This window comes from Streptomyces sp. NPDC091371 (assembly GCF_040684275.1).
Lineage (GTDB): Bacteria > Actinomycetota > Actinomycetes > Streptomycetales > Streptomycetaceae > Streptomyces.
This window is the reverse complement of the sequence record NZ_JBFBFP010000042.1, coordinates 1-55934: the sequence shown is the minus strand read 5'-3', so window position 1 is coordinate 55934 and position 55934 is coordinate 1. Positions and strand designations below refer to the sequence as shown.

The following is a 55934-nucleotide window of genomic DNA, read 5'->3' as shown; positions in this document are numbered from 1 at the left end:
TCAACGACAAGAGCGCGAGCTTCTCCGTCAACGAGTCCTACACCGGCAAGGCCAAGGTCCGGAACTCCGGCGTCACCATGAAGTTCTTCAACGAGGACCAGGCCGCCCTCAAGAAGGTCCTCGAAAGCGGAGACGTCGACTTCGCCTTCCGCGGCCTCGCCGCCAAGGACATCGCCGGCCTCTCCACCAACACCGGGGACAAGAAGGTCGAGGTCGTCCAGGGCACCGGCGCCGAAGTCCAGCACCTCGTCTTCAACATGAACGACCCCGTCGCCGGAAAGATCCACGTCCGCAAGGCCATCGCCTACCTCGTCGACCGCGAAGCGCTGGTCAAGGAGGTCTACCAGGGAACCGCGACCTCCCTCTACTCGATCGTCCCGGCCGGCATCGCCTCCCACACCACGCCCTTCTTCGACCGCTACGGCGGCAGCCCCCAGCTGGAGAAGGCCAAGGCCGTCCTGCGCGCCGCCAACGTCAAGGACAAGGTCAAGCTGACCCTCTACTCGACGCCCTCGCGCTACGGCCCCTCCACGGACCAGGAACTGCAGCTCATCGCCAAGCAGCTCAACGACAGCGGCCTCTTCGAAGCCGACGTCAAGTCCGCCGAGTTCGACCAGTACGAGAAGGACATCCAGGCCGGCAAGTACGGCGTCTACGTGAAGGGCTGGGTCCCCGACTACCCGGACGCCGACAACTTCACCCAGCCGTTCTTCGGCCCCGACAACGTCCTCGGCAACAACTACGACAACAAGGAGATCACCGGGACCATCATCCCGTCGACCTCCGCGAAGTCCGACCGCACCGCCGCCAACACGGACTACAACCGCCTCCAGGACATCGTCGCCGACGAGATCCCGATCCTCCCGCTCTGGCAGGGCAAGCAGTACGCGGTCACCCGCCCCAACGTCACCGGCCTCCAGTGGTCGCTCGACGCGTCGACCGTCTTCCGCTTCTGGGAAATCAGCAAGGGCTGAGCCCGAGCGACCCGAAGCCAACGGGCCGGCAGCCGCACCACGCGGCCGCCGGCCCGTTCGCCGTCCGTCCCCCAACAGCCCTACTGGTTCGCGCCCGGCCGCACCAGACCACTCTCGTACGCGTACACCGCGGCCTGCACCCGGTCCCGCAGCCCCAGCTTCGTCAACACGTGCCCCACATGCGTCTTCACCGTCGTCTCGCTCACGAACAGGTCCGCCGCGATCTCCGCGTTCGACAAGCCCCGGGCCACCAGCTTCAACACCTCGACCTCCCGCTCGGTCAACGTCCCCAAGGTGTCCGGCACGCTCTCCTCACCCGAAGGCAGATGACCCGCGTACTTGTCCAGCAGCCGCCGCGTGATGCTCGGCGCGAGCATCGCCTCGCCGCCCGCGACCACCCGGATCGCCTGCACCAGCTCATTGGCCGGCGCGTCCTTCAGCAAGAACCCGCTCGCCCCCGCCCGCAGCGCCTCCACCACGTACTCGTCCAGATCGAACGTGGTCAGCACCAGCACCTTCGCCGGACCGTCCCGACCCGGACCCGTGATCTGCCGGGTCGCCTCCACGCCGTCCATCCGCGGCATCCGGATGTCCATCAGCACCACATCCGGCTGCAGCGCCCGCACCTGGTCCAACGCCTGCAGACCGTCCCCCGCCTCACCCACCACCGCGAGGTCCTCCTCGGCCTCCAGGATCATCCGGAAGCCGGTACGCAGCAGCGGCTGGTCATCGACCAGAAGGACGCGGATCGCCACGGGGTCTACCTCGTATTCACACGGCATCTTCGACGGACGCCGCCCATTCTGCCCTGACCGGGCAATCAGGAATCGGCCGGGCGCGGGCCGATCGTCAGAGGATAGGCCGGGGGAGTCCCCCCGAACTCCGGACACACCGCCTGATGATCACACCAGCCGCACAACTTCGTCGGCCGCGGCCGCCAGTCACCCGACTCCGTCGCCTCCCGGATCGCGTCCCACAACGCGTGCAGCTTGCGCTCCACCCGCTCCAGATCCTCCACCACCGGGTCGTACGTCAGCACCTCACCACTGCCCAGGTACACCAGCTGCAACCGCCGCGGCACGACCTGCTTCAGCCGCCACACCACCAACGCGTAGAACTTCATCTGGAACAACGCACCCTCGGCATACTCCGGCCGCGGCGCCTTGCCCGTCTTGTAGTCGACGATCCGCACCTCACCCGTCGGCGCCACGTCCACCCGGTCGATGATCCCGCGCAACCGCAACCCCGACGCCAGCTCCGTCTCCACGAAGAACTCCCGCTCCACCGGCTCCAGCCGCGTCGGGTCCTCCAACGTGAACCAGCGGTCCACCAGCGCCTCGGCCTCCGTCAGCCACCGCGCCAGCCCCGCCCCACCGTCACCCTCCGGGAACAGCTCCGCCAGCTCCGGCTTCGACTCCAGCAACCGCTCCCACTGCCCCGGGACCAACGCCTTCGCCGCCGGCGCCGTCCGCTCCGCCGCAGGATGGTCGAAGAGCCGCTCCAGCACCGCGTGCACCAGCGTCCCGCGCGTCGCCGCCGCACTCGGCTTCTCCGGCAGCTTGTCGATCACCCGGAACCGGTACAGCAGCGGACACCGCATGAAATCGCTCGCCCGAGAAGGAGAAAGCGAAGTGGGCGCCACAGCGGCCCGCACCACGCCCGCATCCACACCGGCACCCACAGTGACATCCGCGGCCACACCAGCACCGGCACCCTCATCGGTACCGGCACCCTCATCGGCGGCGCCTGCCACGGCACCCGAGCTCATCGTCATGCACAAAACCCTACGACCCGCCACCGACAGCCCACGCCATACCATCGACGCCGAGCCCCCTCGCACTGCATGATCAGAGCATCGCACCGAACGAAGGACAACCGTGGCAGACACCGACGAAACCGGCGAGCGCCCAGACCGGCGCTCAGGACCGGGCGGCGGCATCCTCATGGGCCGCCCCTTCGGCGTGCCCGTCTACGTCTCGCCCAGCTGGTTCCTCGTAGCCGCACTCATCACCTGGGTCTTCGGCGACCAGCTCGACCGCGTCCTACCCGACCTCGGACCGGTCCGCTACCTCGTCTCCCTCTTCTTCGCCGTCGCCTTCTACGCCTCCGTCCTCGTCCACGAACTCGCCCACACCGTCGCCGCCCTCCGCTTCAAACTCCCCGTCCGCCGCATCCAGCTCCAGTTCTTCGGCGGAGTCTCCGAAATCGAGAAGGAATCCGAGACCCCCGGCCGCGAATTCGTCCTCGCCTTCGTCGGCCCCCTCCTCTCCCTCCTCCTCGCCGGCGCCTTCTACCTCGGCATGAAAGCCGTCGACCCCGCCACCGTCCCCGGCGTCCTCCTCGCCGGCCTCATGATCTCCAACCTCCTCGTCGCCGCCTTCAACCTCCTCCCCGGCCTCCCCCTCGACGGCGGCCGCATGCTCCGCGCCGTCATCTGGGGCATCACCGGCAAACCCATGACCGGCACCATCGCCGCCGCCTGGATCGGCCGCGCCCTCGCCGTAGCCGTCCTCCTCGGCCTCCCCCTCCTCACCCACACCGGACTCCTCGGCAACCGCACCGACGAGATCGGCGGCATGGACACCGTCATGGACGCCCTCCTCGCCGCCATCCTCGCCGCCATCATCTGGACCGGCGCCGGCAACAGCCTCCGCATGGCCCGCCTGCGCGAACACCTCCCCGAACTCCGCGCCCGCACCCTCACCCGCCGCGCCATCCCCGTCGAGAACACCACCCCCCTCTCCGAAGCCCTCCGCCGCGCCGACGAAGCCGGAGCCCGCGCCCTCGTCGTCGTCGACGGCCACGGAGACCCCACCGCCATCGTCCGCGAAAGCGCCATCGCCTCCGTCCCCGAACACCGCCGCCCCTGGGTCGCCGTCAGCACCCTCGCCCAAGACCTCACCGACGGCATGAAGGTTTCCGCGGACCTCACCGGCGAAGAACTCCTCGACCACCTCCGCGCCACCCCCGCCACCGAATACCTCGTCCTCGAACCCACCGGCGAGATCTACGGCGTCCTCTCCACCCTCGACGTCGAAAAAGCCTTCGTGAAAGCCATGGCACGGCCCCAGTCCTGAACCCAATACACTGGTCACATGTCCGAACCGACCGGTGCCGCCCGCCGACGCGGGCCCTTCGAGGTCGGGGACCAGGTTCAGCTCACCGACCCCAAGGGCCGCCACTACACGTTCACGCTCGAAGCCGGGAAGAATTTCCACACCCACAAGGGTTCCTTCCCCCACGACGAGCTGATCGGCTCCCCCGAGGGCAGTGTTGTCCGTACCACGGGAAACGTCGCGTACCTCGCGCTGCGCCCCCTGCTCCCCGACTATGTCCTGTCCATGCCCCGCGGCGCCGCCGTGGTCTACCCCAAGGACGCCGGCCAGATCCTGGCCTTCGCCGACATCTTCCCCGGCGCCCGCGTCGTCGAAGCAGGCGTCGGCTCCGGCTCCCTGAGCAGCTTCCTGCTGCGCGCCATCGGCGACCAGGGCATGCTCCACAGCTACGAGCGCCGCCCGGACTTCGCCGAGATCGCCACCGCCAACGTCGAGCGCTACTTCGGCGGCCCGCACCCGGCATGGAAGCTGACCGTCGGCGACCTCCAGGACAACCTGGACGAAACCGACGTCGACCGCGTCATCCTCGACATGCTCGCCCCCTGGGAGTGCCTCGAGGCCGTCAAGAAGGCGCTCGTCCCCGGCGGCATCCTCTGCTGCTACGTGGCCACCACCACCCAGCTGTCCAAGACCGTCGAATCCATCCGCGAGATCGGCTGCTTCGCCGAACCGCAGCCCTGGGAATCGATGATCCGCAACTGGCACGTCGAAGGCCTCGCGGTCCGCCCCGACCACCGGATGATCGGCCACACCGGCTTCCTCGTCACCGCCCGCCGCCTCGCAGACGGCGTCGAGCCCCCCATGCGCCGCCGCCGCCCCGCCAAGGGCGCCTACGGCGAGGACTACGAAGGACCCGGCAGCGACCGCTCCGCGTAACCGCTCCGCGCACCCAACACAACGGCGCTGTGGCGCAGTTCCCCCCCTCACCCCGGGAACTGCGCCACAGCGCCTTTTCGTTGTCGGAGGCGGAACGCGGCCACCGGTCCGGACCCGGCCGTTCCACCATCGTGTGAGGTATGGCACGATGCTGGCTCCCCGTCATCCCTCGCACAGGAGACACCCCGCGTGCCGCACAGCCCCGCCGAGCCGGAACTGGGACACACCCGCACCAAGCCCGTCCACTGGATCGCCACCGCATCCGCCATGGCCGCCGTCATAGCCGGCGCGGGACTCCTCCAGCCGGCCACCGGAGCCCCCGCCAAGGCCGCCGAAGGCCCGCCGGCCACCGCACCCGACCCGACGGGCATCACCTACCCCCTCGACTGCAAGGGCGCCCCGCAGGCCGTCACCGCCACCGCCCAAGGCGACCTCGACGGCGACGGCCGCCCCGAAACCGTCGCCGCCGTCCGCTGCGACGCCGGATCCGGCACCCCGCCCCACGCCCTCTACGTACTCGTCCAGGACCGCACCGCCGGAGCCCGCCCCCGCGTCGTCGCCACCCTGCTCGAAACCACCCAGCGCAAGACCGCCACCGACCTCACCGTGCGCAACGGAGCGGTCACGGCAAGCCTCCTCGGCTACTCCTCACCCGACGTCCCGCGCTACAGCCCCGACCTCAAACAGCGCGCCAAGTGGCGCTGGAGCGACGGAAAATTCCGCCAGGAGCTGACGGACTCAGCCGCCAGGAGTGTTTGAACCCTCACTCCGCGTCCGGACCGAAGACCTCCACCCGGTCCGAAACGCGCCGGACGTGGATGCAGTCACCCGGACACTCCTTCGCCGAATCGACCACGTCCTGCAGCAGCGTCAGCGGAACCGGAGTCGTCGCCCCCGCCTCCTGCAGCAGCTCGTCGTCCGCGCTCTTCACATACGCCAGACCATCGATGTCCAGCTCGAACACCTCCGGCGCGTACTGCGCGCAGATGCCGTCCCCGGTGCAGAGGTCCTGATCGATCCAGACCTCCAGCGCCTCGCCGGACCCGCCCGCGACGCCCGCCGGAGCCTCCTGCTGCACGGTCATATCTCCTGCCGTTCCCTGCCCTGAGTGATCCATCCCGGTCACAACCCGCGGCAAGTCGCGCGAGCCCTGACGGGTGTTGAACAGTTCGACCTTACAACCGGCCGCTTTCAGATGTTGATGGGTGGGTATTTCCTTGGCGTGAGGGAGTACGCAAGGGTGAAGATCGGACACGCCTCTACCGTCTTTGTGATCTAGGGGTTTCAATCACCACCAGCCCAGGTAGGGTCAGGAAGCGTCCAGCTCCCCTTGGAGGAGGTGAGGACCGTGGCAGCCCACGACGACGACATCAACCGCGGCATCCGGCCCGGACGAGGGTCTGAGGACCCCGCCGGCCAGGTTGCCTATCTCGAGCAGGAAATCGCCGTCCTGCGCCGCAAGCTCGCCGACTCTCCGCGACACACGAGGATTCTCGAAGAGCGGATCGTCGAGCTTCAGACAAATCTGGCCGGCGTCTCCGCACAGAACGAACGACTGGCGAATACCCTCCGTGAGGCCCGCGACCAGATCGTGGCCCTCAAGGAAGAAGTCGACCGGCTCGCACAGCCGCCGGCAGGCTTCGGTGTCTTCCTGCAAGCCAACGAGGACGGCACCGTCGACATCTTCACCGGAGGCCGAAAGCTCCGCGTGAACGTCAGCCCCAGCGTCGACCCGGAAGACCTCCGGCGCGGCCAGGAAGTCATGCTCAACGAAGCGCTCAACGTGGTCGAGGCCATGGAATTCGAGCGGGCCGGGGACATCGTCACCCTCAAGGAAATCCTTGAGGACGGCGAGCGCGCCCTGGTCGTCGGGCACACCGACGAGGAAAGGGTGGTGAGGCTCGCCGAGCCGCTCCTGGACATCACCATCCGCCCCGGCGACGCCCTCCTGCTCGAACCCCGCTCCGGCTACGTCTACGAAGTGGTCCCCAAGAGCGAAGTCGAAGACCTCGTCCTCGAAGAGGTCCCCGACATCGACTACGACAAGATCGGCGGCCTGGGCGACCAGATCGAACTGATCCGCGACGCCGTCGAGCTCCCGTACCTCTACCCCGACCTCTTCAAGGAACACGAACTGCGGCCCCCGAAGGGCATCCTGCTCTACGGCCCGCCCGGCTGCGGCAAGACGCTCATCGCCAAAGCCGTCGCCAACTCCCTTGCCAAGAAGGTCGCAGAAGTCACCGGACAGGCAGCAGGAAAGTCCTACTTCCTGAACATCAAGGGACCCGAACTCCTCAACAAGTACGTCGGCGAGACCGAGCGGCACATCCGCCTCGTCTTCCAGCGTGCCCGCGAAAAGGCCAGCGAGGGCACCCCCGTCATCGTCTTCTTCGACGAGATGGAATCCCTCTTCCGCACCCGCGGATCCGGAGTCAGCTCGGACGTCGAGAACACCATCGTCCCCCAGCTGCTCGCCGAGATCGACGGCGTGGAAGGCCTGGAGAACGTCATCGTCATCGGCGCCTCCAACCGCGAAGACATGATCGACCCGGCCATCCTCCGCCCCGGACGCCTCGACGTGAAGATCAAGATCGAGCGCCCGGACGCAGAAGCCGCCAAGGACATCTTCGCCAAGTACCTCAAGGCGACGCTGCCCCTGCACACGGACGACCTGTCCGAACACCAGGGCTCCACGGCCGGCACCGTCCACAGCATGATCCAGACCGTCGTCGAGCAGATGTACGCCGAAACCGAGGAGAACCGCTTCCTCGAGGTCACGTACGCCAACGGCGACAAGGAAGTCCTCTACTTCAAGGACTTCAACTCCGGCGCGATGATCCAGAACATCGTCGACCGGGCCAAGAAGATGGCGATCAAGGCCTTCCTCGAACACAACCAGAAGGGCCTGCGCGTCTCCCACCTCCTCCAGGCCTGCGTGGACGAGTTCAAGGAGAACGAGGACCTGCCCAACACCACCAACCCGGACGACTGGGCCCGAATCTCCGGAAAGAAGGGCGAGCGGATCGTATTCATCCGCACCCTCGTCACCGGAAAGCAAGGCGCGGACACCGGACGCTCCATCGACACGGTGGCAAACACCGGTCAGTACCTCTGACAAGCGGAGCGGCTGCGGATGCCCTCCCCGGGCATCCGCAGCCGACTGCTTTACCGGCCGCTTTTCAGCCGGTGACGAGGCCAATTCAATGACGGAAATGATCTCCCCACGAGCGCGAAGTGGTTCTAGGCTCATCCGTACCGCCGCCGGGCGCGCAGTGCGGGGACGGGCACCGCACAGGAACAGGCACAGGCACGCGCACCGGAGCACCAGCGGTACTTGAGCGCCGCTCCCGAAGAGGAGCGCCGCCGGGCAAGGAGGGCCGCATGACCGTACGGCGAGTAATGGGGATCGAGACGGAGTACGGGATCTCCGTCCCGGGCCACCCGAACGCCAATGCCATGCTCACCTCGTCCCAGATCGTCAACGCCTACGCGGCGGCGATGCACCGGGCGCGCCGCGCCCGCTGGGACTTCGAGGAGGAGAATCCGCTGCGGGACGCCCGGGGCTTCGACCTCGCCCGCGAGGCCGCGGACAACAGCCAGCTCACCGACGAGGACATCGGCCTCGCCAACGTCATCCTCACCAACGGCGCACGGCTCTACGTCGACCACGCCCACCCCGAGTACAGCTCCCCCGAGGTCACCAACCCGCTCGACGCCGTCCTCTGGGACAAGGCCGGCGAGCGGATCATGGCCGAGGCCGCCGTACGGGCCGCCCAGCTGCCCGGAGCCCAGCCGATCCACCTCTACAAGAACAACACCGACAACAAGGGCGCCTCCTACGGCACGCACGAGAACTACCTGATGAAGCGGGAAACCCCCTTCTCGGAGATCGTGCGCCACCTGACGCCCTTCTTCGTCTCCCGCCAGGTCGTCACCGGCGCCGGCCGGATCGGCATCGGCCAGGACGGCCGCGAACACGGCTTCCAGATCAGCCAGCGAGCGGACTACTTCGAGGTCGAGGTCGGCCTGGAGACCACCCTCAAGCGCCCCATCATCAACACCCGCGACGAACCCCACTCCGACGCCGAGAAGTACCGCCGGCTCCACGTGATCATCGGAGACGCCAACCTCTCCGAGATCTCGACGTACCTGAAGCTGGGCACGACCTCGCTGGTCCTCGGGATGATCGAGGACGGGTTCATCAACGTCGACCTCGCCGTCGACCAGCCGGTACGCACCCTGCACCAGGTCTCGCACGACCCCGACCTGCAGCACCTGATCACGCTGCGCAGCGGGCGGACACTGACCGCGGTGCAACTCCAGATGGAGTACTTCGAGCTCGCCAGGAAGTTCGTGGACGAGCGGTACGGCTCCGACGCGGACGAGCAGACCAAGGACGTCCTGGTCCGCTGGGAGGACGTCCTGGGGCGGCTGGAGACCGACCCGATGAGCCTGTCCGGCGAGCTGGACTGGATCGCCAAGCGGGAGATCCTCGAGGGCTACCGGCGCCGTGACGGCCTGGGCTGGGACGCGGCGCGGCTGCACCTGGTGGACCTCCAGTACTCGGACGTACGGCCGGAGAAGGGCCTGTACAACCGCCTGGTGGCCCGCGGCAAGATGAAGCGGCTGGTGGAGGAGCCGGCGGTGGAGCGGGCCCAGAGCAAGCCCCCGGAGGACACCCGGGCGTACTTCCGCGGCCGCTGCCTGGAGCAGTACGCGGACGACGTGGCGGCGGCCTCCTGGGACTCGGTGATCTTCGACCTCCCGGGCCGCGACTCCCTGCAGCGCGTCCCGACCCTGGAACCCCTCCGGGGGACCCGGAACCACGTCAAGGAGCTCCTGGACCGCTGCCGCACGGCGGAGGACCTGGTGCGGGTGCTTTCGGGACAGTGAGTGGCGCCTTCGGGGCCTGAAAGGGCCCCGGTCCGGGAATCATGAAATCAGCCGGACGTTATGAAAGTGCGGGGACGAATGTCGGACCCTCCTTGTAGGGTCCGACGTAGGGTCTGATCTTGAGAGATCCCGAATCCCGGGGTCTCTCGACATGAGCGTGCGAACCGAGCGGGGTGAGGTAGACATGGCGACCAAGGACACCGGCGGCGGACAGCAGAAGGCGCAGCGCTCGACCGAGGAGGTCGAGGAGGCGGCGGTCGAGGAATCGACCGACCTCAAGGAGCGCCAGGAGAAGCTCTCCGACGACGTCGACTCCGTTCTGGACGAGATCGACGATGTCTTGGAGGAGAACGCCGAGGATTTCGTGAGGTCGTTCGTCCAAAAGGGTGGCGAGTAGAGCCCTCCAAGGCTATTTAGCCTTCGAATCGAAGGTGCGGGGGCGGGGATGGCTGAGGCGGCGCCGGAAGGTATGAAGCGTTGCTCGCGGTGCAAGCGTGTTCAATCGCGCGAGGCCTTCGCGAGTAACCGCGCGATGCGGGATGGCCTGCAGGCGTATTGCCGCGAATGCCAGGCAGAGCATTACAAGCAGAGGCAAGAAGCGAAAGGGCGGACGGTGCGGGCGAAGATCCCCGTGCCGTCAGGCCACAAACAGTGCCCCCAGTGCGGGGAGATCAAACCTCACTCGGAGTGGGAGCGGAACAAGACGAGTTCGGACGGTTGGGCCAGCTACTGCCGAGAGTGCCGGGCGCAACGGAACCGAGCCTCGTACTTCAAGCGCCACTACGGCATCACAGAAGCCGAACGTGATGACATGATCGCGGCCCAAGGCGGGAACTGCCTGCTCTGCAGGGAAGCTCCGGCCGAGCACGTTGATCACGATCATCAGACGGGTAAGGTCCGAGGCGTACTGTGCTTCAGCTGTAACGCAGCCTTGGGGCAGTTCAAGGACCGGCCGGACGTCATAAGGCGTGCAGCCGCTTACGTGGAAGGAAACCTGTGGAACCCAACACTCGTAGCACAGGGCGTCTACCGGCAGCCTTCCTGACGCCGGGGTCGTCGTCCTTCATGGACTTCCTGGGCGCGCACTCGCCCGAGATGCTGCCCGGCAACCGCAAGCTGCCGGAGGGCGTCGTCGAGGCGCCGCACGGGACGACCATCGTCGCCGCCACCTTCCCCGGAGGAGTGGTGCTCGCCGGTGACCGGCGGGCGACCATGGGGAACATGATCGCGCAGCGGGACATCGAGAAGGTGTTCCCGGCCGACGAGTACTCCGCCGTCGGCATCGCCGGTACGGCCGGCCTGGCCGTGGAGATGGTGAAGCTGTTCCAGCTGGAGCTGGAGCACTTCGAGAAGGTGGAGGGGACGACCCTCTCCCTCGAAGGCAAGGCGAACCGGCTCTCCACCATGATCCGGAGCAATCTGGGCATGGCGATGCAGGGGCTGGCCGTCGTGCCTCTCTTCGCCGGCTACGACGAGGCCAAGGAGAAGGGCCGGATCTTCTCCTACGACGTGACCGGCGGCCGCTCCGAGGAGCACGGATACGCCGCCACCGGATCGGGCTCGATCTTCGCCCGCGGTTCGATGAAGAAGCTCTTCCGCCCGGATCTGACGGAGGAGCAGGCCACCACGCTGGTCGTGCAGGCGCTGTACGACGCCGCCGACGACGACTCGGCGACCGGTGGGCCGGACCTGTACCGCCACATCTATCCGATCGTCACCGTCATCACGGACGAGGGATTCCGCAGGCTGACGGACGACGAGTCGCAGGAACTCGCCCGTACGGTCACCAATCGTCGGCTGGAGCAGCCCGACGGCCCGCGCGCCGCCCTGCTCTGACCATCCGTCGCCTCCCAGGAGCCCAGAAGAAAGGGACGGACAGCCGGTGTCGACTCCGTTCTATGTGTCACCCCAGCAGGCCATGGCCGACCGGGCGGAATACGCCCGGAAGGGCATCGCCCGCGGTCGCAGCCTTGTCGTGCTGCAGTACGCCGACGGCATCGTGTTCGTCGGGGAGAACCCGTCCCGTGCGCTGCACAAGTTCAGCGAGATCTACGACCGGATCGGTTTCGCGGCCGCCGGCAAGTACAACGAGTACGAGAACCTGCGGATCGGCGGTGTGCGCTACGCCGATCTGCGTGGATACACCTACGACCGTGACGATGTGACGGCCCGTGGGCTGGCGAACGTGTACGCGCAGACGCTCGGCACGATCTTCTCCTCTGCGGGTGAGAAGCCGTACGAGGTGGAGCTGGTCGTCGCCGAGGTGGGTGCGACGGCTGCCGGTGACCAGATCTACCGGCTTCCGCATGACGGTTCGATCGTGGACGAGCACGGTTCGGTCGCGGTCGGCGGCAATGCCGAGCAGATCAGCACCTTCCTCGATCAGCGTCACCAGGACGGGATGACCCTGCCCGACGCGCTGAAGCTGGCGGTGCAGGCGCTGTCCAGTCAGGCCAATGGTGCGGACAAGACGATTCCGGCGGAGCGGCTGGAGGTCGCGGTGCTGGACCGTACGCGGGCTCAGCAGCGGAAGTTCAAGCGGATCCGTGGCCGGCAGTTGGCGCGGCTGCTGGAGGCGGATGTTCCGGCGGCGGCTCAGGCGGATGCCGTGTCGAATGACGAGGCGCCGGAGGACGACGCCGAGTAGGACCGGTCCAGCGATGGCCCCGGTCGCCCTTTGTGGGCGGCCGGGGCTTCGTCGTGTTCAGGGGGTGGGGGCGGGGCCGGTGGAGGCGCGGGGGATGAGGGTGACGGGGATGTCGGGGGCGGTCCAGGGGGTGCCTTCGAGGACGGCGAGGAGGGCGGTCATGCCCTGTTCGCCGACGTGTTCGGCGGGGAGGTGGACGGTGGTGAGTTCGGGTTCGACGGCGGTGGCGAGGGCGAGGTCGTCGAAGCCGGTGACGGAGAGGTCGTCGGGGACGCGCAGGCCGAGGCGGCGGGCGGCCTTGCAGGCGCCGGCGGCGAGGATGTCGTCGTCGCAGATGATCGCGGTGGGGCGGTCGTGCGGGGTGGCGAGGGCCGTCTCCATGGCGGTGCGGGCGGCGTCGACGCTGAGGGGGGCGCGTACGGTGCGCAGCTCGGTGTGGGGGCCGAGGTGGGTGGCGAGGGCCTGGGCGCGGATGTGGAAGGTCCAGGAGTCGATGGCGGAGGCGAGGTGGAGGAAGCGGCGGTGGCCGTGGGTGAGGAGGTGTTCGGTGGCTTGGCGCATGCCGTCGGCGATGTCGAGGTTGACGTGGGCGGAGGCGTGGCCGGCGGTGGGGTCGCTGTCGAGCATGACGAGGGGGAGGTCGGTGCCGCCGATGGCGTGGAGGGCGTCTGCGGCCATGGAGGAGGCGATGACTCCGTCGAGGGCGGCGCGGGCGGAGGCGAAGGGGTTGCGGGCGGGGCCGGTGCCGTCGGGGGAGGGGTAGAGGACGACGCCGAAGCCGTGTTCGGCGGCGATGCGGGCGGCGCCGGTGTAGACGCGGGCGAAGAATTCGTTGGTGAGGGCGGGGACGACGAGGAGGGCGGTGCGGGTGGTGCCGAGGCGGAGGTTGCGGGCGGCGAGGTTGGGGCGGTAGCCGAGCTGGGTGGCGGTTTCGCGGACGAGGCCGGCGGTGCGTTCGGAGACGCGGCCGCGCCATTTGTCGCCGAGGACGAGGGAGACGGTGGCCTGGGAGACCCCGGCGGCGGTGGCGACGTCCCGGCTGGTGGGTCTCGTCACAGGGGGCTCCCGAAGTGCGTGGTCAGGGCGGGTGGGCGGGTCCGGTGGGTGGACCGGTGGGCTGTGGCCATGGTACGTATGACGGGTCACGTTATACGTATTACTCCGGCGGTGGTCCGGGCGGAAAGGGGCGGACATGGCCGCGGGTTACGCGGAGCTGCTCAGGACCCGGCACGCTGCGAGGCTGCTGGTGGGCACGCTGATAGGCCGGCTGCCCAATGGGACGGCGGCGATCGCGATCGTGCTGTTCACGCGCTCGGAGGGCGGGAGCTACAGCCTGGCGGGGGCGCTGGCCGCCGCGTACGGGGTGGCGAACGCGGTGGGGCAGCCGCTGCTGGGGCGTGCGGTGGATCTGTACGGGCAGCCGCGGGTGCAGTTGCCGGCGGCGGTGGTGTCGGCGCTGGGCATGGTGTGGCTGGCTCTGGCGGGCATCGGGTCGGGTCCGGTGGCGTATGCCGCGGTGGTGGTCGCGGGGCTGTTCACGCCGCCTCTGGAGGGCGGGCTGCGGGCGCTGTGGCCGGGGGTGCTGGGTGGCCGTGAGGAGCGGGTGCACGCGGCGTACGCGATGGACGCGGTGGCGCAGGAGGTCATGTTCACGGTGGGTCCGCTGCTGGTGACGCTGTTCGTGTCGCTGTGGTCGCCGGCGGGGGCGCTGCTGGCCCTGAACGTGATCGGGGTGCTGGGGGCGCTGTCGGTGGTGGTGAGCGAGCCTTCGCGGAGGTGGAAGTCGGAGCCGCGGGAGGCGCACTGGCTGGGTGCGTTGCGTTCGAAGGGGCTGTTGGCGCTGTTGGGGGCGTTCTTCTTCGTGGGGATGGCGTTGGGTTCGATCGCGGTGGCGGGTGTGGCGTACGCGGATGATCACGGGGATCAGGCGGTGTACGGCTGGTTGATGGCGGCGCTGGGGCTGGGTGCGCTGGTCGGTGGCGTGGTGTACGGGGCGCGGCAGTGGGCGGGTGCGGCCGAGAAGCGGCTGCGGTTGCTGGTGGCGTTGCTGGCGCTGGGTTATCTGCCGTTGATGCTGGTTCCGGGGCCGGTGGCCATGTCGGGTCTGGCGGCGCTGTCCGGGGTGTTCCTGGCGCCTTCGCTGGCGTGTGCGTTCATCGTGGTGGACCGGCATGCGCCGGCGGGGACGGTGACGGAGGCGTTCTCGTGGCTGGTGACGTTCTTCGGGGTGGGTGCGGCGATCGGTACGGCTGCGGCTGGTCCGGTGGTGGAGTGGTCGGGTACGGCGGCGAGTTTCGGTGTGGCCGGTGTCGCGGGGGTGGCGGCGTTTCTGGTTCTGATGGTGACTCAGCGGGTGCTGGGGGCCGGGGGCCGGAGCCGTGCGGTGGCGGGGTCTTCGGGGGGCGTGGTGGAGCCGGTGGTGGAGGGCGTTTCGTAGGCGTGTCGGGCGGGGCGCGGGGAAACTGATCGAAACGGCGCTCTCGAACCCGGTTTCAGAAGGGGGCAGAAGGCGTAATGTTCAGTCATGGACCGCCGCATTTTCGGGCTGGAGAACGAGTACGGCGTCACGTGCACGTTCAGGGGACAGCGCCGACTGTCTCCTGACGAAGTGGCGCGCTACCTCTTCCGCCGTGTTGTGTCATGGGGCCGCAGCAGCAATGTCTTCCTGCGGAACGGCGCCCGCCTGTACCTCGACGTGGGTTCGCATCCGGAATACGCAACACCCGAATGCGACAACGTGACCGAACTGGTCACGCACGACAAGGCGGGCGAGCGCATTCTCGAAGGACTGCTCGTCGACGCGGAGCGTCGTCTGCACGAGGAGGGAATCGCGGGCGACGTCTATCTCTTCAAGAACAACACCGACTCGGCGGGGAACTCGTACGGCTGCCACGAGAACTACCTGGTGGCGCGGCACGGTGAATTCTCGCGCTTGGCGGACATCCTCATTCCGTTCCTTGTCACGCGGCAGTTGATCTGTGGTGCGGGCAAGGTGCTGCAGACGCCTCGGGGTGCGGTCTACTGCGTGAGTCAGCGGGCCGAGCACATCTGGGAGGGTGTCAGTTCGGCGACGACGCGGTCGCGTCCGATCATCAACACGCGGGACGAGCCGCACGCGGACGCGGAGCGGTACCGTCGGCTGCACGTCATCGTCGGGGACTCGAACATGTCCGAGACGACGATGCTGCTGAAGGTCGGGGCGACCGATCTGGTGCTGCGGATGATCGAGGCGGGCACGGTGATGCGTGATCTGACCTTGGAGAACCCGATCCGGGCGATCCGTGAGGTGAGTCACGACATCACGGGTCAGCGCAAGGTGCGTCTGGCGAGTGGCCGGGAGGCTTCGGCGCTGGAGATCCAGCGGGAGTACTACGACAAGGCGGTGGACTTCGCCGAGCGCCGGGGGATCCGTACCGGTGTGGTGGACCAGGTGCTGGAGTTGTGGGGCCGGACTCTGGACGCGATCGAGGCGGAGGATCTGGACCGGATCTCGACCGAGATCGACTGGGTGATGAAGTACCAGTTGATCGAGCGGTACCGGGCCAAGCACAACATGACGATGTCGAATCCGCGGGTGGCTCAGATAGACCTCGCGTACCACGACATCCACCGGCGGCGCGGGCTGTACTACCTGCTGGAGCGCAAGGGGCAGGCGGCGCGGATCTGCAACGACCTGAAGATCTTCGAGGGCAAGTCGGTGCCTCCGCAGACGACGCGGGCGCGGCTGCGCGGTGATTTCATCCGTCGGGCGCAGGAGCAGCGGCGGGACTTCACGGTGGACTGGGTGCACCTGAAGCTCAATGACCAGGCGCAGCGGACGGTGCTGTGCAAGGACCCGTTCCGGTCGGTGGACGACCGGGTGGAGAAGCTGATCGCCGGGATGTAGATCTCGCCGGTGTGTGATCAGGGCCTCGTACCTGTCTCGTACGGGGCCCTGCTCACGGCTTAGAGTGGCGGCGACCGCTTGCCGTCTGAGATCTGAGGAACACGTGCGCCGACTTGCCGGCCTGCTTGTCGTACCCCTTCTGCTGCTGTCGACAGCGGCGTGTGGTGACAGCGGCTCCGACTCCGCCCAGATGAAGAACGGGGCGCCCGCGATCACGAAGGGTGCCAAGTTCGGGGAGAAGCCCACCCTGTCGACGGGTAAGGGCACGCCGCCGAAGGAGCTGAAGGTGGTGACCGTCAGCGAGGGCAAGGGCCCTGTGCTGAAGAAGGGCGACATCGCCCAGGTCAATTACCTCGGCCAGGTGTGGGACGGCAAGGCGCCGTTCGACAACAGCTTCGACCGGGGCACTCCGTTCGACGTGACCATTGGTGCGGGTGCCGTCATCAAGGGCTGGGACCAGGGTCTTGAGGGCCAGAAGGTCGGCAGCCGTGTCGAGCTGGTGATCCCGCCGGACCTGGGTTACGGGGCCCAGGGTTCGGGCGAGAAGATCAAGCCGAACGCGACGCTGGTGTTCGTCGTGGACATCGTCAAGGGTGCCTCCGTGCCGGTCTCGGCGACGGGCAAGGAGGTCGCGCAGGACGACAAGGCGCTGCCGAAGGTCGGTACGAACACGGACGGCAAGGAAGTCTCCGTGAGCGTTCCGAAGGACACGGAGCCGCCGGCGAAGCTGGTGTCGAACTACGTGCTGGAGGGCACGGGCCCGGAGGTGAAGGGCACCGACAGCGTCGTGGTGAAGTTCAACGGCAAGACGTGGAAGGACGACAAGACCTTCGAGAGCACGTACGCCACGGACTCGACGGTCACCTGGCCGATGTCGGAGCTTTCGGTCAAGGGGCTGAAGGAGGGCATCACCGGCAAGAAGGTCGGCAGCCGGATCCTTCTGGTGATCCCGCCGGACATGGCGTTCGGGGACGAGGAGAAGGGGTCCATTCCGGCGAAGTCGACCCTGGTCTTCAGCCTCGACATCCTCGCGGTGATGTAAGACTGTCCCGGTTGACCGGTTCGTAAGTTTGAGGAGCAGTTCCGTGAGCGACAAGCTCGAGAAGCCCGAGATCGATTTCCCCGAGGGTCCGGTTCCCACCGACCTGGTGATCGAGGACATCTGGGAGGGCGACGGCGCGGAGGCCAAGGTCGGTGCCTTCGTCAAGGTCCACTACGTGGGTGTGGCCTTCTCCACCGGTGAGGAGTTCGACGCTTCGTGGAACCGCGGCAGCGCGCTGCAGTTCCAGCTGGGTGTCGGCCAGGTCATCAAGGGCTGGGACCAGGGTGTCCAGGGCATGAAGGTCGGCGGCCGTCGCAAGCTGACGATCCCGGCCCACCTCGCCTACGGCGACCAGGGTGCGGGCGGTGCGATCGCCCCGGGCGAGACGCTGATCTTCGTCTGTGACCTGATGGACGCCTGATCGGGCAGCTGTCTGATCGGCCCGGGGGCCCCCGCCTGTCGGCGGGGGCCCCTCGCTTTTGTCCGGGCGCGCCGGGGCGGTACGGTCAACGGTCACGGCTGTGTCCGCGAGCGGACGCGTACGAGGGAAGCGGGGATGGGCGTCGATGGCGATTGCCAAGGCCGAGCGGCTGATGAATCTGGCGCTGTGTCTGTTGGGGACGCGCCGGCCGCTCAGCAAGCGGGAGTTGCGGGGTTCCATCGAGGCGTACCTCGAGGCCGGCAACGACGAGTCCTTCAACCGGATGTTCGAGCGGGACAAGGACGATCTGCGTGAACTCGGCCTGGTGATCGAGACGGTGGAGAACCTGGAGGGCGAGATCGGCTATCTCGCGCGCCGGGACAGCAATCGGCTGCCTCCCGTCTCCCTGGACGCCGAGGAGGCCGCGGCGCTGGGGCTGGCGGCGAAGGTGTGGCAGCAGGCGCGGCTGGCGGGGGCGGCCAGTGGGGCCCTGCAGAAGCTGCGGGCGGGCGGGATGCCGGAGGCGGGGGATCCGTACGAGGGCCAGCACAGTGCCATCGAGCCGCGCATTCCGGTGCACGAGGCGGCTTTCGAGCCGTTGATGCTGGCGTGCCGGGACCGGCGGCCGGTGGTGTTCGACTACCGGAAGTCGACGGCGGCGCGGCCGGAGACGCGGCAGGTGGAGCCGTGGGCGCTGGAGTGCTGGCGGGGCCACTGGTACCTGGCGGGCCATGACCGTGACCGTGGTGCGGAGCGGGTGTTCCGGTTGTCGCGGATCACGGGGAAGGTCCGTTCGCGGGCCGGGAAGTACACCGCGGAGGTGCCCGACGTGGTGACCGTGCGGGAGACCGTGGCGAGCTGGGCGGGGGAGAGCGCGGACCGCTCGGCGCTGATCCGGCTGCGGGCCGGGGCGGGGTATCCGCTGCGGGCCAAGGCGACCGCCGTGCGGGAGGGCGGGGACGGCTGGGACGAGCTGGAGATCCCGTACGGGCACGGGCTGGACGCCTGGCTGGTGGAGTTCGGGCCGGACGTCGTGGTGGTCGGGCCCGCCGATCTGCGGGCGGACGTGGTGGACCGGCTGCGGGCCGTGGCCAAGGCCTGACCCGGCGCGGCCGGGAGGGGCCGCCGGTCCCTCGCCGCCGAGGCGGGGCGCCGCAGCCGCGCCGCCGCACAGCAGTGCAATGCAAGCGCACCATCCGAAGAGCACGCCCTGAGGGGGAGACGTACCAGCATGGCTGCCAACGCCATCGACCAGACCCGCCGGATGCTGTCCCTGGTCACGTACCTGCGCGAGCGCCCGGGAGCGCACGTCGCCGACGTCGCGCGGGCTTTCGGGATCACCGAGGACGAGCTGATCTCGGACCTGGACGTGCTGCCCATGTGCGGGACCAGCTTCCGGGGCGGTGACCTGCTCGACATCGACACGGACGGGGAGCGCATCTGGTGGCGCAACCCGGACGCGTCGGGGGAGTCCACCGCGGAGCCGCTGCGGCTGGCGGCCGACGAGGCGACCGCGCTGCTGGTGGCGGCGCGTGCGGTGGCGACGCTGCCGGGGCTGCGGGAGAGCGACCGCCAGGCGCTGCTGCGGGCCACCGCGAAGCTGGAGGCGGCCGCGGGGGAGGCGGCGGGGGCTTCGTCCCGGCTGTCGGTGACCTTCGAGTCCGAGGGCGGGGTGTTCGCGGACGTGGACCGGGCCATCGCGGAGCGGCGCCGGCTGTGGCTGCGCTACTACTCTCCGGCGCGCGACGAGCTCACCGAGCGGAAGGTCGACCCGATCCGGCTGTTCGCGGTGGGGCACACGTACATGGAGGGCTGGTGCCACCTCTCGGAGGCCCGGCGGACCTTCCGGCTCGACCGGGTCGCGGAGATCCGGCTGCTGGACGAGCGGGCCGAGCCGCCCGCCATCGAGCCGCGTGATCTGTCGGAGGGGCTGGTGCAGCCGGCCGCGGAGGATCCGGAGGTGGTGGTCGAGGTGGGGCCGGGCGGGCGCTGGGTCGCCGAGTACTACCCGCACGACAGTGCCGAGGAGCTGGCCGACGGCGGGCTTCGGATCACGCTGCGCAGTCCGGATCCGGCGTCGCTGCGCCGGCTGGCGCTGCGGCTGGGCCGCGAGGGGCGGATCGTGGCGCCCGTAGAGCTGGCGGAGAGTGCGCGGAACGCGGCTCGAGAGGCACTCGCGGGGTACGGGGAACAGGTCTGAGGGGAGCGGGGTCGATGTCGCAGAAGTCCGGGCCCGTCGCCTTCAAGGCCTCCTGTCCCGATTGCCGGGCCCGCTTCGAGCTGGACGCGGGTGCGCTGCGGCTGGTGATCGGGGGCAGCCGCAGGGCGACCTTCTACTCCTTCACCTGCCCCGAGTGCGGTGCGTCCGTCCGCAAGCCCGCCGGTGAGCGCATCGTGGAGCTGCTGACGGGTGGCGGCGTGAGCACCCTGCGCAGCGTGTGAGGGGCCTGCTCGTCTAGGCTCCTGTCATGCTGTGGCCGATGTTCGCAATTGCCCTGGGTTTCCTGGGGGTCGCCGTCCTGTCCGTGCTGGCCGTGCGGGTGTTCGTGGAGGTGCGCAGGTTGTCCGGGCAGGTGGAGCGGGCGAGCCGGCGGATCGCGGATGCCTCGGGGGAGCTGGAGCGGGCGGCGGTGGATCTTGCGCGGTCGGGCCGCGGCGTGCGCCCGTAAAGCGGGACGAATCCGTGTGACGCGGGCGTGAACAACCGGCCTTCGCGCAAGCGCGGGTACCCCGGGGGATTGCCGAGCGTTAACCCCCGGGGGTTACGATCCTTGGCAGGTCGGTCGCCGGTTTTCCGCGCGGGCCGCCCGCAGCCACCACAACCAGCCGTTTCGGTGAGAAGGAAGCACACATCATGGGCAATCTGAAGCCGCTCGAGATTCTCCTGATCGTCGCCGTGATCTTCTTGCTGTTCGGTGCCAAGAAGCTTCCCGACATGGCCCGCTCGCTCGGCAAGTCCGCTCGTATCCTCAAGAGCGAGGCGAAGGCGATGAAGAAGGACGGCGAGGCCGAGGACGCCGCCGCCGCTTCTTCGGTTGCGGACCAGGCTCCGCAGGCGCAGGCGGCTCCGCGCACCATCCAGGCGGCTCCCGGTGACGTCACCAGCTCCCGGCCCGTGAGCGAGCCGAACCGCACCGCCCAGGGCTGAGCCGCGCCGGTTACGCCAGTCATCTGCAACGAGACAAGGGACGTGGGTTGCTCAAGTCTGCCCGCAAGCAGGAGAAAGCGGACAAGGACGCCGAAGGGCGGATGCCTCTTGTCGAGCACCTGCGTGAGCTGAGAAACCGCCTGCTGAAGGCGGTCGTGGCGATGCTGGTGATCACCGGCGTGGCGGCCTTCTTCTACCGGGACATCATCGACTTCCTGTTGCAGCCGATGCTGGACTCCGTCGGCTGTACCGGTGGTGTGGTGACCACGCGCAACGGGCGCCCCTGTGCCGACATGACCGTGAACGGTCTCATCTCGGCGTTCTCGATCGCCCTGAAGGTCTCGCTGATGACGGGTGTGGTGCTGACCACACCGGTGTGGCTGTACCAGCTGTGGGCGTTCGCCGCCCCCGGGCTGCACAGCCACGAGAAGAAGTACGCGCGGGGCTTCGTGGCGGTGGGTGCGCCGCTGTTCGGCGTCGGCGCGGTGCTCGCGTACAAGATCCTTCCGCAGACCGCGACGATCCTGCTCGAGTTCACGCCCGACAACACGCGCAACCTGATTCCGGTCGACGACTACCTCGACCTGGTCGCCCGCATGGTGATCGTGTTCGGCCTGGCCTTCGAGCTGCCGCTGCTGCTGATCCTGCTGAACTTCACCGGGGTGCTGAGCGCGAAGCGGCTGGCGAGCTGGTGGCGCGCCATGGTGCTGGGCATCACGCTCTTCGCCGCCTTCGCGACGCCGACCGGTGACCCGCTGACGATGCTGTCGCTGGCCGCCCCGATCGTGGCCCTGTACTTCATCGCGCTCGGCGTCTGCCTGCTCAACGACCGCCGCCGCAGGCGCAACGACCCCGACGCGGGCCTGGACGACGACGAGGCCGCCGACCTGGACCTGACGCCGGCGCCGATCGGCGAGATGGAAGCCGTGGCGGCCCCGACGGCGCTGCCCGGGCAGGCCGACGGCGGGCGTGAGCGGATCAACGGTTACGACGACGCGACCTGACGGGTAGATTCCCGCGGGTGAGCGCCGAGATCACCCTCTTCGTCAATCCCACCGCGGGACGCGGCCGGGGCGCGCATGCCGCGCAGCCGGCCGCTTCCGCGTTGCGGGCCGCAGGGTTCCGCGTACGGAGCGTGGTCGGCGTCGACGCGGCGGACGCGCTGGCCCGGCTGAGGGACGCCGTCCGCGAGGGCACCGGCGCGGTGGTCGTGGTCGGCGGCGACGGGATGGTGTCGCTGGCGCTCCAGGCCCTCGCCGGCACGCGGGTGCCGCTCGGCGTGGTCGCCGTGGGCACCGGCAACGACTTCGCGCGGGCGCTGGGGCTGCCCGTACGGGAGCCCGCGCGGGCGGGGCGGCTGGCCGCCGAGGCCCTCAAGGAGGGCCGGATCCGCGAGATCGACCTGGGGCGGGTGGCGGACTCCTGGTACGGGACGGTCCTGTGCTCGGGCTTCGACTCGCGGGTCAACGACCGGGGCAACCGGATGCGGCTGCCGGCGGGGCGCTTCAAGTACGACCTGGCGATGGTCGCGGAGCTGGCCGCCTTCCGCCCGTTCCCGTACCGGATCACCCTGGACGACGGGCCGGTCGTCGAGACGGAGGCGACGCTGGTGGCCGTGGGCAACGGCTCCTCCTACGGCGGCGGGATGCGCATCTGCGCGGGCGCCGTCCCCGACGACGGGCTCTTCGACGTCACGGTGGTCGGCGACTGCAGCCGGGCCACGCTGCTGAGGGTGTTCCCGCAGGTCTACAAGGGCACCCACCTCGGCCACCCGAAGGTCACCGTCCACCGGGCGCGGAAGGTCACCCTGGAGTCCGCGGGGATCACCGCCTACGCGGACGGGGAGCGGCTGGGGCCCCTGCCGGTGACCGCGGAATGCGTTCCCGGGGCCCTGAGGCTCCTCACTTAAATGATCGCGACTGTTGTCAGAGGGGGCGGGTAGGCTCGATCTCAAGATGACCGAAGAACTCTCACCCGCCGAGCGGTACGCCGCTGCCCGGATCCGCGCCGCCGAAGAGGCCAGTGCCCTGCACCCCTTCCGCGAGATGTACGAATTCGATCTGGACCCGTACCAGGTCGAGGCCTGCAAGGCACTGGAGGCGGGCAAGGGCGTCCTCGTGGCCGCCCCGACCGGCTCGGGCAAGACGATCGTCGGCGAGTTCGCCGTGCACCTGGCCCTGGCGCAGGGCCGCAAGTGCTTCTACACGACGCCGATCAAGGCCCTGTCGAACCAGAAGTACGCCGACCTCGTCAAGCGCTACGGCGCCGACAAGGTGGGCCTGCTGACCGGTGACAACAGCGTCAACTCCGAGGCGCCCGTGGTCGTGATGACCACCGAGGTGCTCCGCAACATGCTCTACGCGGGCTCGCAGTCGCTGCTGGGCCTCGGCTACGTCGTGATGGACGAGGTCCACTACCTCTCCGACCGGTTCCGCGGAGCCGTCTGGGAGGAAGTGATCATCCACCTCCCCGAGTCGGTGACGCTGGTCTCGCTGTCGGCGACCGTGTCCAACGCGGAGGAGTTCGGCGACTGGCTGGACACCGTGCGCGGCGACACCGAGGTGATCGTCTCCGAGGAGCGGCCCGTGCCGCTGTGGCAGCACGTCATGGCCGGCCGGAAGATCTACGACCTGTTCGAGGAGGAGTCCGACCACGGCGGCCGCGGCTCCGCGCGCCGGGAGGTCAATCCCGACCTGCTGCGCATGGCGCGCGAGGAGAACAGCCGTTCCTACAGTCCGAAGGACCGGCGGCGCGGGAAGATGGTCCGCGAGGCCGACCGCGAGCGCGAACGGCGTTCCCGCGGCCGGATCTGGACGCCGTCCCGGCCCGAGGTCATCGCCCGCCTGGACGGGGACGGGCTGCTGCCCGCGATCAACTTCATCTTCAGCCGGGCCGGCTGCGAGGCCGCCGTCCAGCAGTGCCTGTACGCGGGCCTGCGGCTGAACGACGAGTCCGCGCGGCTCAAGGTCCGCGAGCTCGTGGAGGCGCGCACCGCGTCCATTCCGACCGAGGACCTGCACGTCCTGGGGTACTACAAGTGGCTCGAAGGCCTGGAGCGGGGCATCGCCGCGCACCACGCGGGCATGCTGCCGACCTTCAAGGAGGTCGTGGAGGAGCTGTTCGTCCGCGGGCTCGTGAAGGCCGTCTTCGCGACCGAGACCCTGGCGCTGGGCATCAACATGCCCGCGCGCACGGTGATCCTGGAGAAGCTCGTCAAGTGGAACGGCGAGCAGCACGCCGACATCACCCCCGGCGAGTACACGCAGCTGACCGGCCGGGCCGGGCGGCGCGGCATCGACGTCGAGGGCCACGCGGTGGTGCTGTGGCAGCGCGGCATGGACCCGGCGGGCCTGGCCGGGCTCGCGGGCACGCGTACGTATCCGCTGCGGTCCAGCTTCAAGCCCTCGTACAACATGGCGGTGAACCTGGTCAGCCAGTTCGGGCGGCACCGCTCGCGCGAGCTGCTGGAGACCTCGTTCGCGCAGTTCCAGGCCGACCGCTCGGTGGTCGGGATCTCCCGGCAGGTGCAGCGCAACGAGGAGGGTCTGGAGGGCTACCAGGAGGGCATGACCTGCCACCTGGGGAACTTCGAGGAGTACGCGCGGCTGCGCCGCGACCTGAAGGACCGTGAGACGGAGCTGGCCAAGCAGGGCGCGGCCCAGCGCCGGGCGCAGGCGGCCAGTTCGCTGGAGAAGCTCAAGCCGGGCGACATCATCCACGTGCCGACCGGCAAGTTCGCCGGGCTCGCGCTGGTCCTGGATCCGGGCGTGCCGGCCGGGCGGGTGCACGGGTACCGCGGGCAGGAGTACAACGAGGGCCCGCGTCCGCTGGTGCTGACGGCCGAGCGGCAGGTCAAGCGGCTCGCCGCGATCGACTTCCCGGTCCCGGTCGAGGCGTTGGACCGGATGCGGATCCCCAAGACCTTCAACCAGCGTTCCCCGCAGTCCCGTCGGGACCTGGCGTCGCAGCTGCGGAGCAAGGCCGGGCACATCACGCCGGAGCGGCGTGCGCGCGGCCGGGCCGCGGCGGCCGACGACCGTGAGATCGCCCGGCTGCGGTCCGAGCTGCGGGCGCACCCGTGCCACGGCTGTGACGAGCGCGAGGACCACGCCCGCTGGGCGGAGCGCTACTGGCGGCTCAAGCGGGATACGCAGCAGTTGGAGCGGCGCATCGAGGGCCGGACGAACACCATCGCCCGCACCTTCGACCGCATCCACGCGCTGCTCACCGAGCTCGACTACCTGCGCGAGGACGAGGTCACCGAGCACGGCAAGCGGCTCGCCCGGCTCTACGGGGAGCTCGACCTGCTGGCCGCGGAGTGCCTGCGCGCCGGGGTCTGGGAGGGGCTCAGCCCGGCCGAACTGGCCGCCTGCGTCTCGGCGCTGGTGTTCGAGGCGCGGCAGTCGGACGACGCGGTCGCGCCGAAGGTGCCGGGCGGCGCGGCGAAGGCGGCCCTGGGCGAGATGGTGCACATCTGGGGCCGGCTCGACGCGTTGGAGGAGGAGCACCGGATCAACCAGGCGGAGGGCGTGGGCCAGCGCGAGCCGGACCTCGGCTTCGCGTGGGCGGCGTACCAGTGGGCCTCGGACAAGAGCCTGGACGAGGTGCTGCGCGAGGCGGAGATGCCGGCGGGTGACTTCGTGCGCTGGTGCAAGCAGGTCATCGACGTGCTCGGCCAGATCGCGGCGGCGGCTCCCCCGGCCTCCGGCGGGAGCGGCAGCACGGTGGCCAAGAACGCCCGCAAGGCCGTGGACGCGCTGCTGCGGGGTGTGGTGGCCTACAGCTCCGTCGGCTAACCGGACTTGGAGCTTCCTCTAAAAGCGGGGTTGGCCTGATCTGTTCTCTTGCCATGATCGGATCGGCGTGCTGTGTGCGACGATTCAGACCATGAGTGGGGGATTGGCCGGGGGGCCTAAAAGGGTCGGTCGGCCGCGCGCCGACCAGCAAAGACCGGAAAGCGGCCGGCCGCCGCGCGAGGAACTCCTCGTCGCGGCGGCCGAGCTTTTCACCGTCCGGGGATATGCGGCGACGACCACGCGGTCGGTCGCCGAACGGGCCGGAATGCGCCAGGCCACGATGTACCACTACTTCGGCGGCAAGGAGGAACTCCTCGCCGAGCTGCTGGAGTCCACGGTCGCGCCGTCGCTGGTGCTGGCCCGCCGGCTGCTCGCCGACGGCGGACGGCCCGCGGCGCGCCGGCTGTGGGAGCTGTGCCGCTCCGACGTGCTGCTGCTGTGCGGAGGGCCGTACAACCTGGGCGCGCTGTACCTGCTGCCCGAGGTGGCCGGATCGCGCTTCGCGCAGTTCCGCCGGATGCGGGACGAACTCAGGGACGCTTACCGCACGTTGCTCGACGGTACGTCCGTCGGTGCGGAACTGGCCGGTGACAAGGCCGGGCTGGACCTGCGCAACGACCTCGTGTTCGGGCTCATCGAGGGCGTCATGCTGATACACCGCTCCGATCCGGAGCGGCACGTGACGGTCTTCGCGGAGGCCACCGCCGACGCGGCGCTGCGGATCGCGGGCGTCCGCGACCCGTAGGTCACTGGCTGCCCGCTTCCCAGCCGGCGCGGTCGGTCCAGGCCCGGAGCGTGCGGCCGCTCTCGAAATGGTGGGCCGTGCCGGTGACCGGGTCGGTGAAGTCCAGCACGCGGGCCAGGAGCTGGAGGGGGCGGCGGTAGTCGTCCGGGGCCGGGTCCGTGACCCGCGGGTACACCGGATCGCCGAGGATCGGCAGGCCCAGGGCGTTCATGTGCACCCGCAGCTGGTGGGTGCGGCCGGTGCGCGGGGTCAGCCGGTAGCGGGCCAGGCCGCCCCGCGCCCCGGTGAGCTCGATCAGGCTCTCGGCGTTCGGCTCCCCGCCGGGCACCTCGACCGCGGCCATGACCCCGCGGGTCTTCTCTATGCGACTGCGGACCGTACGGGGGAAGGCCAGCGCCGGATCGTGGGCCGCGAGGGCCTCGTACTCCTTGTGCACCTCGCGGCGCTGGAAGAGGAGCTGGTAGGCGCCGCGGTCCTGTGGCCGGATGCTGAACATGACCAGTCCCGCGGTCAGCCGGTCCAGCCGGTGCGCGGGGCTGAGTTCCGGCAGGTCCAACTCCTCGCGGAGCCGGGCCAGGGCGGTCTGCGTGATGTGGCTGCCCCGCGGGGTGGTCGCCAGGAAGTGCGGCTTGTCCACCACCAGCAGGTGCGCGTCGCGGTGCACGACGCGGAGCGCGAAGGGCACGGCCGGCTCGGGCTCCATGTCCCGGTGGAACCAGAGGAATCCGCCGGGCTCGTACGGGTCCTCCGCGCGCAGCACCCGCCCGCCGGGCCCGAGCACCCGGCCGGCGGCCAGCAGGCGCGCGATGGAGTCGGCGCCGCGGGTGCCGGCGTACCGGGCGGTGAGGTAGGCGCCGAGATCCGGCCACATCCCGTCCGGGTCGGCGGGCAGCCGCAGGCGCACCGGGTCGATCCCGGCGCGCTGGGGGAGGGGCGAGGGGGGTACGGGGGCTTTGCGTCTCATCGGGGGACAGGCTATGCGGGAGGGACACGCGGCCCCTACTGCTGGGTGAAGGTGCCCAGGTGGTTGGCGTCGAGGTACTCGACGCGGAAGGTGCCGTCGGAGAAGAACACCCCGGTGCGGCCGATCGCGTTCTCGCCCCTCGTCTCGAAGCTGAAGGTGTTGCCGTCGTAGTGCGCGAGCGGATAGCGCTGGGGTTTCGGGCCGAGGGAGAGGGTGAGAGCGCCCTTGTCGTCGGCGGTGACGGTGGCCTTGCCGTAGTACGGGTTGTCGTAGGTGCCCGTGTACGCGGCGCTGTCCTGGGCCGGCTTGGCTCCGGCGGGCGGGTGGGCGTAGTCGGTGGCGGAGCGGCCCACGTTGAGCTCCTGCTCGTACACGCCGGCGATCAGGGGGAGCCAGTCGGTGGTGGCCTTGCCGTACTGGGCGAAGTCGAAGAAGTCCAGGGCGACGGCGTCGGCGACGCCGACCGGGGCGCCGTTGGTGAGGACGACGATGCCGAGCTTCTCCAGCGGGAGGATGGTGACGTTGGTGTTGGCGCCGAGCTCGAAGCCGCCGGAGTGGCTCAGGCGCAGCCGGCCCGCGCTGTCGTAGGAGACGTTCCAGCCGAGGCCGTAGAAGCCGGTGCGGTTGGCGGGCGGAGTGGGCGGCTGCGACAGGATCTGCGGGAAGTGGGTGGCGGCGAGGGTGTCGGCCGGGATGATGCGCTTGCCGTCGAGGGTGCCGTCGGCGAGCTGGAGCCGCAGCCAGCGGGACATGTCGCGGGCGGTGGAGCTCACCCCGCCGGCCGGCGCCTGCGCGTCGGGGTTGCGGACGTAGCGGGGGCTCCAGGTGCCGTCCGGGTTCTTCACGTGGGTGGCCGCGTGGTTCGGGGCCTGCTCGAACGCGGAGAACTCGGTGCTGGTGCTGGTCATCCCGGCGGGCTTGAAGAGGACGTCCTCGGAGAGCTTCTGCCAGCTGGTGCCCTTGGCGCGGGCGACGGCCTCGGCGGCGGCGGTGAGGCCGAAGTTGGTGTAGGCGTAGCTCGCGCGGAACGGGGTCAGGGGCTCGAGGCGGAGATGGTCGAGGATGTACGCCTGGTCGTAGCCGAGGTCTTCGAGGAGGTCGCCCGCGTGGTCGGGGAGGCCGCTGCGGTGGGAGAACAGGTCGGCGTTCGTCACGTGACCGGAGACCCAGGGGTCCTTCAGGGAGAACCCGGGGAGGTCGGTGTGGCGGCCCCACTCGCCGGGGCTGGTGAGGGCGCCGGCCACGATGCTGGAGGAGATCGGCTTGGAGACGGAGGCGACCTGGAAGACGGTGTCCGGGTCGATCTTCGCGGTCTCGCCGGTACGGCGGACGCCGAAGCCCTTGAGGTGGACGACCTCGTCGTCGTGCACGACGGCCACGGAGAGGCCGGGAACGCCGGTGCGTCGCATCACGTCCGCGATGTACCCGTCGAGGTGGGCGACGGCCTCGTCGACGGCCTGATCGCTGATCTGCGGTTTCGGCGCGGGGGGCGGGCTGGGTGCGGTGGCCACTCCCGTGGCCAGGAGGGCCGCGGTCCCTGCCGCCCCTAGTGCGCGGAGCGTACGCATGGGGCCATTGTCCCGCCGTTCCGTCGCTGCCGCGCGCGGGCTGGCTCAGGGTGTGCCGGGTGCGGCGCCGTTGCCGGGGGCGCTGCCCCGGCAGCGGCGCCGCACGCGGCCGGCTACGCAGCGGTCGCGTGGTCCTGTTCGGCTTCCACCGCGGCGTTCCAGTCGCGCTTGATCGCGCGCCAGCCCTCGTCCGTTTCGCCCAGGCGCCAGTAGCCCGAGATCGACAGGCGTTCGCGCGGGATGCCGCGCTCCAGGCGCAGGTGGCGGCGGAGGTCCTTGACGAAGCCCGCCTCGCCGTGGACGAAGGCGTGGACCTCGCGGGAGGGGAAGTGCAGGGAGGTGACCGCCTCGACCAGGGCCTTGCCGATCGGCCGCTCGCCGCGGTGGATCCAGACCGGGAAGATCCCGTCCGGGGTGGCGATCTTCTGCTCGTCCGCGGGGCCCTCGACCTCGACGAAGGCGTGCACCCGCGCGCCCGCCGGCATCCGCTCCATCGCCGCCGCGATGGCGGGGAGCGCGCTCTCGTCGCCCACCAGGAGGTGCCAGTCGGCCGTCCGGTCCGGGGCGTACGCGCCGCCCGGGCCGAGGAAGCGTACGAGTTCGCCGGGCTGGGCCGCCGCCGCCCAGGGGCCGGCCAGGCCCTCGTCGCCGTGGACGACGAAGTCGATGGTCAGCTCCAGGTGCGCCGGGTCCCAGCTCCGCACGGTGTACGCGCGCTGGCGCGGCCACTGCTCGCGCGGGTACTGGGCGCGGATCCGCTCCAGGTCCCACGGCTCGGGGTAGGTGACGCCCTGAGGGGGGAAGAGGAGCTTGACGTAATGGTCGGTGAACTCGCCCGCGCCGAAGCCCTGCAGGCCCTCACCGCCCAGCACGATCCGGACCATGTGCGGCGTGAGCCGCTCGGTGCGGACGACGGCGGCGGTGCCGACGGTACGGGCGCGTCCTTCTGCCACGGTGACTCCCCTGCTCCCCTGAAACTTAGCCTTACCTAAGTTAGCACCTCAGGTGCGCAGCGCGCCGCTCAGGCGTTCAACTGCACCACCCAGACCCCACCGATGGGCTAGCGCAGCCACCAGTTCGGGTTGCGCGGGCGCCGTCGGAAGGGCCGGGTCGAAGGCGGGCAGCGGCACGTCGGAGGCCACCTGGACCACCTTCGGGGCCACCGCGAGGTACGGCCGGGACTCGTCGAGGCGCTTGCGCTGGGTGGGGGTCAGCTTCGACTTGGGGTCGTCGATCGCCGCGATGATCCCGGCCAGGTCGCCGTAGGCGTCGAGCAGCTTGGCGGCGGTCTTCTCGCCGATGCCCGGGACCCCCGGCAGGCCGTCGCTCGGGTCGCCGCGCAGCAGCGCCAGGTCCGCGTAGCCGGGGCCGTCCACCCCGTACTTCTCCCGCAGCCAGGCCTCGTCCGTCACCTGGAGGGTGCCGACGCCCTTGAGGGGGTAGAGCACGCGGCGCTGCCGGGCGTCGTCCACCAGCTGGTAGAGGTCCCGGTCGCCCGTGACGATGTCCACCGGGCCGCTAGCGCGGGCCGTTAGCGTGCCGATCACGTCGTCCGCCTCGTACCCGGCGACGCCCACCCGGGCGATGCCGAAGGCGTCCAGCGCGGTCTCGATGATCGGGACCTGGGGGGCGAGGGTGTCCGGGGTCTCCTCGACGTCGGGTCCGCTCTCGGTCTCCTCGGCGACCCGGTGGGCCTTGTAGGAAGGGATCAGCTCGACCCGCCAGTGCGGCCGCCAGTCGGCGTCCATGCACGCCACCAGATCGTCGGGGCGGTGGTCCTGGACCAGCCGGCCGATGAAGTCGAGCAGTCCGCGGACGGCGTTGACCGGGGTGCCGTCGGGGGCCTTCACGGAGTCCGGTACGCCGAAGTAGGCGCGGTAGTAGAGGGAGGCGGTGTCCAGGAGCATCAGGCGTCGTGTCGTCGTCACGGTGACGATGATGCCGCAATGCCGCGATACGGCCGGTGGGCCGGGTGGGATCTCCCGCCACGGAAGGTGAGCGCGTGCGCACCCGGTGCGTACGGGAATCCCGTGCACGCGAAACCTGGGGCGGTTGCTGCGTAAGGTGCTTACAGCACACCGATGTGCGACGGACAAGGGGAGGGCAGCCCCGACATGAACGACAGGGACGGCAAGGGCGACAAGGACACCGACAAGGACGGCAAGGAACCGCTCCGGGTGGGCGTGGCCGTGCGCAAGCGGCGCCGTGCGCTGCACCTGACGCTGGCCGCCGTGTCCGCGCGCAGCGGCCTGTCGGTGCCCTTCCTCAGCCAGATAGAGAACGAGCGGGCCCGGCCCAGCATGCGGTCCCTGGAGCGGGTCGCGGATGCGCTGGAGACCACGGCCGTCGAGCTGCTCGCCGCCTCCGACACGGCCCGTACGGTGGACCTCGTACGGGCGGGGGACGAGTCCGGGCTCACTCCGGTGCCGGGCGTGCGACCCCTCGTACGGGGCCACCACCAGCTGCACGCGCTGGAGTTCACCGGCGACCAGGACGCGGGGCGGGAGTACCAGCACCGCAACGACGAGCTGATGTACGTGGTCTCGGGCGCCTGCCAGGTGGAGGCCGAGGGGCGGGCCTACCGGCTGGAGAGCGGCGACGCGCTGTTCCTCTCGGGCGGGGTGCGCCACCGCTGGCGGGCCGTCAGCGAGGACACCCGACTTCTGGTCGTGGCCGTCGGCGACCACATCCACGCCACCTCCGAGCCGCCCTCGCCGGAGCACTGAACCGGTGCGGGTCGTCTCGCTGGTGCCCTCGCTGACCGAGGCGGTCGCGGTGAGCGCGCCGGGGCTGCTGGTCGGGGTCACCGACTGGTGCACGCACCCCGCCGACCTCGGGGGCGCGGCGCGGATCGGGGGGACGAAGAACCCCGACGTACGGGAGATCGTCCGGCTGCGCCCGGACCTGGTGATCGCCAACGAGGAGGAGAACCGGGCCCCCGACCTGGCGGCCCTGCGGGCGGCCGGGGTGGAGGTGCTGGTCACCGAGGTACGGGACCTGCCGCAGGCACTGCGGGAGCTGGACCGGGTGCTGGTGGGGGCGCTGGGGCTGGAGCGGCCCCAGTGGCTGGACCGGGCCGAGGCCGCCTGGGCGGCGGTGGAGCCCGCCGGAACCTTCACCGCGTTCGTACCCATCTGGCGCCGGCCCTGGATGGTGCTGGGCCGGGACACCTTCGCCGGGGACCTCCTCGCCCGGCTGGGGGTGCGCAACGTCTACGCGGGGCACCCGGAGCGGTATCCCCGGGTGCCGGTGGAGGAACTCGCGGCCAGTGGCTGCGATCTCGTGGTGCTTCCCGACGAGCCGTACGCCTTCACGGCGCAGGACGGCCCGGAGGCCTTTCCGGGCCTCCGGGCCGCTCTGGTCAGCGGTCGGCACCTGACCTGGTACGGGCCTTCGCTGGTGGAGGCCCCGGCGGTGCTGGCGGAATCGCTCAGCGGGTCGTGGGGAGCAGACGGCCGCTGAACAGGCCGCGCAGGGTGTGGCCGGCGGCCAGGAGCCAGGCGGTCAGCAGGGCGAGGAAGAGGGCGGCGGCGAGCCAGGCGAAGGCGGTCAGGCCGGTGTGGCGGGCCAGGCCGGCGGCGCCGGTGACGCAGGTGCCGACGGGGAAGGTCAGGGCCCACCAGGTCATCGCGAACCCCATGCCCTCACGGGCCGCCCGGACCAGCATGGCCACGGCCAGGGCCAGCCACAGCAGGGCGAATCCCATGACGGGGACCCCGTAGACGACCGCGAACGCGCCGAGGGCTCCGGCGTAGGGGGCGGCGATCGACTGGTGGGCCACGTCGGCGAGCTGGTTCACGGCGGTGGTGGACTGCCCCAGGGGGCCGAGCACCAGGAAGAGGGTGGGGGTCAGGGCCAGGGGCAGGGGGCCGCCCACGATCAGCCTGCCGAAGATCAGGGGGAGCATGAGCAGGGTGGCGAGCAGGCTGATGCCGAACATGGCGTAGCAGGCCAGCAGCAGGGCCTCGCGGGGCTGCCCGGCGGGCAGGTGGGGTATCAGGAGGGGGCCGAGGGCCGCCGAGACCATGGGGGAGACGAGGGGGAGCAGCCAGGCGGGGGTGGCCTGGCGGGGCTCGACCTTGTGGCGGACCACCATCAGGTAGGGCACGGCCACGGCCATGACCAGGCCGATCGCGGTGCCGGCGGTGAACAGCACGGTGTCCGCGGCGACGGCGGCACCGGTCCCGATGAGGTCCTTGCCGACGATGAGGGTGCCGCCGCCGACGGCCAGCAGGGCCATCGAGAGACAGCCGTAGAAGGGGGCGACGGCGGGGTCGAGGAGGTGGGCGCGGGCCTGGTCGCGGTGGTGGATCCAGTGCCCGGCGCGGGCGGTGAGCAGGACGGCGAGGACGACGGCGGACAGCGCCCAGACGATCTGGCAGGCCACGCGCTGGCCGGGGAGCTGGTACGGGAGGGTCGCGCCGGCGTTGGCGATGATCGCCGTGCCCATGACGGAGGCGTACCAGTTGGGGCCGAGGTGCCGGAGCGCGGGGGCCTTGTGGGCCCGGGGCGCGGGTGCGGTGAGGGTGCGGGGTCGCACGAGGGTGGTGGCCATGCCTCCAGCGTCGTCGCAGGTGGGGGCGGGCGGCAGAGGGCATCTCGCTATAAGGCCATAAACTGATGTTATGGGTGAAGAGGAGTGGGTGCCGCTCGCGCACCGGGTGCCGGATCTGGGCGCGCTGGAGCTGCTGCTCGCGGTCGCGCGGGTCGGCAGCCTGAGCGGGGCGGCCAGGCGGCTGGGCATCACCCAGCCCGCCGCCAGCAGCCGGATCCGGGCGATGGAGACACGGCTCGGGGTGGCCCTGGTCGACCGCTCCCCGCGGGGGTCGACGCTGACGGCGGAGGGCGCGCTGGTCACCGACTGGGCCCGGCGGGTGGTGGAGGCGGCGGAGGCCTTCGACGCGGGCGCGCAGGCGCTGCGCGGGCAGCGGGACTCGCGGCTGCGGGTGGCGGCCAGCATGACCATCGCGGAGTACCTGCTGCCGGGGTGGCTGATCGCCCTGCGCGGGCAGCGTCCGGACACGGCGGTGTCCCTGCACGCGGGGAACTCCGCGGTGGTCGCACAGCGGGTCCTCGAACACGAGGCGGACCTCGGGTTCGTGGAGGGGCTGACGGTCCCGGAAGGGCTGGACTCGGCGGTGATCGCGCAGGACCGGCTGGTGGTGGCGGTGGCGCCGGGGCACGCGTGGGCGCGGCGGGCGCGGGCGGTGGAGGCGGCGGAACTGGCGTCCACGCCGCTGATCCTGCGCGAGCGGGGGTCGGGGACCCGGCAGGTGCTCGACGCCGCGCTGGCCGCGGCCGGGGGGCTGGCGGCGCCGCTGCTGGAACTGGCGTCGACCACCGCGGTGAAGGCGGCGGCGCTGAGCGGGGCGGGGCCGTGCGTGCTGTCGGAGCTGGCACTGGGGGACGAGCTGGCGGCGCGGCGGCTGGTGGAGGTGCCGGTCGCGGGCGCCGCGCTGGGGCGTGCGCTGCGGGCGGTCTGGCCGGCGGGGGCCCGCCCGGCGGGTCCTGCCCGTGACCTGCTGTCGCTGACCCGACTCCGTTCCTAGCCGGGGTCCGTGCGGGGTGCGGCGCCGCTGCCGGGGGCGCTGCCCCCGGACCCCCGCGCCTCAAACGCCGGCGGGGCTGGGCCGTTCGGGGGAGGAGGGATCGATTCGGCACGGGGTGGACGGTGACCCGGGCGCGGGCCGCCGGAAAGGTGGCTCCCGCACGTTCATCGCTCTCCCGAGGAGACCCCCTATGCGACTTCGCAATGCCGCCGTGGCCGCCTGCGGCGCCTTCACCCTGCTCCTGGCCGTCCCGACATCGGCCTCCGCCGCGACGGGCCGGTTCCAGTACACGGTCACCGGCCTCGACGGCAGCCCGCTGCGGGTGGTGCTGGAGGACCCGCCGGGCGAGGAGTGCATCACGCTGCCCGAGGTGGCCGACCCCTCCTCCAGCACACCGGCCCACTCGCCGCGGAACAGGACCGACGCGGTGGCCACGGTGTTCACCGAACCGGACTGCACGGGCGACTTCTTCACGCTGCGCCCGGTCACGGGCTACGGATCGGAGCGGCTGAAGATGCGGTCGGTCGTCTTCAGCCGCTGACGCGCCCCCGCGGGGCCGGCCCGTCAGGAGACCGGCACCGCCCAGCGGGCGGTGGCCGCCTCGACCAGGGAGGCCATCACCCGGGTGTCCTTGTCGCGTTCGGGGTGCCACTGGACGCCCACCACCCAGCGGTCCCGGTCGGGGAGCTCGATCGCCTCCACCGTGCCGTCGAGCGCGTGCGCCGAGGCGACCAGGCCGCGGCCCAGGCGGTCGACGGCCTGGTGGTGGTAGGTCGGGACCTCCGCCTCCTCCGGGACCAGCCCCGCGTACCGGGTGCCCGCGACCGGGCGGACCGGGTGCCAGGAGGTCGCGCCCGGGGTGTCGACGTGGCCGTCGATGTGCTGGATCAGGGTGCCGCCCAGGGCCACGTTCAGCGCCTGCATGCCCCGGCAGATGCCCAGCAGGGGCATGCCCGAGTCGAGGGCCGCCGCGATCAGGGCCAGTTCCCAGTGGTCGCGGACCGTGGCCGGGGCCCCGGTGCGCGGGTCGCGTACCGCCCCGTAGTGGACCGGGTCCACGTCCGGGCCGCCCGCGACGACCAGGCCGTCCACCCGGCTCAGCACCTCCGCCGCCGCCGCGGGTTCGTCCGGCGGGAGCAGCACGGCCGCGCCGCCCGCCGCCTGGACGAGTTCGTAGTACCCCGACGGTACGAGGGACGTCGGGAGGTCCCACACGCCGTAGCGGGTGGAGTCCTCGACGTAGGTGGTGATGCCGATGAGCGGCCTGGGCACGTTCGGTACCTCCAAGAGGGGAAGGGCGCAGCGAGGTCAGGGTGTCAGTCGCGGGTCAGTTCCGCCTCGGCTTCGGCCAGAGCCGCGAACTCCTCCTCGGGGGCCGAGGCCACGAGGTGGTGCCGACTGTAGATCGCGAAGTAGGCCAGGGCGACGGCGTACACGGCGAGCGCGATGAATGCCGCGTCCTTGTCCACCAGGAAGGTGGCGACCAGGGCCGAGAGGGCGAGTACGAAGGCCACCGCGGAGGTCGCCATGCCGCCGGGGGTGCGGTAGGGGCGCTCCAGGTGCGGCTCCCGGCGGCGCAGCACGATGTGGGAGAGGGCCATCAGGGCGTAGGAGATGGTCGCGCCGAAGACCGCGATGTTGAGCATCCGGGCGCCGTTGCCGGTGGCCGCGGCGAGCGCGAAGCCGATCGCGCCGGGGATGACCAGGCCCAGGTACGGGGCCTTGCGCTGCGAGGTCAGGGACAGGAAGCGGGGCAGGTAGCCGGCCCGGGAGAGGGCGAACAGCTGGCGGGAGCCCGCGTAGATGAGGGAGAAGAAGGAGGCCACCAGGCCGGCGAGGCCCGCGTAGTTCACGAAGCGGCTCAGCGCGGTCGGGCCGCCGTCCCCTTCCAGGGCCACCACCAGGGGGTTGCCGGCGGTCTTGACGGCGTCGGCGCCCTGCGCGCCGGTCGCGGCGAAGAAGGTGATCAGCGCGAGCAGGGCGAGGATGCCCATGGAGATGGCGAGCGCCTTCGGCATGGAGCGGACCGGGTCCTTCGCTTCCTCGGCGGCCAGGGGCACGCCCTCCACGCCGAGGAAGAACCACATGCCGAACGGGAAGGCCGCCCAGATGCCCAGAACGCCCAGCGGCAGCCAGGAGTTGGAGCCGAAGGCCTCCGGGTCGACGGGGATGTCGTTCAGGCCGTCGGCGCTGAACTCGGTGAAGGCGCCCACCGCGAAGATCAGCAGTGCCGCCACGGCGACGGCGGTCACGACGAGGCTGAAGCGCAGCGCCTCGCCGACGCCCCACAGGTGCACGCCGATGAAGATCACGAAGCAGGCGAGGTAGACCGGCCAGCCGGAGGTGAGGCCGAAGAGGCCGAGGGATTCGACGTAGTCGCCGATGAAGATGACGATCGCCGCCGGGGCCAGGATGTACTCGATGAGGATCGCGGTGCCGGTGAGGAAGCCGCCCCAGGGGCCCAGTGCGCGGCGGGCGAAGCCGTAACCGCCGCCCGCCGTCGGCAGGATCGTGGACAGCTCGGCGAGGGAGAAGACCAGGCAGGCGTACATCGCGCCCATCAGGACGGTGGCGATGGCGAGACCGCCGAAGCCGCCCTTGTCGAGGCCGACGTTCCAGCCGGAGAAGTCCCCGGAGACGACGTAGGCGACGCCGAGGCCGGTCAGCAGCAGCCAGCCGGCGCTGCCGCGGCGGAGCGTGCGGCGCTCCAGGTAGTCGTCCCCGCCCTCTGGGGAGTCGGTGGGTGCGGGCACGGCTCCGAGCCGTGCCTCGACGTCGTCGGCCATCGTGCGCTCCTGCCTGTGGGCACTGCTGCAATGGTTTCGCTGCGTACCTTTGCCGCAGGAGGGTGGAGAGCGCAAGACCTCTGCGTTAAACGGGCGTTACGAAGCCCTCTCAGGCAGGGTCAGGCCAGGAATCCCCGCAGCAGCGCCGCCGTGCCGCAGCAGTGCTCGCGCATGATCTCGCGGGCCCCGGCGGCGTCCCGTTCCAGCACCGACTCCACCAGCGCGGTGTGCTGCTGCTGCGAGTGCTCCAGGTTGCGCACGAGCAGCGGGATGCAGTCCAGCAGGTCGTTGACGGTGGCCCGGACGGCCGCGTACTGGGCCGTCAGGCTGGCGGACCCGGCCAGCTCGCACAGGGTCAGGTGGAAGAGGGTGTCCTGGCGGCGGTAGTCGGCCAGCGGGGCGTCGTGGGTGGCGGCCAGCGCGCCGAGCAGCCGGTCGGTGGCCTCCTCGGTCAGCCCCTGCGAGGCGCACAGCCCGGCCGCCCCCACCTCCAGGACCTCGCGGAAGCGCAGTACGTCCTCGATGTCCACGCCCGCGACCCGCCGGCGCAGCTCCTCCTCGGCACCGCCCGCCGGGGTGTCGGGGCGGGGCAGCACAAACGTTCCGCCGTACCGGCCGCGCCGGGCCTCCACCAGCCCCTGGTCCTGGAGCACCTTCAGTACCTCGCGCAGCGTGACCCGGCTGATCCCCATCCGCTCCGCCAACTCGCGCTCTGGCGGCAGCCGTTCACCGCCGGAGATCAGGCCCAGCCGGACCACCTGGAGGATCTGCTCCAAGGCCTCCTCGAAACCGTTGCCCGCCCGCACCTGCCGCAGTACGGGATCGAGCCGCCGGGCGGCCTCGCCCTCGCTCGCCGTGTCGGTCATCTTGGCTCCTCCCCTTCCCAAGCAATGGTTCTATTCAATACCTTAGGCGCACTCGGCTCACCGAAGGAGAGAATCCAGTGGTAGACCGCACGCCGCCGCTCGCGCCGGAGGAGCTCCGCTCCCTCGTCGCCAGCGGTGAGATCGACACAGTCGTCCTGGCCTTCCCCGACATGCAGGGGCGGCTCCAGGGCAAGCGGTTCGCCGCACAGTTCTTCCTCGACGAGGTCCTCGCGCACGGCACCGAAGGGTGCAACTACCTGCTCGCCGTCGACACCGACATGAACACCGTCGACGGCTACGAGATGTCCTCCTGGGACCGGGGCTACGGCGACTTCGCCATGCACCCCGACCTCGCCACCCTGCGCCGCATCCCCTGGAACCCGGGCTCCGCCTTCGTCCTCGCCGACCTCGCCTGGAACGACGGCTCGCCCGTCGTCGCCGCGCCCCGGCAGATCCTGCGCCGCCAGCTGGAGCGCCTCGCCGAGCTCGGATACACGGCGATGGTCGGCACCGAGCTGGAGTTCATGGTCTTCCAGGACACCTACGAGCAGGCCTGGAACGCCAACTACCGCGGCCTGACCCCCGCCAACCAGTACAACATCGACTACTCCGTCCTCGGGACCGGCCGCATCGAACCCCTGCTGCGCCGCATCCGCAACGAGATGCAGGCCGCGGGCCTGGTCGTCGAGTCGGCGAAGGGGGAGTGCAACCTCGGCCAGCACGAGATCGCCTTCCGCTACGACGAGGCGCTCACCACCTGCGACCAGCACTCCGTCTACAAGACCGGGGCGAAGGAGATCGCCTCCCAGGAAGGCGTCTCGCTCACCTTCATGGCCAAGTTCGACGAGCGCGAGGGCAACTCCTGCCACATCCACCTCTCGCTCAGCGACGCCGACGGGCACAACGCCATGGCCGGAGACGGGCCAGGGGGAATGTCACCGGTGATGCGGCACTTCCTGGCCGGGCAGCTGGCCGCGCTGCGCGACTTCTCCCTTCTCTACGCCCCCAACATCAATTCGTACAAGCGTTTCCGGCCGGGATCCTTCGCGCCCACCGCCGTCGCCTGGGGCGTGGACAACCGGACCTGCGCGCTCCGCGTGGTCGGCCACGGCCGCTCGATGCGCTTCGAGAACCGCCTCCCCGGCGGCGACGTCAACCCCTACCTCGCCGTCGCCGGCCTGGTCGCGGCCGGGCTCTACGGCATCGAGAACCGCCTCGAACTCCCCGAGGTGTGCGCCGGCAACGCCTACACCGCCGACTACGCACACGTCCCCGCCACCCTGCGCGAGGCCGCGGAGCTCTGGGAGAACAGCGAGATCGCCAAGGCCGCCTTCAGCCCCGAGGTGGTCGCCCACTACCGCAACATGGCCCGCGTCGAACTCGACGCCTACGACTCCGCGGTCACCGACTGGGAGCTGCGCCGCTCCTTCGAACGCCTGTAGCCACCGCTCGCCACCGCACGCCACCGAACCGAAACTGTGAGGCACCACGTGTCCGATGTGCTGGCCCCCCTCGATCTAGAGGTGCTGAATCCGGCCACCGAGGAAACCGTCGCCATCGTCCCGGCCGCCACACGGGACGATGTCGACACCGCCGTCGCCCGGGCCGCCGCGGCCCAGCGAGCCTGGGCGGCGGCGGCCCCCGCGGACCGGGCGCGGCTGCTGCGCCGCTTCGCCGCCGTCGTCGACGCGCACGTCGAGGAACTGGCCCAGCTGGAGGTCCGCGAAGCCGGCCACACCATCGGCAACGCCCGCTGGGAGGCCGGCAACGTACGCGACCTCCTCGAATTCGCCGCCGGGGGAGTGGAACGCCTCTCCGGCCGCCAGATCCCCGTGGCCGGCGGCATCGACGTCACCTTCCTCGAACCCCTCGGCGTCATCGGCGTGATCGCCCCCTGGAACTTCCCCATGCCGATCGCCGCCTGGGGCCTGGCCCCCGCCCTCGCCGCCGGCAACGCCGTCATCCTCAAGCCCGCCGAGACCACCCCCCTCACGGCCCTGCGCCTCGCCGAACTCGCCCTCGAAGCCGGGATCCCCGAGCACCTCTTCCAGGTGCTCCCCGGCCACGGCGCGGTCGCGGGCGACGCGCTCGTCGAGCACCCCGGCGTCGCCAAGATCGTCTTCACCGGCTCCACCCGCGTCGGCAAGCAGATCATGGCCAAGTGCGCCGCCCGGGTGAAGCGCGTCACCCTCGAACTCGGCGGCAAGAGCCCCAACATCGTCTTCGCCGACGCCGACCTGGAGGCGGCGGCGGCCTCGGCCCCGATGTCCTTCCTCGACAACACCGGCCAGGACTGCTGCGCCCGCACCCGGATCCTCGTCCAGCGCTCCGTCTACGACCGGTTCCTGGAACTCGTCGCGCCCGGCATCGAATCCGTGGCCGTGGGCGACCCGCTCGACGAGAAGACCCAGATGGGCCCGCTCATCTCGCGCACCCAGCTGGAGCGCGTACGGTCCTACGTCACCGGTGACCTCACCGCCATCCGCGGCAAGGCCCCCGAGGGCCCCGGCTTCTGGTACCCGCCGACCCTCGTCACCGACGTCGCCCCCACCGCGCCCGTCGCCGCCGAGGAGGTCTTCGGCCCGGTCGCCGTCGTCCTGCCCTTCGAGGACGAGGAGGACGCCGTACGCCTGGCCAACGCGACCGAGTACGGCCTGTCCGGCTCCCTCTGGACCCGCGACATCGGCCGCGCGCTGCGCGTCTCGCGCGCCGTCGCCGCGGGCAACCTGTCCGTCAACTCCCACAGCAGCGTCCGCTACTGGACCCCCTTCGGCGGCTACAAGCAGTCCGGACTCGGCCGCGAGCTCGGACCCGACGCCCTCACCGCTTTCACCGAGACCAAGAACGTCTTCATCAGCACGGAGGCCTGAGAACCATGACCAGCCAGAGCACTGAAGAGATCGTCTGCCGCCGCCTGGTCGGCCGCACCGCCGTCATCACCGGAGCCGGCAGCGGCATCGGCCTCGCCACCGCCCGCCGCCTGGCCTCCGAGGGCGCCAACGTCGTCTGCGGCGACATCGACGAGACCGCCGGCAAGGCCGCCGCCGAGGAGGTCGGCGGCACCTTCGTCAAGGTGAACGTCACCGACCCCGAAGAGGTCGAGAACCTCTTCAAGGTCGCCTTCGACACCTACGGCTCCGTCGACATCGCCTTCAACAACGCGGGCATCTCGCCCCCGGACGACGACTCGATCCTCACCACCGGCCTGGAGGCCTGGAAGCGGGTCCAGGACGTCAACCTCACCTCCGTCTACCTCTGCTGCAAGGCCGCCCTGCCCTACATGCAGCGCCAGGGCCGCGGCTCCATCATCAACACCGCGTCCTTCGTGGCCATCATGGGCGCCGCCACCTCCCAGATCTCCTACACCGCCTCCAAGGGCGGCGTCCTCGCCATGTCCCGCGAACTGGGCGTGCAGTTCGCCCGCGAGGGCATCCGCGTCAACGCCCTGTGCCCGGGGCCGGTGAACACCCCGCTCCTGCAGGAGCTGTTCGCCAAGGACCCGGAGCGCGCGGCCCGCCGCCTCGTGCACATCCCGCTCGGCCGCTTCGCCGAACCCACCGAGATCGCCGCTGCCGTCGCCTTCCTCGCCAGCGACGACTCCTCCTTCATCAACGCCACCGACTTCCTCGTCGACGGCGGCATCTCCGGGGCGTACGTCACCCCGCTGTAAGCCGGCCCGGCTTGGAAACGGCCGGGCGCCTCGCAAGGCGCCCGGCCGTTCCATATCCTTCACCCCCGAGGAGCAGCACTACCAGCCGCTTCCTGACCGTTCCTGTCCACTGTGCACGAGCAAGTCCTGCGCGGTGGCACGCCCCGAACGGTCTTGGGCGCGCTGGGTTCCGGCTTTCGCGACCCGGTCGGCGACACGCATCCTGTGCGTGGTCCGTTCCGGGAGGTCCGGTTCCCTCACGATCTGGCCATGTGGGCGCGGCCAGAGGCGACGGGGAGGCCCTGAACCATCTCGCTGGTGGAGCAGGGGCCCCGCACGCTGGCACCGCACCCGGCGTCCCAGATCGCACCAGCGACGCTATCCGACGCGGTACAACCTGTTGCAAGCCGCCAATCCGACAACCACCCAATCGAGCTAACGCGCCATTGTTCGCACGCACCTGCGAGCAGTTCCCTACCACCGCACCGCACCGCGCCGCCCTCGCCCGCCCCGGCGCCCCGCTGCCCACCGGGACCCCGGCGGGAGCCGGCTGCGTCGACGAGATCAACGCCGTCTACGGCACCGCCGCGACCCGTACCGGCGCCGCCGCCTTCACCGGCTGGGACCGCCGCACGACCGAGCCCTCGTACTCCTGGCTGGCCCAGCTCACGCAGGGCTGGACGGCCCGCGAGATCCGCGGGTTCGCCGCCGCCGCCCGCACCGAGAATCTCGCCGCCCCCATCGGCGCCACCCAGAAGGTCGGCACGGGCACCGCCACCGGCTGGGTCCGCTACTACGACCAGCAGCGGGAGCTCGTCAACACCCTCCAGAAGTCCGGCTTCGACGTCTGGATCAGCTCGGCCTCCCCGCAGCCGGTCGTCGAGGTGTGGGCCAAGGGCGTGGGCATCGACGCGGACCACGTCATCGGCATCCGCAACACCACCACCCGCGGCGGGAAGTTCACCTCCCACCTCCAGGGCTGCGGATCCGTCGCGGACGGCGCCGACACGATGATCACGTACATCGACGGCAAGCGCTGCTGGATCAACAAGGAGATCTTCGGGGTGCGCGGGGCGGACGCCGAGAAGGTCCAGCCGGCCGCCCGCCGCCAGGTGTTCGCGGCGGGGGACTCCGACACCGACATCTCGTTCCTGCGCGACGCGACCGCCCTGCGGCTCGTCGTCAACCGCAACAAGAACGAGCTGATGTGCAGGGCGTACGACAACAGCGACGGCCGCTGGATCGTCAACCCCATGTTCATCGAGCCGAAGCCGCCGAAGACCACGCCCTACCCGTGCGCGACGACGGGCTACGTCGGCCACGACGGCACGAAGGGCCCGGTCCTGCGCTCCGACGCGAGCGTCATCCCTGACCAGACGGACTCCGTCTATTAGAGGAAGGTCTTGCCTTCCCCGCGGTACGTCGGCGCGCTGCCCGTCACCCGGTCACCCTCCACGAAGTGCAGGGTGTCGAACCGCTCGCACAGCTCACCGGCCTTCGCGTGCCGGAACCAGACCCGGTCGCCGATCAGCAGGTCGTCGGCCGGGCTGCCCAGCAGCGGGGTCTGGACCTCCCCGGCGCCCTCCTGGGGGTCGTAGCGCAGCCCCTGAGGCAGGTACGGCACCGGCGAGCGGTCGGCCCCGGCCGCCCCGGAGGCCGGATACCCGCCGCCCAGCACGGTCACCACGCCCACCCCGGGCCGCCGCACCACCGGCTGCGCGAACAGGGCCGCCGGACGCCCGCTGAAGGTCGTGTAGTTGTCGAACAGCCGCGGCAGGTACAGCCCCGACCCGGCGGCGATCTCGGTCACCGCGCCCTCGGCGGCGGTCTCCGCGACGCTCCCCGTCCCGCCCCCGTTGACGAACTCCAGGTCCGGGACCACCTCGCGCACCGCCCGCACCACCGCGGCCCGCCGCGCGGCCAGCTCCTTGCGGGCCGCGCCCTGCATCAGCCGGATCGCCCGCGAGCGGACCGGGCGCCCGGCCAGGGAGTCCCCGACCCCGGCGACGTGGCCCTCGTACGCCATCAGCCCGACCACCCGGAACCCGGGCCGCGCGCCCACCACCCGCGCCAGCTCCGCCAGCTGCCCGGGCTCCCTGAGCGGCGAGCGCCGCGCCCCGACCCGGACCCGCCCGCCGAACAGGTGCAGCGCGGTGTCCAGCTCCAGGCAGACCCGGATCTCCTCGGAGCCGCCCCCGCGGGCCGCGTCGATCAGCTCCAGCTGCGCGGGATCGTCCACCATCACCGTCACGGCGGCGGCGAGCTTGGCGTCCCCGGCCAGCTCCGCGAACGCGGCCCGGTCGACGGACGGATAGGCGAGCAGCACGTCCTCGAACCCCGCCCGGGCCAGCCAGATCGACTCCGCCAGGGTGTACGACATGATTCCGGCGAACCCGGGCCGCGCCAGTACGCGTTCCAGCAGCGCCCGGCAGCGCACGGACTTGCTGGCCACGCGCACCGGCTTCCCGCCCGCCCGCCGGACCAGGTCGTCGGCGTTGGCGTCGAACGCCTCGAGATCCACGATGGCCAGGGGCGCGTCAAGGTGCGCGGTCGCCCGGTCGTACCGGGCCCGGTCGGAAGACATGGCGGCAGCTTGCCAGAGGTGTGTACCGGTGGGTAGGGGTTCCGGGGGCGGGGTGCGCCCAGGCGGGGCGGGTGATCGCGGGCGAACCCCGTAGAGTACGGGCAGGCAGCCGTACAGAACGGGGGGCGGAGCCGCCGGATGACCACGACGACACCGCGGACCGCGTTCACGGCCCAGCCCGACCCTGACCAGCCCCCGGCCGCCCACTCGCGCCGCAGCCCCGCCCGGGTGCTCGCCGCGGCGCTCTGCGCGGTCCTGGGGACCGGCCTCGTTGCCGGCGCCGGCCTCACCGCCTGGTCCGAGCACCGCGCCACGCACCGGGCGCCGTCCGATGAGGCCGCCTACCGCAAGGCCGGGTCGCTGTGGCACTCCAGCCCCGTGGACAGCCTCCTCCCGCCCGTCCTCGCCGGCCCCGCGGCCGGCCCCGGCGGCGCGGACCGCAGCTGGACCCGGATCGCCCTGGCCCCCGACGAGGCGTGCCCCGCGGCCCTGCCCGCCGACTGGCAGCGCCCGCTGGCCGCCACCGGCTGCACCCGCGTGCTCCGCGCCGCCTACACCGACGCCACCGGCAGCTCCCTGATCACCGTCGGCATGGTCTTCACCCCGGGCGACGCCCCCGCGATGGCCGCGCTCACCGGGCAGCTCCCCGCCCCGCCCGCCTACGGCTTCGCCGACGGACAGCGCGCCGCCTGGACCGCGTCCGTGCTCCCGGACGCCCCCGTCGTGCTCTACACGGTGTCAGCCTTCGCCGACGGCCGCTCCGTGGACGCCCCCCTCCCCGCCGAGGACCTGATGAAGAAGGACGCCGCGGGCCCCGCCGCCCGGGCCGGCCTCGGCCACGAGGCCAAGGGCCTCGCGGGCCGGGTCACGGCCGCACTGCGCACCCTCACGGCCCCGCCGACGCCGGCGCCCACCCGATGAGCGCCGTCCGCCGTACGGTCGCCCTCGCGCTCGCCGCCCTCCTCGTGACCGGCGCCACCGCGCCCACCGCCGCCGCCGACACCATCCGGGACCGCGAGTGGGGCCTGCTGGCGCTGCGCGCCGAGGAGGCCTGGGGCACCACCCGCGGCGACGGGGTCACCGTCGCCGTCCTGGACACCGGGGTCGACGACTCCCACCCCGACCTCGCCGGCCAGGTCCTACCCGGCACCGACCTCGTCGGCATGGGCGCCGGGCGGGGCGACCGCGCCTGGGCCCGCCACGGCACCGCGATGGCGAGCATCATCGCCGGGCACGGCCACGGCCCCAACCGGAGCCAGGGCGTGCTCGGCGTCGCCCCACAGGCGAAGATCCTGCCGGTCCGGGTGATCCTGGAGGAGGGCGACCCGGGCCGCGCCCAGGCCCGCGAATCCAAGGGCGGCGCCCTCGCCGAGGGCATCCGCTGGGCTGCCGACCACGGCGCCGACGTGATCAACCTGTCTCTCGGCGACGACAGCGACTCCGCCCACCACGAGGCGGGAGAGGACGAAGCCGTCCAGTACGCCCTGTCCAAGGGCGTGGTGGTGGTCGCCTCCGCGGGCAACGGCGGCGAGAGCGGCGACCGCGTCTCCTACCCGGCCGCCTACCCGGGCGTGATCGCGGTCACCGCCGTCGACCGCCGCGGCAGGAAGGCGAAGTTCTCCACCCGCAACTGGTACGCCACCGTCAGCGCCCCCGGCGTGGACGTGGTCATCGCCGACCCGGACCGCTCCTACTACGAGGGCTGGGGCACCAGCGCCGCGTCGGCCTTCGTGTCCGGCGCCGCGGCCCTGGTCAAGGCCGCGCACCCGGACCTGTCCCCGGCCCAGATCAAGAAGCTGCTGGAGGACACCGCCTCCGACTCCCCGGCCGGCGGCCGCGACGACTCCCGCGGCCACGGGATGGTGGACCCGGCCGCCGCCCTCCAGCAGGCGGAGGCGATGCGCCCGCAGCCGGCGGTGCCCGCCCCCGTCCCGGCCCAGCGGGCCTACTTCGGCTCCGGCCCCGACCCGGTCCGCCCGCCCGAGCGCGCCGCACGGCTCGGCGCGCCGGCGGCGGCGGTCGCGGGGGCGGGGCTGCTCGCGCTGGCCGTCGTACTGGCCCGCCGCCCGCGCCGCGGCACCCGGGGACGGGACGCGCACGCCGCACAGTAGGGTCGGAGCACTGTGGCGAACGAGGCGAACGTGGGACAAGTGGCGTAAGTGGCGAACAAGAACATTCCCGACCCGGGCTTCTCCGACGACGACGGCTCCGCCGATCCCCGGCTGACCGCGGCCCTGGCCGCCTGGTCCGAGGACCGGGCCAAGGAGCCCGAGGTGCTGGCGGCGCTCAAGGGCGCGCGCCTGCTGGTCCCGGTCGTCGCCGTGCTCGGCGAGGTGGAGACCGACCCGGAGACCGGGCTCAAGCGGGAGAAGACCAGCGACATGGCCGTCCCGACGCTGCGGGCGGGCGACCGGCGGGCCCTGCCGGCCTTCACCTCGACCGCCTCGCTCGCGCTCTGGGACCCCGCGGCCCGGCCGGTGGCCGTCCCCCTGCACCAGGCCCTGGCGGCCGCCGCCCACGAGAAGGCCGACACGGTCGTCCTGGACCTGGCCGGCCCCGTCACCTACCAGCTGACCGGCGCCGCGCTGCTCGCGCTCGCCGAGGGCCGCACCGACGCGGACCCGCTGGCCGATCCCGCCGTACGGGAGGCCGTACGGGCCGCGGTCGCGGCGGAGCCGGCGGTGCTCCGGGCCCACCTCGGCCGGGGCGGCGCCGACGCGGACGGCACCCTGGCCGTGGTGCTGGCCGCCGACGCGCAGGCGCCCGCGGCCGCGCGCCGGGTCGCGCAGGCCCTCGCGGCGGACGAGACCCTGCGGGCCCGCCTGGTGCGCGGGCTGGACCTGGCGCTGCTGCCGGCCGACGGGCCGGTGCCGCCGGGGCAGCCGCTGTTCAGCCGCTGAACGACGAAAGGGGCCTGGCCCGCCGGAACGTTCCGGCGGGCCAGGCCCCTTTCGCGTACGGGCGTACGGGCGTTACGGGCGTGCGGATCAGGCGTAGACGGGACCGGTGAACTTCTCGCCAGGGCCCTGGCCCGGCTCGTCCGGGACGATCGAGGCCTCGCGGAAGGCGAGCTGGAGCGACTTCAGGCCGTCGCGCAGCGGTGCGGCGTGGAAGGAGCTGATCTCGGTGGCGCTGGCGGTCACCAGACCGGCCAGGGCGTTGATCAGCTTGCGGGCCTCGTCGAGGTCCTTGTGCTCGGAGTCCGGCTTGTCCAGCCCCAGGTTGACCGCCGCGGCGCTCAGCAGGTGCACGGCCACCGTGGTGATGACCTCGACGGCCGGTACTTCCGCGATGTCGCGGGTCAGGTCGTCGTAGTCGGGGGCGTCGGTGGAAGCGGAGGGCGTCGCGTCAGTCATGCGGACCACGATAGGCCGTCGAGCGGCCCCGTACGCACGGTGCTAGTATGTACTTCGACCGGCCGGACACCTGCGTGCCCGGCCCACAAGTGGAGGCTCCGATTCTCCCACCTGACCACCCTCCGGGGAGGCAGGTCACCGGTCAGGCGGCATCCATCGTTCCGTACGGACGATGGAAAGCTGCCCGATATTGCGCCCCGCGGTTCGCACGCGATGGTGCTCCGGTTGTTTTGGAGCCCCTGCCTGTGCCCGGCGGGGCTTTTTTGATTCTCCCGCTGCGGTCGGTCTGACGGAAATACACGTCAGCGGCTGTCTGCCAGGCAGTCGTGTGGTGCTACCGAGGAGGATCCATCAGCACCGAGCCCCGCATCAACGACCGGATTCGCGTTCCCGAGGTTCGACTCGTCGGTCCCAGCGGTGAGCAGGTCGGCATCGTGCCGCTTGCCAAGGCGCTTGAGCTCGCACAGGAGTACGACCTCGACCTGGTCGAGGTAGCGGCCTCCGCACGCCCGCCGGTCTGCAAGCTCATGGACTACGGCAAGTTCAAGTACGAGTCGGCCATGAAGGCCCGTGAGGCGCGCAAGAACCAGGCGCACACGGTCATCAAGGAAATGAAGCTCCGGCCGAAGATCGACCCGCACGACTATGACACCAAGAAGGGTCACGTCGTTCGGTTCCTCAAGCAGGGCGACAAGGTCAAGATCACGATCATGTTCCGCGGTCGCGAGCAGTCCCGGCCGGAACTCGGCTACCGACTGCTGCAGCGTCTCGCTTCGGACGTCGAGGAGCTCGGCTTCATCGAGTCGAACCCGAAGCAGGACGGCCGAAACATGATCATGGTTCTCGGTCCGCACAAGAAGAAGACCGAGGCCATGGCCGAAGCCCGCGAGGCGCAGGCCGCCCGCAAGGCGGAGCGCCAGGGTGTCGTCGCCACCGACGAGGAGGCTCCTTCCGAGGAGGCCGCCCCGGTCGAGGCGACCGCCACCGAGGATGCCGAGGTCACCGAGGCCGCCGCCGACGAGGCGAACGCCGAGGCCTGATTCCGAGGCAGCCTGTCTCGAATCACCCGACACAACATGACGTTCCTGCTCGCCGGTCCTTTCCGGACCGGCGAGGGAGCGCCACCGACGAGGAGATAACGGCGCTATGCCGAAGAACAAGACGCACAGCGGTACCAAGAAGCGCTTCAAGGTCACCGGCTCCGGCAAGGTGCTCCGCGAGCGCGCCGGCAAGCGCCACCTGCTCGAGCACAAGTCGTCCCGTGTCACCCGCCGCCTGACCGGCAACGCGGAGATGGCCCCCGGCGACGCCGCGAAGATCAAGAAGCTTCTCGGCAAGTGATGCTCTCCGCTCCCCTGCCGGGAGCGGATGAGCGTCAAGACCGGGACCCCATCGAATTCGGGCCGTGTGAAGACACCCACGGCCCCGCTACAAGGAGTAAAAAGTGGCACGCGTCAAGCGGGCAGTAAACGCCCACAAGAAGCGCCGGGCGATCCTCGAGGCGGCCTCCGGCTACCGCGGTCAGCGTTCGCGCCTGTACCGCAAGGCCAAGGAGCAGGTCACCCACTCGCTGGTCTACAACTTCAACGACCGCAAGAAGCGCAAGGGCGACTTCCGTCAGCTGTGGATCCAGCGCATCAACGCCGCTGCCCGCCAGAACGGCATGACGTACAACCGCCTCATCCAGGGTCTGAAGGCCGCCAACATCGAGGTGGACCGCAAGATCCTCGCCGAGCTGGCCGTCAACGACGCCAACGCGTTCGCCGCGCTGGTCGAGGTCGCGCAGAAGGCCCTCCCGGCCGACGTCAACGCCCCCAAGGTTGCTGCCTAAGGGCTAGCCGGCCCGCTCTGACGCGGCCGGCCCCCACGGACCCGCAGGCATTCGCCTGCGGGTCCGTGTGCTTTCCCCAGCGGGCTTCCCGCAGCCCAGCAGCCCCGCAGCCCCGGAACTTCGAAAGAGAACCGCAGACACCATGGGTCACCCCGACGAGCTGATCTCCCCCCGTTCCCCGCGGGTGGCCGCCGCCAGGCGCCTGGCGCGGCGCAACTTCCGCACCAAGGAGCGCCGGTTCATCGCCGAGGGCCCCCAGGCGGTCCGCGAGGCCGTCGAGCACCGCGGAGCCGGGGGCGCGTCGACCCTGATCGAGCTGTTCGCCACCGTCGAGGCCGCCGAGCGCTACGCGGACATCGTCGAGGCCGCCCTGCTGGCCGGGGCGCGCGTGCACTACGCCTCCGACGAGGTGCTCGCCGAGGTCTCGCAGACCGTCACCCCGCAGGGCCTCGTCGGGGTATGCCACTTCCTCGACTCGCCCTTCGAGGAGATCCTCAAGGCGCAGCCCAAGCTCGTCGCCGTCCTCGCGCACGTCCGCGACCCCGGCAACGCCGGGACGGTGCTGCGCTGCGCGGACGCCGCCGGCGCCGACGCCGTGATCCTGACCGACGCCTCCGTGGACCTGTACAACCCCAAGTCCGTACGGGCCTCCGTGGGCTCCCTCTTCCACCTGCCGGTGGCGGTCGGCGTCCCGGTGGAGCAGGCCGTCGAGGGCCTGCGCGCTGTGGGCGTACGGATCCTCGCCGCGGACGGCGCCGGTGAGGACGACCTGGACGCCGAGCTGGACGCGGGCACCATGGGCACCCCCTCGGCCTGGGTCTTCGGCAACGAGGCGTGGGGCCTGCCGGAGGAGACGCGGGCGCTCGCGGACGCCGTCGTACGGGTCCCGATCCACGGCAAGGCGGAGAGCCTGAACCTCGCGACGGCCGCCGCCGTGTGCCTCTACGCCTCCGCGCGTGCACAGCGGGCGCCCGGAGGGTGCCGCTCCGTGACCCCCAGCTAGTAATGTGGCGGCCCGGGGGCCCACTGCGCTACTCGGAGATGTGGGGTACGGGGACATGACCGTCGGTACGAACAGCTCACCGGAGGCCGCGCGCGCGGCCGAGGAGCGGTTCCGGGACGCCCCCGAAACCCCGGCCGCGGCCGCGGGGCCGCGCGGCGTACCGCTCCGGGCCGCGGAGCCCGCGCGCGGCCGCGAGCACGCACCGGCCTCGCCCGGGCTCGACCCCGACGATCTGCCGGACGGGCTCGTCGTCGCCGACGACACCGGGCGGGTCGTCTGCTTCAACCGGGCCGCCACACGCATCACCGGCATCGCCCCGCACGAGGCCCTCGGAAGCCGCATCGAGCGGGCGCTCCCGCTGGAGGACCTCGAAGGGCGCCGCTGGTGGGCGCTGACCGACCCGTACGGGGGCCTCGCCACCCGGCGCGGGCAGCCCGAGCGGAACCTGCTGCTCCCCGGCGGCCGCGAGGTGCTCGTATCGGCCAACTACGTGCGCAGCCACCCCACCGGCCCGCTGCGCCGCCTCGTCGTCACCCTGCGCGGCACCGAGGCCCGCCGCCGCACCGAGCGCAGCCACGCCGAGCTGATCGCGACCGTCGCCCACGAGCTGCGCTCGCCGCTGACCTCGGTCAAGGGCTTCACGGCGACCCTGCTCGCCAAATGGGAGCGGTTCACCGACGACCAGAAGCGGCTGATGCTGGAGACCGTCGACGCCGACGCGAACCGGGTCACCCGGCTGATCGCGGAGCTCCTGGACATTTCCCGGATCGACTCCGGCCGGCTGGAGGTCCGCCGCCAGCCGGTGGACATCGCCACTGCCGTCGGCCGCCACGTGCAGGCGCTGACCGCGAACGGACAGGAACCCGGGAGGTTCCTCGTGAGCGTCGGCCGCCCGCTCCCCGACCTGTGGGCCGACCCGGACAAGATCGACCAGATCCTCGGCAACCTCCTCGAAAATGCGGTGCGACACGGAGAGGGAACGGTCACCATCGACGTAACGCCGCACGAGAAGGGAACCGCCGTCACCGTGACCGACGAAGGTCCCGGGATCCCCGAGGAGTCGATGAGCCGCGTCTTCACCCGCTTCTGGCGGGGGAGCAAGCGCGGCGGCACCGGCTTGGGCCTGTACATCGTCAAGGGAATCGTGGAGGCCCACGGCGGCACCATCACGGTCGGCCGGGGCCCCGGCGGCGGGGCCGAGTTCCGATTTATCCTGCCCGTGAGCGCCCCGGCCTACCTCACGCAGTAGCACTGCGGAGAGTCTTGCCAGGCGGCCCACGGGCTCCTTCACCCCCGGCGACCTTTAGACTCGTCCTTTGGCACCTTTGTGTTGTCCTTGTGCCGATCGAGTCGTACGGGGACCCACCAGCCAGCCATCGGAAGTACGGGAAGAGATGTCGGCACCGAACAAGTCGTACGACCCTGTCGAGGTCGAGGCACTGAAACCGGAAGAGATCGAGCGCATGCGGGACGAGGCGCTCGCCGCCTTCGCGGCCGCCGGCGACCTCGACGCGCTGCGTGAGGCGAAGACCGCGCACATGGGCGACCGCTCGCCCCTGGCGCTCGCCAACCGCGAGATCGGCGCCCTGCCGCCCCAGGCCAAGGCCGAGGTCGGCAAGCGCATGGGCCAGGCCCGCGGGGCGGTGAACAAGGCGTTCGGAGCCCGCACCGTCGCCCTGGAAGCCGAGCGCGACGAGCGGGTGCTGGTCGAGGAGGCCGTGGACGTCACGCTGCCTTACGACCGCGTTCCCGCCGGCGCCCGGCACCCCCTGACCACGCTGATGGACCGCATCGCGGACATCTTCGTGGCCATGGGGTACGAAGTCGCCGAGGGCCCCGAGGTCGAGGCGGAGTGGTTCAACTTCGACGCCCTGAACTTCACGCCCGACCACCCGGCGCGCCAGATGCAGGACACCTTCTTCGTCCGGGGCCCGGAAGGCACCGAGGGCGACGAGTCGGGCGTCGTGCTGCGCACCCACACCTCCCCGGTGCAGGCGCGCTCGCTGCTGGAGCGCAAGCCCCCCGTCTACATCGTCTGCCCGGGCCGCGTGTACCGCACCGACGAGCTCGACGCGACGCACACCCCCGTCTTCCACCAGGTCGAGCTGCTCGCCGTGGACGAGGGCCTGACGATGGCCGACCTCAAGGGCACCATGGACCACATGGTCCAGGAGCTGTTCGGCGAGGGCACCACCACGCGCCTGCGCCCGCACTTCTTCCCCTTCACCGAGCCGTCCGCCGAGATGGACATGCAGTGCTACGTGTGCCGCGGCGAGTCGGTGGGCAACCCCGACCGCCCGTGCCGTACCTGCTCCAGCGAGGGCTGGATCGAGCTGGGCGGCTGCGGCATGGTCAACCCCAAGGTGCTCATCGCCTGCGGTGTGGACCCCGAGAAGTACAGCGGGTTCGCCTTCGGGTTCGGAATCGAGCGGATGCTGATGTTCCGCCACAACGTCGAAGACATGCGAGACATGGTCGAGGGTGACGTTCGTTTCACCCGGCCGTTCGGGAGTGAGATCTGATGCGCGTCCCGCTTTCCTGGCTGCGGGAGTACGTAGACCTCCCCGCGGGCGAGACCGGCCGTGACGTGGCCGCCAAGCTGGTCGACGCCGGCCTCGAGGTCGAGACCGTCGTGCCGCTCGGCGGCGGCGGCCTGAGGGGCCCCCTCGTCGTCGGCCAGGTGCTGACCATCGAGGAGCTCGAGGGCTTCCGCAAGCCGATCCGCTTCTGCACGGTCGACGTCGGCCGGGCCAACGACACCGGCGAGCCGCAGGAGATCGTCTGCGGCGCCCGGAACTTCTCCGTCGGCGACAAGGTCGTCGTGGTCCTGCCCGGCGCCGTGCTGCCCGGCGACTTCGCGATCGCCTCGCGCAAGACGTACGGCCGCACCTCGCACGGCATGATCTGCTCCGGCGACGAGCTGGGCATGGGCGACGACGGCGGGCACGGCATCATCGTGCTGCCGCCCGAGCACGAGGTCGGCACCGACGCGATCGAGCTGCTCGAGCTCGTGGACGAGGTCCTCGACATCGACATCACCCCGGACCGCGGCTACTGCATGTCCATGCGCGGTGTCGCCCGCGAGGTGGCGACCGCGTACGGCCTGCCGCTGCGCGACCCGGCGCTGCTCGACGTCCCGGCGCCGAACTCGTACGGCTACCCGGTGAAGATCGACGACCCGTCCGGCTGCGACCGCTTCACCGCGCGCACCGTCACCGGTCTCGACCCCGACGCGCGCTCCCCGATCTGGCTGACCCGCCGCCTGCAGAAGGCGGGCATGCGCCCGATCTCGCTCGCCGTCGACGTCACCAACTACGTGATGCTCGAGCTCGGCCAGCCGCTGCACGCCTACGACCGCTCGCGGATCGAGGGCACCATCGGCGTCCGCCGCGCCGAGCAGGGCGAGAAGTTCACCACCCTCGACGGCGTCAAGCGCACGCTCGACGCCGAGGACCTGGTGATCACCGACAACAGCGGCCCGATCGGGCTCGCCGGTGTCATGGGCGGCGCCAACACCGAGATCGCCGACTCCGTCACCGACCCCGAGACGGGCGCCGTCACCGGCACCACGGACGTCGTCATCGAGGCCGCGCACTTCGACTCCGTGTCGATCTCGCGCACCGCCCGCCGTCTGAAGCTGTCCTCCGAGGCGTCCAAGCGCTTCGAGCGCGGCGTCGACCCGCAGGCCGCCGCCGCGGCCGCGCAGCGGACCGTCGACCTGCTCGTGCTGCTCGCGGGCGGCACCGCCGAGGCCGGCGTCACCGAGGTCGCCGCCCCGGGCGCCCCGCGCACCATCGCGATGGCCGCGGACCACCCGGACCGGGTCGCGGGCATGGAGTACGGCCGCGAGACCGTCGTGCGCCGCCTCCAGGAGATCGGCTGCGACGTCTACGGCCAGGACGAGCTCGTCGTCACCGTCCCCTCGTGGCGGCCCGACCTCGCCGAGCCCAACGACCTCGCCGAAGAGGTCATCCGGCTGGAGGGCTACGGGAACCTCCCGTCCACCCTCCCGCAGGTGCCCTCCGGCCGCGGTCTGACCGCCCGGCAGCAGCTGCACCGCCGCGTCGGCCGTGCGCTGGCCGGGGCGGGCTACGTCGAGGCGCTCAGCTACCCGTTCATCGGCGAGGGCGTCTTCGACCAGCTCCAGCTGCCCGCGCACGACGCGAGCCGCCAGGTCGTCAAGCTGGTCAACCCGATCTCCGAGGAGGAGCCGGCGCTGCGCACCACGCTGCTGCCGGGTCTGCTCGGCGCGCTGCGCCGCAACGACAGCCGGGGCAGCCACGACCTCGCGCTCTTCGAGACCGGTTCCGTCTTCCGGGCCGGCGCCCAGCCGGGTGTCGCCGTACGGCTGCCCGTCGACCGGCGTCCCACGGACGAGGAGATCGCCACCCTGAACGCGGCCCTGCCCGCGCAGCCGCGGTACGCCGCGGTCGTGCTGGCCGGTGCACGCGAGCAGGCCGGCTGGTGGGGCAAGGGCCGTCCGGCCGACTGGGCGGACGCGGTGCAGGCGGCGCGTGCGCTGGCCGTCGAGGCCGGTGCCGAGCTGGTGGTCCGCCAGGGCCAGTACGGCCCGTGGCACCCGGGCCGGTGCGCCGAGCTGCTCGTCACCCTGGACGGGGTGGAGACGGTCATCGGCCACGCCGGTGAGCTGCACCCGCGCGTGGTCAAGGCGATGGGCCTGCCGGCCCGCACCAGCGCGATGGAGCTCGACCTGGACCGCCTCGCGGCGGCCGGCGGCGAGGCCCTCCAGGCGCCCCGGATCTCCTCCTTCCCGGTGGCGACCCAGGACGTCGCGCTGATCGTGGACGCGTCCGTACCGGCATCGGCGGTGGAGGCAGCGCTGCGCAAGGGCGCGGGGCCGCTGCTCGAATCCCTGCGGCTGTTCGACGTGTTCACCGGCGAGCAGGTGGGCGAGGGCAAGAAGTCCCTGGCGTACGCGCTGCGCTTCCGCGCGGCGGACCGGACGCTGACTGCCGAGGAGTCGACGGCTGCGCGCGACGCCGCCGTTGCCCTCGCGGGCGAGCGGACGGGCGCGGTGCTCCGGGGCGCGTAGCGCCCGTAGCTGCCTGGAGGGGGGTATCCGGTTCACCGGGTACCCCCCTCACCCGTTCCGGTGACCGTCCGTGCACCTCTGCGGCGCCGCTGTCGGGGGCTCCGCCCCCGAACCCCCGCGCCTCAAACGCCGGCGAGGCTGAAATTGCCCTGCGGGTAATCCAGCTGCGCTTCGAGGACGG

The 55934-nt window shown here is 71.1% G+C and carries 54 protein-coding genes and 1 pseudogene (1 of these 55 running past the window's edge); 41 read left to right on the top strand and 14 right to left on the bottom strand.

Annotation, left to right across the window (positions count from 1 at the left end):
* A protein-coding gene (locus tag AB0O21_RS32125) for an ABC transporter substrate-binding protein (RefSeq protein WP_365176667.1) crosses the window boundary here: on the top strand, positions 1 to 974 show its 3' portion. The gene continues 607 nt to the left of window position 1, outside the view; only the last 974 of its 1581 coding nucleotides appear in the window; its start codon lies off the left edge, out of view; its stop codon occupies positions 972 to 974.
* A gap of 80 nt (positions 975 to 1054) precedes the next feature.
* Here the strand turns inward: AB0O21_RS32125 and AB0O21_RS32120 are convergent, their stop codons facing one another.
* Together AB0O21_RS32120 and AB0O21_RS32115 are read right to left on the bottom strand one after the other, a co-directional pair.
* Positions 1055 to 1729, bottom strand: a complete 675-nt coding sequence (locus AB0O21_RS32120; RefSeq protein WP_365176664.1) for a response regulator transcription factor — start codon at positions 1727 to 1729, stop codon at positions 1055 to 1057.
* A gap of 65 nt (positions 1730 to 1794) precedes the next feature.
* Complete coding sequence (locus tag AB0O21_RS32115; protein WP_365176661.1) at positions 1795 to 2748, bottom strand: PD-(D/E)XK nuclease family protein; 954 nt, start codon at positions 2746 to 2748, stop codon at positions 1795 to 1797.
* 169 nt (positions 2749 to 2917) lie between these two features.
* Between AB0O21_RS32115 and AB0O21_RS32110 the strand changes: the two genes are divergently transcribed.
* The 3 genes from AB0O21_RS32110 (at position 2918) to AB0O21_RS32100 (ending at position 5725) form a co-directional block, all read left to right on the top strand.
* Positions 2918 to 4051, top strand: coding sequence for a site-2 protease family protein (locus AB0O21_RS32110; protein ID WP_365176702.1), 1134 nt, complete (start codon positions 2918 to 2920; stop codon positions 4049 to 4051).
* Positions 4052 to 4069: 18 nt separating this feature from the next.
* Positions 4070 to 4966 carry a tRNA (adenine-N1)-methyltransferase gene (locus AB0O21_RS32105; protein ID WP_365176658.1) on the top strand — a complete coding sequence of 299 codons (897 nt, stop codon included), beginning with the start codon at positions 4070 to 4072 and terminating at the stop codon, positions 4964 to 4966.
* Positions 4967 to 5155: 189 nt separating this feature from the next.
* Complete coding sequence (locus tag AB0O21_RS32100) at positions 5156 to 5725, top strand: hypothetical protein (RefSeq protein WP_365176655.1); 570 nt, start codon at positions 5156 to 5158, stop codon at positions 5723 to 5725.
* A 4-nt stretch (positions 5726 to 5729) separates the two neighbouring features.
* Here AB0O21_RS32100 and AB0O21_RS32095 read toward each other — a convergent pair whose 3' ends face one another.
* A complete protein-coding gene (locus tag AB0O21_RS32095; protein WP_365176699.1) occupies positions 5730 to 6050 on the bottom strand; it encodes a ferredoxin in 321 nt (106 codons plus the stop codon).
* 264 nt (positions 6051 to 6314) lie between these two features.
* On the opposite strand from AB0O21_RS32095, the gene arc reads away from it, so the two are divergent.
* From arc to prcA, 6 genes are all read left to right on the top strand, one after another.
* On the top strand, positions 6315 to 8081 hold the full coding sequence (gene arc, locus AB0O21_RS32090; protein WP_365176652.1) for a proteasome ATPase: 1767 nt from the start codon (positions 6315 to 6317) through the stop codon (positions 8079 to 8081).
* A gap of 266 nt (positions 8082 to 8347) precedes the next feature.
* Positions 8348 to 9859 (top strand): depupylase/deamidase Dop, encoded by a 1512-nt coding sequence (gene dop / locus AB0O21_RS32085; RefSeq protein WP_365176649.1) that lies wholly within the window; start codon positions 8348 to 8350, stop codon positions 9857 to 9859.
* A 184-nt stretch (positions 9860 to 10043) separates the two neighbouring features.
* Positions 10044 to 10256, top strand: coding sequence for a ubiquitin-like protein Pup (locus AB0O21_RS32080; protein WP_030294332.1), 213 nt, complete (start codon positions 10044 to 10046; stop codon positions 10254 to 10256).
* 48 nt (positions 10257 to 10304) lie between these two features.
* Positions 10305 to 10904: an endonuclease VII domain-containing protein gene (locus tag AB0O21_RS32075; protein WP_365176646.1), complete on the top strand. Its 600-nt coding sequence runs from the start codon at positions 10305 to 10307 to the stop codon at positions 10902 to 10904.
* A complete protein-coding gene (prcB, locus tag AB0O21_RS32070; protein WP_030233611.1) occupies positions 10856 to 11695 on the top strand; it encodes a proteasome subunit beta in 840 nt (279 codons plus the stop codon). The genes AB0O21_RS32075 and prcB overlap by 49 nt, the downstream gene beginning before the upstream one ends.
* Before the next feature lie 46 nt (positions 11696 to 11741).
* Positions 11742 to 12506 carry a proteasome subunit alpha gene (prcA, locus tag AB0O21_RS32065; protein ID WP_329387563.1) on the top strand — a complete coding sequence of 255 codons (765 nt, stop codon included), beginning with the start codon at positions 11742 to 11744 and terminating at the stop codon, positions 12504 to 12506.
* A gap of 57 nt (positions 12507 to 12563) precedes the next feature.
* Here the strand turns inward: prcA and AB0O21_RS32060 are convergent, their stop codons facing one another.
* A complete protein-coding gene (locus tag AB0O21_RS32060) occupies positions 12564 to 13562 on the bottom strand; it encodes a LacI family DNA-binding transcriptional regulator (RefSeq protein ID WP_365176642.1) in 999 nt (332 codons plus the stop codon).
* 136 nt (positions 13563 to 13698) lie between these two features.
* On the opposite strand from AB0O21_RS32060, the pseudogene AB0O21_RS32055 reads away from it, so the two are divergent.
* From AB0O21_RS32055 to AB0O21_RS31995, 13 genes and pseudogenes are all read left to right on the top strand, one after another.
* A pseudogene (locus tag AB0O21_RS32055) lies at positions 13699 to 15021 on the top strand (MFS transporter).
* A 9-nt stretch (positions 15022 to 15030) separates the two neighbouring features.
* Positions 15031 to 16392, top strand: coding sequence for a Pup--protein ligase (gene pafA, locus AB0O21_RS32050; RefSeq protein WP_365176640.1), 1362 nt, complete (start codon positions 15031 to 15033; stop codon positions 16390 to 16392).
* Between the two features lie 103 nt (positions 16393 to 16495).
* On the top strand, positions 16496 to 17434 hold the full coding sequence (locus AB0O21_RS32045) for an FKBP-type peptidyl-prolyl cis-trans isomerase (protein ID WP_365176637.1): 939 nt from the start codon (positions 16496 to 16498) through the stop codon (positions 17432 to 17434).
* A 43-nt stretch (positions 17435 to 17477) separates the two neighbouring features.
* Positions 17478 to 17855, top strand: a complete 378-nt coding sequence (locus AB0O21_RS32040; RefSeq protein WP_365176635.1) for an FKBP-type peptidyl-prolyl cis-trans isomerase — start codon at positions 17478 to 17480, stop codon at positions 17853 to 17855.
* 145 nt (positions 17856 to 18000) lie between these two features.
* Positions 18001 to 18957: a WYL domain-containing protein gene (locus AB0O21_RS32035; RefSeq protein ID WP_365176632.1), complete on the top strand. Its 957-nt coding sequence runs from the start codon at positions 18001 to 18003 to the stop codon at positions 18955 to 18957.
* Between the two features lie 129 nt (positions 18958 to 19086).
* A complete protein-coding gene (locus AB0O21_RS32030; protein WP_365176630.1) occupies positions 19087 to 20055 on the top strand; it encodes a WYL domain-containing protein in 969 nt (322 codons plus the stop codon).
* 14 nt (positions 20056 to 20069) lie between these two features.
* Positions 20070 to 20297: a hypothetical protein gene (locus tag AB0O21_RS32025; RefSeq protein ID WP_365176626.1), complete on the top strand. Its 228-nt coding sequence runs from the start codon at positions 20070 to 20072 to the stop codon at positions 20295 to 20297.
* A 26-nt stretch (positions 20298 to 20323) separates the two neighbouring features.
* A complete protein-coding gene (locus AB0O21_RS32020) occupies positions 20324 to 20524 on the top strand; it encodes a hypothetical protein (RefSeq protein WP_365176624.1) in 201 nt (66 codons plus the stop codon).
* A gap of 182 nt (positions 20525 to 20706) precedes the next feature.
* Complete coding sequence (tatA, locus tag AB0O21_RS32015; protein ID WP_365176697.1) at positions 20707 to 21003, top strand: Sec-independent protein translocase subunit TatA; 297 nt, start codon at positions 20707 to 20709, stop codon at positions 21001 to 21003.
* 47 nt (positions 21004 to 21050) lie between these two features.
* Entirely contained in the window at positions 21051 to 22007 is a 957-nt protein-coding gene (gene tatC / locus AB0O21_RS32010; RefSeq protein WP_365176622.1) for a twin-arginine translocase subunit TatC, read from the top strand.
* Between the two features lie 17 nt (positions 22008 to 22024).
* Positions 22025 to 22912 (top strand): diacylglycerol kinase, encoded by an 888-nt coding sequence (locus AB0O21_RS32005; protein WP_365176620.1) that lies wholly within the window; start codon positions 22025 to 22027, stop codon positions 22910 to 22912.
* A 46-nt stretch (positions 22913 to 22958) separates the two neighbouring features.
* The gene (locus AB0O21_RS32000; protein ID WP_365176618.1) at positions 22959 to 25799 is read left to right on the top strand and encodes a DEAD/DEAH box helicase; all 2841 of its coding nucleotides are present in this window, start codon (positions 22959 to 22961) and stop codon (positions 25797 to 25799) included.
* Positions 25800 to 25890: 91 nt separating this feature from the next.
* Positions 25891 to 26544, top strand: a complete 654-nt coding sequence (locus AB0O21_RS31995) for a helix-turn-helix domain-containing protein (RefSeq protein ID WP_365176616.1) — start codon at positions 25891 to 25893, stop codon at positions 26542 to 26544.
* 1 nt (position 26545) lies between these two features.
* Here AB0O21_RS31995 and AB0O21_RS31990 read toward each other — a convergent pair whose 3' ends face one another.
* The 4 genes from AB0O21_RS31990 to AB0O21_RS31975 form a co-directional block, all read right to left on the bottom strand.
* Positions 26546 to 27508: an RluA family pseudouridine synthase gene (locus tag AB0O21_RS31990; RefSeq protein ID WP_365176614.1), complete on the bottom strand. Its 963-nt coding sequence runs from the start codon at positions 27506 to 27508 to the stop codon at positions 26546 to 26548.
* Between the two features lie 35 nt (positions 27509 to 27543).
* Positions 27544 to 29076 carry a serine hydrolase gene (locus AB0O21_RS31985; RefSeq protein WP_365176612.1) on the bottom strand — a complete coding sequence of 511 codons (1533 nt, stop codon included), beginning with the start codon at positions 29074 to 29076 and terminating at the stop codon, positions 27544 to 27546.
* Between the two features lie 113 nt (positions 29077 to 29189).
* A complete protein-coding gene (locus AB0O21_RS31980) occupies positions 29190 to 30029 on the bottom strand; it encodes a siderophore-interacting protein (protein WP_365176611.1) in 840 nt (279 codons plus the stop codon).
* A gap of 48 nt (positions 30030 to 30077) precedes the next feature.
* Positions 30078 to 30983, bottom strand: coding sequence for a 5'-3' exonuclease (locus AB0O21_RS31975; RefSeq protein ID WP_365176694.1), 906 nt, complete (start codon positions 30981 to 30983; stop codon positions 30078 to 30080).
* Positions 30984 to 31190: 207 nt separating this feature from the next.
* On the opposite strand from AB0O21_RS31975, the gene AB0O21_RS31970 reads away from it, so the two are divergent.
* Both AB0O21_RS31970 and AB0O21_RS31965 read left to right on the top strand, forming a co-directional pair.
* A complete protein-coding gene (locus AB0O21_RS31970) occupies positions 31191 to 31802 on the top strand; it encodes an XRE family transcriptional regulator (RefSeq protein WP_365176609.1) in 612 nt (203 codons plus the stop codon).
* A 4-nt stretch (positions 31803 to 31806) separates the two neighbouring features.
* The gene (locus AB0O21_RS31965) at positions 31807 to 32538 is read left to right on the top strand and encodes a helical backbone metal receptor (protein WP_365176607.1); all 732 of its coding nucleotides are present in this window, start codon (positions 31807 to 31809) and stop codon (positions 32536 to 32538) included.
* Here AB0O21_RS31965 and AB0O21_RS31960 read toward each other — a convergent pair.
* Positions 32507 to 33631, bottom strand: a complete 1125-nt coding sequence (locus AB0O21_RS31960; RefSeq protein WP_365176605.1) for a TDT family transporter — start codon at positions 33629 to 33631, stop codon at positions 32507 to 32509. The two genes, AB0O21_RS31965 and AB0O21_RS31960, sit on opposite strands and share 32 nt — an antisense overlap.
* Before the next feature lie 70 nt (positions 33632 to 33701).
* Here AB0O21_RS31960 and AB0O21_RS31955 point away from each other — a divergent pair, with 70 nt between their 5' ends.
* A complete protein-coding gene (locus AB0O21_RS31955; RefSeq protein WP_365176603.1) occupies positions 33702 to 34625 on the top strand; it encodes a LysR substrate-binding domain-containing protein in 924 nt (307 codons plus the stop codon).
* Between the two features lie 190 nt (positions 34626 to 34815).
* A complete protein-coding gene (locus AB0O21_RS31950) occupies positions 34816 to 35166 on the top strand; it encodes a hypothetical protein (RefSeq protein ID WP_365176601.1) in 351 nt (116 codons plus the stop codon).
* Between the two features lie 23 nt (positions 35167 to 35189).
* On the opposite strand, the gene AB0O21_RS31945 is transcribed toward AB0O21_RS31950, so the two are convergent.
* The 3 genes from AB0O21_RS31945 to AB0O21_RS31935 all read right to left on the bottom strand — a co-directional run bounded on the left by AB0O21_RS31945 (position 35190) and on the right by AB0O21_RS31935 (position 38277).
* On the bottom strand, positions 35190 to 35897 hold the full coding sequence (locus AB0O21_RS31945; protein ID WP_365176599.1) for a gamma-glutamyl-gamma-aminobutyrate hydrolase family protein: 708 nt from the start codon (positions 35895 to 35897) through the stop codon (positions 35190 to 35192).
* A gap of 44 nt (positions 35898 to 35941) precedes the next feature.
* Positions 35942 to 37411: an ethanolamine permease gene (eat, locus tag AB0O21_RS31940; protein ID WP_365176597.1), complete on the bottom strand. Its 1470-nt coding sequence runs from the start codon at positions 37409 to 37411 to the stop codon at positions 35942 to 35944.
* A 119-nt stretch (positions 37412 to 37530) separates the two neighbouring features.
* The gene (locus AB0O21_RS31935; RefSeq protein WP_365176595.1) at positions 37531 to 38277 is read right to left on the bottom strand and encodes an FCD domain-containing protein; all 747 of its coding nucleotides are present in this window, start codon (positions 38275 to 38277) and stop codon (positions 37531 to 37533) included.
* 77 nt (positions 38278 to 38354) lie between these two features.
* On the opposite strand from AB0O21_RS31935, the gene AB0O21_RS31930 reads away from it, so the two are divergent.
* The 4 genes from AB0O21_RS31930 to AB0O21_RS31915 all read left to right on the top strand — a co-directional run bounded on the left by AB0O21_RS31930 (position 38355) and on the right by AB0O21_RS31915 (position 43320).
* Positions 38355 to 39719, top strand: a complete 1365-nt coding sequence (locus AB0O21_RS31930) for a glutamine synthetase family protein (protein ID WP_365176593.1) — start codon at positions 38355 to 38357, stop codon at positions 39717 to 39719.
* Positions 39720 to 39767: 48 nt separating this feature from the next.
* Positions 39768 to 41147 carry an aldehyde dehydrogenase family protein gene (locus AB0O21_RS31925; protein WP_365176591.1) on the top strand — a complete coding sequence of 460 codons (1380 nt, stop codon included), beginning with the start codon at positions 39768 to 39770 and terminating at the stop codon, positions 41145 to 41147.
* Between the two features lie 5 nt (positions 41148 to 41152).
* Entirely contained in the window at positions 41153 to 41947 is a 795-nt protein-coding gene (locus AB0O21_RS31920) for a 3-oxoacyl-ACP reductase (RefSeq protein WP_365176589.1), read from the top strand.
* Between the two features lie 425 nt (positions 41948 to 42372).
* A complete protein-coding gene (locus AB0O21_RS31915) occupies positions 42373 to 43320 on the top strand; it encodes a haloacid dehalogenase-like hydrolase (protein ID WP_365176587.1) in 948 nt (315 codons plus the stop codon).
* On the opposite strand, the gene AB0O21_RS31910 is transcribed toward AB0O21_RS31915, so the two are convergent.
* Positions 43317 to 44510 (bottom strand): amino acid deaminase/aldolase, encoded by a 1194-nt coding sequence (locus AB0O21_RS31910; RefSeq protein ID WP_365176585.1) that lies wholly within the window; start codon positions 44508 to 44510, stop codon positions 43317 to 43319. The two genes, AB0O21_RS31915 and AB0O21_RS31910, sit on opposite strands and share 4 nt — an antisense overlap.
* Positions 44511 to 44648: 138 nt before the next feature.
* Here AB0O21_RS31910 and AB0O21_RS31905 point away from each other — a divergent pair, with 138 nt between their 5' ends.
* Genes AB0O21_RS31905 through AB0O21_RS31895 form a run of 3 tightly spaced genes read left to right on the top strand, consistent with a single transcriptional unit; the run spans position 44649 to position 47410 of the window.
* Entirely contained in the window at positions 44649 to 45431 is a 783-nt protein-coding gene (locus AB0O21_RS31905) for a hypothetical protein (RefSeq protein WP_365176583.1), read from the top strand.
* Positions 45428 to 46621: a type VII secretion-associated serine protease mycosin gene (mycP, locus tag AB0O21_RS31900; protein WP_365176581.1), complete on the top strand. Its 1194-nt coding sequence runs from the start codon at positions 45428 to 45430 to the stop codon at positions 46619 to 46621. Before AB0O21_RS31905 ends, mycP begins: the two co-directional genes overlap by 4 nt.
* A gap of 48 nt (positions 46622 to 46669) precedes the next feature.
* Positions 46670 to 47410 (top strand): SseB family protein, encoded by a 741-nt coding sequence (locus tag AB0O21_RS31895; RefSeq protein WP_365176579.1) that lies wholly within the window; start codon positions 46670 to 46672, stop codon positions 47408 to 47410.
* 87 nt (positions 47411 to 47497) lie between these two features.
* Here the strand turns inward: AB0O21_RS31895 and AB0O21_RS31890 are convergent, their stop codons facing one another.
* Positions 47498 to 47866, bottom strand: coding sequence for a DUF1844 domain-containing protein (locus tag AB0O21_RS31890; RefSeq protein ID WP_365176577.1), 369 nt, complete (start codon positions 47864 to 47866; stop codon positions 47498 to 47500).
* 326 nt (positions 47867 to 48192) lie between these two features.
* On the opposite strand from AB0O21_RS31890, the gene infC reads away from it, so the two are divergent.
* The 7 genes from infC to pheT all read left to right on the top strand — a co-directional run bounded on the left by infC (position 48193) and on the right by pheT (position 55753).
* Positions 48193 to 48906, top strand: coding sequence for a translation initiation factor IF-3 (gene infC / locus AB0O21_RS31885; protein WP_365176575.1), 714 nt, complete (start codon positions 48193 to 48195; stop codon positions 48904 to 48906).
* Positions 48907 to 49012: 106 nt separating this feature from the next.
* Entirely contained in the window at positions 49013 to 49207 is a 195-nt protein-coding gene (gene rpmI / locus AB0O21_RS31880) for a 50S ribosomal protein L35 (protein WP_365176573.1), read from the top strand.
* Positions 49208 to 49310: 103 nt separating this feature from the next.
* Positions 49311 to 49697 (top strand): 50S ribosomal protein L20, encoded by a 387-nt coding sequence (gene rplT / locus AB0O21_RS31875; RefSeq protein ID WP_030157251.1) that lies wholly within the window; start codon positions 49311 to 49313, stop codon positions 49695 to 49697.
* A 142-nt stretch (positions 49698 to 49839) separates the two neighbouring features.
* Positions 49840 to 50700, top strand: a complete 861-nt coding sequence (locus AB0O21_RS31870) for an RNA methyltransferase (RefSeq protein WP_365176570.1) — start codon at positions 49840 to 49842, stop codon at positions 50698 to 50700.
* A gap of 55 nt (positions 50701 to 50755) precedes the next feature.
* On the top strand, positions 50756 to 51949 hold the full coding sequence (locus tag AB0O21_RS31865) for an ATP-binding protein (RefSeq protein WP_365176568.1): 1194 nt from the start codon (positions 50756 to 50758) through the stop codon (positions 51947 to 51949).
* Positions 51950 to 52094: 145 nt separating this feature from the next.
* Positions 52095 to 53222, top strand: a complete 1128-nt coding sequence (gene pheS / locus AB0O21_RS31860; RefSeq protein WP_365176566.1) for a phenylalanine--tRNA ligase subunit alpha — start codon at positions 52095 to 52097, stop codon at positions 53220 to 53222.
* Positions 53222 to 55753: a phenylalanine--tRNA ligase subunit beta gene (gene pheT / locus AB0O21_RS31855; protein WP_365176564.1), complete on the top strand. Its 2532-nt coding sequence runs from the start codon at positions 53222 to 53224 to the stop codon at positions 55751 to 55753. Before pheS ends, pheT begins: the two co-directional genes overlap by 1 nt.
* Positions 55754 to 55934 lie beyond the last annotated feature (181 nt).

What these genes read in the sequence shown, in the direction of transcription:
- AB0O21_RS32115 (WP_365176661.1), bottom strand. Translation starts at nt 2,748, where the DNA reads ATGACGATGAGCTCGGGTGCCGTGGCAGGCGCCGCCGATGAGGGTGCC.
- AB0O21_RS32110 (WP_365176702.1), top strand. Translation starts at nt 2,918, where the DNA reads ATGGGCCGCCCCTTCGGCGTGCCCGTCTACGTCTCGCCCAGCTGGTTC.
- AB0O21_RS32105 (WP_365176658.1), top strand. Translation starts at nt 4,070, where the DNA reads ATGTCCGAACCGACCGGTGCCGCCCGCCGACGCGGGCCCTTCGAGGTC.
- AB0O21_RS32095 (WP_365176699.1), bottom strand. Translation starts at nt 6,050, where the DNA reads ATGACCGTGCAGCAGGAGGCTCCGGCGGGCGTCGCGGGCGGGTCCGGC.
- dop (WP_365176649.1), top strand. Translation starts at nt 8,348, where the DNA reads ATGACCGTACGGCGAGTAATGGGGATCGAGACGGAGTACGGGATCTCC.
- AB0O21_RS32080 (WP_030294332.1), top strand. Translation starts at nt 10,044, where the DNA reads ATGGCGACCAAGGACACCGGCGGCGGACAGCAGAAGGCGCAGCGCTCG.
- AB0O21_RS32075 (WP_365176646.1), top strand. Translation starts at nt 10,305, where the DNA reads ATGGCTGAGGCGGCGCCGGAAGGTATGAAGCGTTGCTCGCGGTGCAAG.
- pafA (WP_365176640.1), top strand. Translation starts at nt 15,031, where the DNA reads ATGGACCGCCGCATTTTCGGGCTGGAGAACGAGTACGGCGTCACGTGC.
- AB0O21_RS32035 (WP_365176632.1), top strand. Translation starts at nt 18,001, where the DNA reads ATGGCGATTGCCAAGGCCGAGCGGCTGATGAATCTGGCGCTGTGTCTG.
- AB0O21_RS32030 (WP_365176630.1), top strand. Translation starts at nt 19,087, where the DNA reads ATGGCTGCCAACGCCATCGACCAGACCCGCCGGATGCTGTCCCTGGTC.
- AB0O21_RS32025 (WP_365176626.1), top strand. Translation starts at nt 20,070, where the DNA reads ATGTCGCAGAAGTCCGGGCCCGTCGCCTTCAAGGCCTCCTGTCCCGAT.
- AB0O21_RS32020 (WP_365176624.1), top strand. Translation starts at nt 20,324, where the DNA reads ATGCTGTGGCCGATGTTCGCAATTGCCCTGGGTTTCCTGGGGGTCGCC.
- AB0O21_RS32000 (WP_365176618.1), top strand. Translation starts at nt 22,959, where the DNA reads ATGACCGAAGAACTCTCACCCGCCGAGCGGTACGCCGCTGCCCGGATC.
- AB0O21_RS31995 (WP_365176616.1), top strand. Translation starts at nt 25,891, where the DNA reads ATGAGTGGGGGATTGGCCGGGGGGCCTAAAAGGGTCGGTCGGCCGCGC.
- AB0O21_RS31990 (WP_365176614.1), bottom strand. Translation starts at nt 27,508, where the DNA reads ATGAGACGCAAAGCCCCCGTACCCCCCTCGCCCCTCCCCCAGCGCGCC.
- AB0O21_RS31985 (WP_365176612.1), bottom strand. Translation starts at nt 29,076, where the DNA reads ATGCGTACGCTCCGCGCACTAGGGGCGGCAGGGACCGCGGCCCTCCTG.
- AB0O21_RS31975 (WP_365176694.1), bottom strand. Translation starts at nt 30,983, where the DNA reads ATGCTCCTGGACACCGCCTCCCTCTACTACCGCGCCTACTTCGGCGTA.
- AB0O21_RS31970 (WP_365176609.1), top strand. Translation starts at nt 31,191, where the DNA reads ATGAACGACAGGGACGGCAAGGGCGACAAGGACACCGACAAGGACGGC.
- AB0O21_RS31960 (WP_365176605.1), bottom strand. Translation starts at nt 33,631, where the DNA reads ATGGCCACCACCCTCGTGCGACCCCGCACCCTCACCGCACCCGCGCCC.
- AB0O21_RS31955 (WP_365176603.1), top strand. Translation starts at nt 33,702, where the DNA reads ATGGGTGAAGAGGAGTGGGTGCCGCTCGCGCACCGGGTGCCGGATCTG.
- AB0O21_RS31950 (WP_365176601.1), top strand. Translation starts at nt 34,816, where the DNA reads ATGCGACTTCGCAATGCCGCCGTGGCCGCCTGCGGCGCCTTCACCCTG.
- eat (WP_365176597.1), bottom strand. Translation starts at nt 37,411, where the DNA reads ATGGCCGACGACGTCGAGGCACGGCTCGGAGCCGTGCCCGCACCCACC.
- AB0O21_RS31935 (WP_365176595.1), bottom strand. Translation starts at nt 38,277, where the DNA reads ATGACCGACACGGCGAGCGAGGGCGAGGCCGCCCGGCGGCTCGATCCC.
- AB0O21_RS31920 (WP_365176589.1), top strand. Translation starts at nt 41,153, where the DNA reads ATGACCAGCCAGAGCACTGAAGAGATCGTCTGCCGCCGCCTGGTCGGC.
- AB0O21_RS31910 (WP_365176585.1), bottom strand. Translation starts at nt 44,510, where the DNA reads ATGTCTTCCGACCGGGCCCGGTACGACCGGGCGACCGCGCACCTTGAC.
- AB0O21_RS31905 (WP_365176583.1), top strand. Translation starts at nt 44,649, where the DNA reads ATGACCACGACGACACCGCGGACCGCGTTCACGGCCCAGCCCGACCCT.
- mycP (WP_365176581.1), top strand. Translation starts at nt 45,428, where the DNA reads ATGAGCGCCGTCCGCCGTACGGTCGCCCTCGCGCTCGCCGCCCTCCTC.
- AB0O21_RS31890 (WP_365176577.1), bottom strand. Translation starts at nt 47,866, where the DNA reads ATGACTGACGCGACGCCCTCCGCTTCCACCGACGCCCCCGACTACGAC.
- rpmI (WP_365176573.1), top strand. Translation starts at nt 49,013, where the DNA reads ATGCCGAAGAACAAGACGCACAGCGGTACCAAGAAGCGCTTCAAGGTC.
- AB0O21_RS31870 (WP_365176570.1), top strand. Translation starts at nt 49,840, where the DNA reads ATGGGTCACCCCGACGAGCTGATCTCCCCCCGTTCCCCGCGGGTGGCC.
- AB0O21_RS31865 (WP_365176568.1), top strand. Translation starts at nt 50,756, where the DNA reads ATGACCGTCGGTACGAACAGCTCACCGGAGGCCGCGCGCGCGGCCGAG.
- pheS (WP_365176566.1), top strand. Translation starts at nt 52,095, where the DNA reads ATGTCGGCACCGAACAAGTCGTACGACCCTGTCGAGGTCGAGGCACTG.
- pheT (WP_365176564.1), top strand. Translation starts at nt 53,222, where the DNA reads ATGCGCGTCCCGCTTTCCTGGCTGCGGGAGTACGTAGACCTCCCCGCG.